Raw genomic sequence first — 54,955 nt, forward strand, 5'->3', positions numbered from 1 at the left:
GCGATGGCGTAGAAGCAGGTACTTTTCCCAGATCCGTTGGGGCCGAGCAGCGCTACGACCTCGCCTTTGACGAGTGACAGGCTGACGTCGCGGATCACTACCCTCTTGCGGTAGCTCTTGCGGAGGTCTTTTACCTGTAGCCCGCCGTTTCCGTCCGTGACTTTTAGAAAAGACATTACATCACTCGCCTGAACCAGGGGTGAAGATGGTTTTGACCCGCCCGTCCAACTTTGCCGTACCTGTCGAAAGATCAATCACCAAACGTTCGGCGGAGAGTGTCGCGGGCCCCTGCGTGAGCAGTACGCCGCCTTCCAATGAAATCAGCCGCTCTTCGACGTTATAGAAAGCAACCGCCGCCTCGGCCGCCTCACTCGGCGTTGCGAAGATCACGTCCTCTTCCGCTTCCAGCCGGACGACTTCCCCTTGATCAGGGTCGTAAAACAGCGAGACACGCCCAGCCGAAATCCTGATGTCACCCTGCAAAATCAGAACATTTCCGATGAACGAAGCACTGTTTGATTCAGAATTCACTTCCAGCGCATCCGCGCTCACTTCGACAGGGGCATCCTGAGAAATCGCATAAGGGCCAAGATCGACAGCCGTTGATTGCGCGAATGCAGGAACGGCCAATGTGCTCAGAGCGAGTGCCAATAGCGTCGTTTTCATCTTTCACCTCTCCTGCCTGCTCATGGTGTATAAACCAGTTCTACCCCGCCCGTGAATTCCAAACGAAAGCTTTGTTGGTCGGTGTCGACCGAAACGTGCATTTTACCGGCCTCCAAAGCGCCAAATGGGGTCCGTGCTTCGAGCCGCTCTGTCGACGTCAATGTCCCCTTTGGCAGGTCGAAGCTCAAACCCAGTGTCTCGATGGAATATTGGTCGTTGACTGAGAGCCGCGAAAGCCCGCGCACATCGAGTTGTTGCCTTTGACCACTTATCAGAGCCAACCCTCCGACAACTGTCATCCTGTTTTCATCGGCGGTCACGGCAAGAGAGATGCCCTCCACCTCCATATCCCAAGCTGGTTCCGCAGAAGGGCGAACCGAGCGCGCCGAAACTTCGATTGAACTGCGGTCACCAAACATACCTGAAAAACGTGGTTCGGTCAGTTTGGGATCACGCACCAGTTCATCAAGTCGTGCGAGCGGGAATCCTTCCGGCCCTGACGTCCGTTCGGCAAAGAGGAACAGCGTGGCCAAAAGTGAAAGAGCCACAAGCGGAAGAATGACCTTCGCCCATCGGACAAACTGTGAATAGCCGGTGTCCATTAGCCAGTCTGTTCAATGTGCGAAAATATCGGTTTCGGGCCAGCCAGCGAGGTCGAGTTTTGCTCGTGTTGGAAGGAAATCAAAACATTTGGCGGCGAGCGCGGTGCGGCCCTCACGCTCAAGCATCTTGTCCAAACTGTCCTTCAAGCGGTGTAGATACAGCACATCTGAGGCCGCGTAATCCAGCTGTGCCGTTGTCAGCTCTTCTGCGCCCCAGTCGCTCATTTGCTGGAACTTCGAGATATCGACGCCGACAAGCTCCTGCAAAAGCGCTTTCAATCCGTGCCTATCGGTAAAGGTACGCACCAGTTTGGAGGCGATTTTCGTACAGTAAACCGGCTCTGCCAACGCGCCAAAAGTGTTGCACATGGCCGCAATGTCGAAACGACCAAAGTGAAACAGCTTCAGAATGGTTGGATCCTCGAGCAGACGACATAGGTTTGGTGCCTCGGTTTGGCCCTTGGCAACCTGAATGAGGTGTACGTTTCCGTCACCACTGGACATCTGGATCAAACAGAGCCTGTCACGATGCGGGTTCAATCCCATTGTTTCACAGTCGATGGCGACAATCGGCCCAAGCTCGAGGCCGTCTGGCAGGTCGTTTTTATAAAGATGGTTGGTCATTAGATGCCTCCGGCTTTCCCTTCGCTATATGGAGAGGCGCCTTGTGAAGCAACCGTCTTGGGCCGTCGCAAAGCCATGTGCGCACGGCGATCGTTATTCGGCCTGATGAGCTCCGATGTAGGCAAAATAGGACCGATCAGACCAAAGTTATCGCTAATGAGCGTGAACTTAGGCTATAGGGTATTCAACGGAACATCGCAAAAAACTAACATTTCGAGACAAATGAAGTTTCGGCTTTCAGCTTATTCGGGAGCGGTTAGGAGGCATAGTAATATGGCTTTTCCAGCTCACCAGCAAGGGCCGTAAGACATTAAATTACTGATTTAAAATCATAAATTGCTACGACCAACATGTTCATGCTGGCCGTAGCAGAGTCAAAAAATATGCCAAGCGTAAGCTTGAATGTGCGACGGGAAGATCGCACACCCTGCAGTTAGTATCGTTTTGCAACTTGTAAAGGGAGCTCTGTAGATTTGATCATTTGAGAAAATTTGATAATATCTTTGGAGCTGACACGGCAAGCTGCATAACGGAGCAGGCAGTAATCGATGAAGCAATCCCTGATCGCGCTTATTGCCTTGCGCAAACTCGTCTCCGAGATGGAAAAAGATCTCGGTATGAATGAGTTATCAGAAGTCGAAAGACTGATCCTGCTGGCGGCGAACGAGCTCCAGGATACGAACGGCGAAGTTGATAGTGTGGCGCTGAGAGAGCACCCACTGACTGCGGACCTGACCCGCCCCACCTTCTTTCGGGTGGTAAGGAAACTGGAAGATAGAGGGCGCTTACAGCGCCCTGAAGGCGTGCAAAGAGGCGCCTACTTGCTCGGATAGCGGATGTCCAAGTCGTATCGGAACCTTTCATTCGCCGTTGGATCGTCATTACCGTTTCGTACGTCGCGTCTTTTTCGCTCGTTTCGGGCTTCGTTCTGCCCGTGCAAAAGATCATAGCCCCTGAAATGGGGGCATTTTACGCCCTGCTTTTTTTACCTCACGGGGTTCGCGTACTGACGTTCTATTTCTTTGGTTGGATGGGATACGTCTATCTCTTGCCAGCGTCATTGTTGATGTGGGCCATTTCCAACTACAGTGGACAAAATGCACTATTATTTATGAGTTTTTTGACGGCAATGGTCAGCTGTCACATCGGAGTGATACTTGTTAAGTACTTATTCGAGGCGGATGATCGCCTTGGCGCGTTCACATACTCTTGGAGGAACGTTTTAATTGCGGGGATCGTTGGCTCGTTGCTCAATTCGGTGAGCCAAACTTGGCTCTACGAATCCGATCTCGAGATGCAAAGCCTCCTAGGTTACTTTATCGGGGACGTTACTGGGCAGTTTGCTTTGATGCTGATCATCCTGTCATTCGTGCGGATCGCGCGCATGATCGCAGATTTACCGGATAAATAGTCGCGACGCGCGCTTTTATATTGGTTTTTCCACGGCCCCCACCGATCGTCATTGCCTCTTTTAGGAAATCACGAGACAAATTTAGATTGCCCGACAACCCGCTTGGTTCTGGCTATTCATGATGTAGGGGGAATGTGGTGCCCAGGAGAGGACTCGAACCTCCACGACCTTGCGGTCACTGGCACCTGAAGCCAGCGCGTCTACCAATTCCGCCACCTGGGCAGGTGTGCTGGCGCGGCGTTTAAGCGGAGTGCTTGGGAGTGTCAACGGTCTTTGTCGGCCGTATCAACGGAAATTGGACGTAGTGCCTTGTACGGGCTGCCATGCGGCGGTAAACCGGCCGCAGAAACGTGAGGTGTATAATGTCGAAATTGGTCACGATCTTTGGCGGCTCCGGCTTTGTTGGTCGCTATGTCGCGCGCCGTATGGCGAAGCAAGGCTGGCGCGTGCGTGTTGCTGTGCGCAACCCGAACGAAGCGATGTTCGTGAAGCCCTATGGCGTCGTTGGTCAGGTCGAGCCGGTGTTGTGCAACATCCGTGATGACGCCAGCGTTGAGGCAGCGCTCCAAGGCGCATCGGCTGCTGTCAATTGCGTTGGTATCCTAATGCCAAAGGGCAAGAACACCTTTGACGCTGTTCAGGAGCAAGCACCGGGCCGGATTGGCCGCCTTGCCGCCAAAAATGGCGTAGGGAAGGTTGTCCATGTTTCGGCTATTGGTGCCGATGTGAATTCTGAGAGCACCTACAGCCGCACAAAGGCGTTGGGCGAAGAGGCGCTTTTGGCGGCGTTCCCATCAGCTGTTATCCTGCGACCTTCCGTGATTTTTGGAAACGAAGATCAGTTCTTCAACCGTTTCGCCCAAATGGCCCAGCTCTCCCCCATTTTGCCGCTTGTCGGCGCGGAAACACGTTTTCAGCCGATCTATGTGGATGATGTGGCGCAAGCTGTGGAGCAGGCCGTGCTGACCGATGTCGAAGCGGGTGTCTATGAGCTTGGTGGTCCGGATGTCATGACATTCCGACAGTTGATGAGGCTCATGCTTGGTGTGATCCGGCGTCGTCGCCTTTTGGCGAACATTCCCTTTGGCGTAGCGGGCATTATGGCTTCGGTTTCCGAGCTGGCGGCAAAGATGACCCTTGGATTGGTTCCGCCCGTTATCACCCGAGATCAGGTCGCTGATCTGAAATCCGATAATGTCGTCTCGGATGATGCGCGAGGGCTAAATGCCTTTGGTATCGAAGCCACCGATATTGAGTCGGTGCTTCCCGATTATCTTTGGCGTTTCCGTCCTTCCGGACAGTACGCGGCGATCAAGGAATCTGCGAAGAACCTACGCGAAATCTAAAGAGTAAGGCGCGACCATGATCGAAAACACCTATTTGGTCGCGCTTTTCCTTGGCTTGATCGAAGGCTTGACAGAATTCATTCCTGTCTCTTCGACTGGTCATCTTCTCCTGACCAGTTATTTCATCGGTTTTGAAAGTGCGGGTCGGACGTTCGAGGTGGTGATTCAGGTTGGGGCAGTTTTGGCGCTTCTGCTGGTTTATTTTGCCAAGCTGGTAGATGTAGTGCTGCGTTCTGCCTCTGACCCCTCAGCGCGAAAATTCATCCTATCAGTTTTAGTGGCTTTCTTGCCCGCCGCTGTAATCGGCGTTTTGGCGCATGACATTATCAAAACGGTTTTCTTCGAAACGCCCACGTTGATCGCGTCGATGCTGATCATTGGCGGTGTGGTTCTTTTGTTGGTTGACCGATGGGTCGGCGCACCGCGTCACGAAGATGCGATGGCGTTCTCCCTACCGATGGCTTTCAAGATCGGCTTGATTCAGTGTCTTGCGATGATCCCCGGTGTCTCGCGCTCGGGGGCGACAATCGTGGGCGCGTTGCTGCTTGGTTCAAGCAAGCGGGCCGCCGCTGAGTTTTCCTTCTTTCTCTCGATGCCGACTATGATGGGTGCATTTACCTATGATTTGTGGAAATCGCGCGACATGCTCGATGGCTCTGCAATGACAGAGATCGCCATCGGTTTTGCGATGGCGTTTATAAGCGGGCTTACCGTTGTGCGTTGGCTTCTGAACTTTGTGAGCCGTCATGGCTACGCCATATTTGGGTGGTGGCGAATCGTTGTCGGAAGCGCAGCGCTCTTTTTTATATGGCTCTAGCGCCATAAAGGTAATAATTAGTTACCTATAATGAGAGAAATTTAACGACCCGAACGCTCGATAAGATAAAATTTAACCTTTTAGGTCAGCCATGCTGACTTTTCATTTCTCTCGGGTCCATGTAAGGGAAGCAGTCTCTAAAGGATGGAGGGGTCTGTGGCTGTTCAGAAAATGCTCAAATTCGTAGACGTTGACCGGTCGATGCCGGAGAAGCGTTCGGCGGGGGAACGTCGCGCGGATTTTGATGAAATCTACGCGCAGTACGCAAAAGACAAAGCTGAAGAGCAAGCATCACGCTGTAGCCAGTGTGGCGTTCCCTATTGCCAGTCGCATTGCCCCTTGCACAACAATATTCCCGACTGGCTGCGCCTCACCGCTGAAGGACGGCTTCAGGAAGCCTACGAAATCAGCCAAGCAACCAACACGTTCCCCGAAATTTGTGGCCGTATCTGCCCGCAAGACCGCCTTTGTGAAGGCAATTGCGTGATCGAGCAGTCAGGTCACGGCACGGTCACCATCGGCTCGGTTGAGAAGTATATTACCGACACCGCTTGGGAAAACGGCTGGGTCAAGCCCATCGCCCCCGCGCAGGAGCGCAGTGAGAGTGTCGGCATCATCGGAGCTGGCCCTGGCGGCCTTGCTGCGGCCGATATGCTGCGGCGCGAAGGTATGCAGGTGACGGTTTATGATCGCTACGACCGCGCTGGCGGCTTGCTTACATACGGTATTCCTGGCTTCAAACTTGAAAAAGATACCGTGATGCAGCGGATCGAACAGCTGGAACAAGGTGGTGTCGAATTCGTACTTAACTGCACAGTCGGTGATGACATCTCGTTTGATGCGATCCGCGGCAAGCATGATGCCGTTCTCATCGCGACTGGTGTGTACAAGACCCGCGATCTAACGGCACCGGGTGTCGACCTGAATGGCGTCGTTCGCGCGATTGATTACCTTACCGCGTCCAACCGCAAAAGCTTCGGTGACGACGTGCCGGAATTCGACAGCGGCGAGTTGAACGCAGAAGGCAAGAAGGTCGTCGTCATTGGCGGCGGTGACACCGCAATGGACTGCGTTCGCACAGCCATTCGCCAAGGTGCTGATAGCGTCAAATGCCTGTACCGCCGCGACCGTGCGAACATGCCCGGTTCGCAGCGTGAAGTTGCCAACGCCGAAGAGGAAGGCGCTGAATTCGTTTGGCTTTCCGCACCAAAGGGCTTTGCTGGCGAAGGCGATGTGACTGGCGTTGAAGTTCAGAAGATGCATTTGGGCGCACCTGATGCAACAGGCCGCCAGACCCCCGAGCTGATCGAGGGCTCCGAATACATCGAAGAAGCCGATTTGGTGATCAAAGCGCTTGGTTTCGAGCCAGAAGACCTCCCGAAACTTTGGGGTGTTGAAGGGCTGGAGGTGACCCGTTGGGGCACCATCAATGCTGCGTTCGAGACAGGGCAAACAAGCTTGGATGGCGTCTTTGCCGTGGGCGATATCGTCCGTGGTGCGAGCCTTGTAGTTTGGGCGATCCGCGATGGGCGTGATAGCTCGAAAGCGATCTTGGACTACCTCAACGAAACCGCCAGCATGGCGGCTGAATAGCCCAAAACGTTGATACACAACTGATGCACAACCGATGCACATTCCATGCATACGCGTCTGCATCAAAGCGGAGCAGAATGGTCAGCCCTGCTGACGGGTAACGGAAATGAGCACAAACGCGCGCTTAACAAAGATGGCAGTAAGGAAAGCCTTTTCAGGGCTGGCCTTGTGCGTCTTGGCCTCTGCCGCCAGCGCGCAAAGCTTCCAACTTCCGGCCGGTTGCACGGGGTATGTCACCGTCCAGCAGCGATCCTGCACCGTCTCGCACCATTTTACCTGTGAAGGTGATCCGGCTGGCTATCAGCAACGCATCGATATGGATGAAGACGGCATAACCTTCGTCAGCACCATTGATGTGGAAGCGCAGTGGATCGAAAGCATCCATGTTCTCGCGGGCTACGCGACGCGGCTGAACCCTGCGCCGACCGATCCGGCTTCGCTTACCAATCTGTTGGATAACGGGCTGGATACCTATGACTTCGTCACCAGCACTGAAACTGGCGAAAGCACGAGGTTTCTTGGGCAGGATGCATTGACCGGCGATAAAGTGGTGATCGACGGTGTCGAACTCCTCCAGACTGATTATTTCATCCGCGCCTATGATGATGCGGGTGAGGAACTTTGGCGCAGCGCGGGTAAAGAATTTGTCCACCCTGAATGGCGCCTCTTTCTGGCGGGCAAGTCGCGCGTGACTGTCCCCGAAGACTCATTCGAATCAGATGACACACCGATGGAATTCAGCTTCCCAGGCGAAGACGGCTTCCTCTCGGTCAAACCGAAATACGGCTGCAACGCGGTTTTCTCGCAGCTGCCCGTTCTTCCCGAATATGAGGAGATCAACAATGACCATCTATGATGAAAACTGGGCCGCAAACGAGGATGCAAAGCGCGCGTGGATGGCTGAAAATAGCCTGTGGCGCGAAGAGGATGAACATTCATCCTGTGGTGTTGGTCTTGTCGTCGCGATTGACGGGCAGGCCTCCCGCAGCGTCGTCGAGAAAGGCATTGATGCGTTGAAGGCCGTTTGGCACCGTGGTGCTGTCGATGCTGATGGCAAGACCGGCGATGGTGCTGGCATTCACGTCCAGATCCCTGTGCGGTTCTTCTACGACCAGATCCGCCGCACTGGCCACGAGCCGGATCAGAATAAGCTGATTGCTGTGGGCCAAGTGTTCCTGCCGCGCACCGATTTCGGCGCACAAGAGCGTTGCCGGACGATTGTTGAGTCCGAAGTTCTGCGCATGGGCCATTACATCTATGGCTGGCGCCATGTACCGCAAAACATCGAATGCTTGGGCGAAAAGGCAAATGCCACCCGCCCAGAGATCGAACAGATCCTGATCCGCAACGAGAAAAACATCGGTGAAGAGGAGTTCGAGCGCGAACTGTACATCATTCGGCGCCGCATCGAGAAAGCCGCGCTCGCGGCTCAGGTGTCGCAGCTTTACTTCTGCTCGCTCTCCTGCCGCTCTATCATATACAAGGGTATGATGCTGGCCGAGCAGGTTGCCGAGTTCTACCCTGATCTGCTGGACGAGCGGTTTGAATCCGCCTTCGCGATCTATCACCAGCGTTATTCGACCAATACTTTCCCGCAATGGGCATTGGCGCAGCCGTTCCGCATGCTCGCTCATAACGGCGAGATCAACACGCTGAAAGGCAACGTCAACTGGATGCGCAGCCACGAGATTCGTATGGCTTCCGGCGCATTTGGCGACGCGGCCGAGGACATCAAGCCGATCGTTCCGGCTGGTATCTCCGATTCTGGCGCGTTGGATAGCGTATTCGAGGTGCTCGTCCGTGCAGGGCGCAGCGCGCCGATGGCCAAGACGATGCTTGTGCCTGAAAGCTGGTCGAAGCAGGCCGTTGAGATGCCGCAGGCGTGGCAGGATATGTATTCCTACTGCAATGCCGTGATGGAGCCGTGGGACGGCCCCGCCGCATTGGCGATGACCGATGGTCGTTGGGTCTGCGGTGGTCTTGACCGTAACGGCCTGCGCCCGCTGCGCTATGTCGTGACGGGTGATGGCCTTCTGATCGCAGGCTCGGAAGCGGGCATGGTCGCGATTGATGAAGCGACTGTGGTTGAGAAGGGCGCGCTTGGTCCGGGGCAGCTGATTGCCGTTGATATGCAAGAAGGCAAGCTGTTCCACGATACCGCGATCAAGGACAAACTGGCCGCCAGCCAGCCGTTTGGCGATTGGGTCGAGAAGGTTGTCGATCTCTCAGACATGATGCGCGACGTGCCTGAGAAGGCCCTTTTTGAAGGCGATGACCTGCGCCGCCGGCAGATTGCAGCAGGATATTCGATGGAGGAACTGGAGCAGATCCTCGCACCGATGGCCGAAGATGGCAAAGAGGCGATCGCGTCGATGGGCGATGACACGCCTTCTGCTGTTCTGTCGAAGCAGTATCGCCCGCTGTCGCATTTCTTCCGTCAGAACTTCAGTCAGGTGACGAACCCGCCGATCGACAGCTTGCGCGAAAGCCGCGTAATGAGCCTCAAGACGCGGTTCGGGAACCTCAAGAACGTGCTCGACGAAAGCTCCAGCCAGACCGAAATTCTGGTTCTGGAAACGCCGTTCATCGCCAATGCCGAGTTCGACGAGATGGTGCGCCATTTTGACGATACCGTGACCTTCATCGACTGTACCTTTGATGCGGATTCCGATCATGACGCGCTTCAGCGCGAGTTGCAGCGCGTGCGCGAAGAGGCCGAAGATGCAGTCCGCTCCGGCGCTGGGCATCTGGTTCTGACGGACGAACACCAGTCCGCCACCCGCGTTGCGATGCCGATGATCTTGGCGACGAGCGCCGTACATAGCTGGCTGACCCGTAAAGGCCTGCGCACGTTCTGCTCGATGAACGTGCGGTCGGCGGAATGCATTGACCCGCATTACTTTGCGGTTCTAATCGGTTGCGGCGCGACGACGGTGAACGCCTATCTCGCGCAGGACTCCATTGCTGACCGTGTGAACCGTGGCCTGATTGAAGGCCCGTTGAGCGCCGCCGTGAACAGGTTCCGTCTGGCGATTGATGCTGGCCTTCTGAAGATCATGTCGAAGATGGGCATCTCGGTTCTGTCCTCCTATCGCGGGGGTCTGAACTTCGAGGCAGTTGGCTTGTCGCGGGCGATGGTCGCTGAATATTTCCCCGGCATGCCGTCGCGTATTTCGGGCATTGGCTTGCATGGTATCCAGCACAAACTGGAAGACGTGCATGCAAAGGGCTGGAAAACTGGTCAGGACGTTCTTCCGATTGGTGGTTTCTACAAGGCCCGCCGCTCTGGCGAGAAGCACGCTTGGGAAGCCCAGACCATGCACATGATGCAGGCGGCTTGTAACAAAGCCTCCTACGAGCTGTGGAAGCAGTATTCAGCAGCCATGCAATCCAACCCGCCGATCCATTTGCGCGACCTTCTGGCGGTGAAGCCGCTGGGTGAAGCGATTCCGATTGATCAGGTCGAAAGCATCACGTCTATCCGCAAGCGCTTTGTCACGCCGGGCATGTCGCTGGGTGCTCTGTCACCCGAAGCGCACAAGACGCTCAACGTCGCGATGAACCGGATCGGTGCGAAATCTGACTCTGGTGAAGGCGGCGAGGATCCGGCGCATTTCCACCCCGAGGCGAACGGCGATAATCCTTCTGCCAAGATCAAGCAGGTGGCGTCTGGCCGTTTTGGCGTGACCGCCGAATACCTCAACCAGTGCGAAGAGCTGGAGATCAAGGTCGCGCAAGGCGCGAAGCCGGGCGAAGGTGGCCAGCTGCCGGGGATGAAGGTCACGGATCTGATCGCGCGTTTGCGCCATTCGACCAAAGGCGTAACGCTGATCTCGCCACCGCCGCACCATGACATCTATTCGATCGAAGATCTGGCCCAGCTGATCTACGATCTGAAGCAGATCAACCCGCGTTGTAAGGTTACGGTCAAGCTCGTTGCGGCTTCGGGCGTTGGTACGATTGCGGCTGGCGTTGCCAAGGCAAAGGCCGATGTGATCCTGATTTCGGGTCACAATGGCGGCACGGGCGCAAGCCCTGCGACCTCGATCAAATATGCAGGTCTTCCATGGGAGATGGGCCTCACCGAAGCGCATCAGGTGCTCGCCATGAACAACCTGCGTGAGCGGGTAACATTGCGGACAGACGGTGGCCTGCGTACAGGCCGTGATATCGTCATGGCGGCGATGATGGGTGCCGAAGAATTTGGCATCGGCACCGCTGCGCTGATCGCAATGGGTTGTATCATGGTGCGTCAGTGCCAGTCGAATACCTGCCCTGTTGGTGTTTGCACGCAGAACGAAGAGCTGCGCGCGAAGTTCACCGGCAATGCCGATAAGGTTGTGAACCTGATCACCTTCTACGCGCAGGAAGTCCGCGAATTGCTTGCCTCTATCGGCGCGCGGTCGCTTGACGAGGTGATCGGTCGCGCCGATCTCCTTGCACAGGTCAGCCGTGGCTCGGCGCATCTGGACGATCTCGATCTCAATCCGCTGTTGATCACCGTCGATGGCGCGGAAAAGATCATCTATGATCGCAACAAGCCGCGCATCGAAGTGCCTGACACGCTGGATGCGGAAATCGTCAAGGACGCAGCACGCTTCCTCAACGATGGTGAGAAGATGCAGCTGCACTACGCAGTGCAAAACACACACCGCACAATCGGTACCCGCGTTTCGAGCCATATCGTGCGCAACTTTGGCATGCGAAATAACCTCCAGCCGGATCACCTGACTGTCAAACTGACCGGCAGCGCTGGTCAGTCCTTGGGCGCGTTTGCAGCCCCGGGCCTGAAGCTCGAAGTCTCTGGTGACGCGAACGACTATGTCGGCAAGGGCCTCTCCGGCGGTACGGTTATTGTCCGCCCGCCGATGGCCAGCCCGCTGGTCGCCGAGGATAACACGATCATCGGCAATACAGTTCTCTACGGTGCCACCGCTGGTTATCTCTTTGCGGCAGGTCGTGCGGGTGAGCGTTTCGCGGTGCGAAACTCCGGCGCGCATGTGGTTGTCGAAGGCTGCGGCTCCAACGGGTGTGAATACATGACCGGAGGCGTTGCCGTGATCCTTGGTAGCATCGGTGCAAACTTTGGCGCGGGTATGACGGGTGGCATGGCCTACCTCTATGATCCGAAGGGCGAGGCCCGCCCGCTGATCAACATGGAAACCCTTGTCGCCTGCCCTGTTACCGTTGCCGAATGGGAGGCACAGCTGAAGGGCCTGATCGAGCGCCATCTCGCAGAGACAGGAAGCCGCAAGGCCGAGCGTATCCTGCAAGATTGGGAAACCGAAAAGGCGCACTTCCTGCAAATCTGCCCGAAAGAGATGCTGGTGCATATTCCGCATCCGCTCAGCTACGAAGAAACGGCCATCCCGGCAGAATAAGAAAACAGAGCGGCGGCCTTCGGGCCGCCGTTTTGCTTTTCCGCCTCCGCGAACTGACCTATAGCAGGGTCATGGCAAAGGCAGGCATACCGCAAAAAAGCACAAAGCGAAAAAAGGCAAAGGCTGCCGTCCCTCTGCGGCAGCGCCTGACTGAACGCGCGCGTTGGATCGCCAAGTGGAGTGTGCGGGGATTATTGGCGCTGTGTGGCGTGGTCGTGTTGATGACGTTGCTCTACCGTTTCGTGCCGGTGCCTGCGACGCCTTATATTCTGGCCGAGCGATTCCGCCACGGGAGCCTCGAAAAGGACTGGGTGCCCGCCGAGCAGATCGCGCCGGTCATGCTGCGCGCCGCCGTCGCAGCGGAGGATGCGAATTTTTGCGCGCATTGGGGCTTTGATATGAAAGCAATCCGCGCGGTGATCGATTCCGGTCAGTCGCGTGGTGCTTCGTCGATCAGTCAGCAGGTGGCGAAGAATGTGTATCTCTGGCAGGGTCGGAGCTGGCCGCGTAAAGCGCTTGAGGCCTTGTTGACGCCGGTGGTCGAGGCGGCGTGGCCAAAGCGGCGGATTCTTGAAGTCTATCTCAACGTTGCCGAGTTTGATCGCGGGGTCTTTGGGGTCGAAGCTGCGGCGCAGAGCTATTTCGGGATTTCGGCAGCTGACCTATCACCACGGCAGGCTGCTTTACTGGCTGCAATTCTGCCCGACCCGAAGAACCGTTCGGCGGCACAACCCAGTGCTTTCGTTTCGTCGCGGGCCGAGGCGATTGCCGACGGGGCCGCGACGATCCTGGCCGATGGGCGCGCGGCTTGTTTCGAGCAAGGTTGATGCCCTGCGCCAGAGAGACAGTTGATCCGCTCATCAGGTTACGGCATTGAGGACCAAACACAGGACAGGTAGCCGAATTTAATGCACCGTTTGTATCATTACCCGTTGTCGCCGTTTTCGCGCAAAGTGCGGCTGGTTCTGGCCGAGAAAAAGATCGAGGTCGAGCTGGCTGAGGAGCGTTACTGGGAGAAAACCCCAGAATTCTTACGCCGAAATCCGGCGGGGCAGGTTCCCGTGTTGAAGATCGGGAACCGCTTAATGCCCGATAGTGGAGCGATCTGCGAATATCTCGAGGAGACGCATCCGACCCCGCCTTTGCTGCCCGCGACGCCGGAAGGCCGCTATGAGGCGCGGCGCTTGGTGGCATGGTTCGACGACAAGTTCTATCATGAGGTTACGAGCAAGCTGGTGGGCGAGCGGGTGTTTCGCAAGGTCCAAGGCACTGGCTACCCCGACAGTGCCAACCTCAAGGCAGGCACCAAGGCGATCAAGTTCCACCTCGGTTACATGACATGGTTGTTGGAAAGCCGTCGTTGGCTTGCGGGGAACGAGATGACAATTGCGGATTTCGCGGCGGCGGCACATTTGAGCTGCATCGATTATATTTCGGATGTGAACTGGAACGCGGCGGATTCCGTCAAGGACTGGTACGCCAAGATCAAGTCCCGCCCTGCCTTCCGATCGATCCTTGCCGATCAGGTGCCTGGTTTCCCGCAACCCTCGCATTACGCCGATCTGGATTTCTGAGCGGTGCCGTGAAGGAACGGTTACGCGCATATGCCGAGGCAAGCGGATTTGCCAAAATGGGTGTATGCCGACCGGACGCCATTCCCGAGGTGATGTCGCGGCTCGAACGCTTTGTCGGCGAAGGCCGCCACGGGCAGATGGCATGGATGGCAGAGCGGATGCATTGGCGGGGCGATCCGTCTGCGCTTTGGCCAGAGGCCCGCTCGGTCATCATGCTGGCAGAGCCTTATACCCCCGCGCATGATCCGCTTGAGATCTTGCAGCGGCCTGATCGGGCGGCGATCTCCGTCTATGCGCAGAACCGTGATTACCACGACATCGTCAAAAAGCGGCTCAAGCGTGTCGGCCGCTGGCTGATCGAGCAGGTGCCGGAGACGGAGATCAAGGTCTTTGTAGATACAGCGCCGGTGATGGAGAAGCCCCTGGCCGCCGCTGCGGGGTTAGGCTGGCAAGGCAAGCACACCAATCTTTTGTCGCGGGAGTTGGGGAACTGGTTCTTTCTTGGTGCGATCTTTACCACGCTTGATCTTGCCCCTGATGAAATGGCCGAGGAGCGCTGCGGCAGTTGCCGCGCCTGCCTCGATATTTGCCCGACGGAGGCCTTTCCTGCGCCATATCAACTCGATGCGCGGCGCTGCATTTCCTACCTGACGATCGAACATAAAGGGGCAGTGGAGCCTGAGCTGCGTGCGCGTATGGGGAACCGGATTTATGGCTGCGACGATTGCCTTGCCGTTTGCCCGTGGAACAAATTCGCGGTGGAAGCCAGTGAGCAGCGATATGCCGCGCGGGATGATCTTGTTGATCCACCCCTCGCGGAGCTGGCGGGATTGGATGACGCGGAATTTCGCGCACGCTTTTCAGGTAGCCCGATCAAACGCATCGGGCGCGACCGGTTTGTGCGTAACGTATTGTATGCAATTGGAAATTCCGGAGATTCCAATCTCCTTCCGGCCGCTCGGGCGCGGGTTGGCGACGATGATCCGGTGGTCGATGAGGCGGCGCGCTGGGCGGTTTCGCGGCTGGAGGGGTGAAAATTTGTACCTGACGTGGTAGGCTTCCTCATGGCCACTGATAAGGAGGATACCATGGAGCGACATGTGATAGATACCGAACGGACCCGCAATGACGGCAGTCGCCTTCGTGCCTATCTGCGGGTGGAGCGACAGGGTATGCGCGGCAAGCTGAGCCGCACCTTGCACCGCCAGCCGCATGCGAACGAAGAGTCGAGTGCTGTGAAGCAATTCGCGCGGATCGAGCGCGGCGAAAGCGCCTGACTCGGGCGATCAGAATATTCGAGGGGCGCCGTGTTTTCCGGCGCCCTTTTTAGTTAAAAATAGCCGCGTATCAGGCTGTCAGAAATCAACGTCCATCCATCCGCGACGACGAAAAAGGCGAGTTTGAACGGCAAGGCCACGACAGCAGGCGGCACCATCATCATCCCCATCGACATCAACACCGCCGCGACGACGAGGTCGATGATCAAGAAGGGTAGAAAGAGCACGAACCCCACCTGAAAGGCGCGACTGAGCTCGCTCAGAAGGAAGCTCGGCACGATCAGCGACAAGGGAGCGTCCGCGTTGACTGCCATGCCGCTTGTCTGTGGCCTCAGTTCAGACAGCCGCAGGAAGGTTTCAGGATCGATTCGGGTGATCATAAAGCTGCGAAAGGGAGCGATGGCGCGCCGTAGACCTTCCTCTGCCTCAAACTCTGCATTGAGCATTGGGGCGATGCCGTTCTCCCATGCGTCGGTGAACACGGGTTCCATGATGAAATAGGTCAAAAACAGTGCAAGGCTGATCAGCAGCATGTTTGGTGGCGATTGTTGCAGCCCAATGGCCTGCCGCAAAATTGCAAACACCGTGACGATAAAAGGAAAACAAGTAATCATCATCGCAATGCCTGGTGCGATGCTGAGAACCGTGACCAACAAAAAGAGCTGGATCGCGCGATCTGACAAGGCCGTTGCGCCAAGGTCGAGGGAGATTTCTTGGGCGGTAGCGGTGCTCGCCACGCAACAGGCAATAACGACCCCTAGAAGGCCAATGCGGGGGATATGTTCCCGTATCATCAGAACATCGAACCGCCAGCGAATATCTGGGTGATCTGGACCGCTAGTTCCGCGCCTTCGTTCACCTCGATAAGCTGGCCGCGGGCAATCAATTTTTCGCCGACAAAGAGATCAACGACATCATCAATTTGCCGGTCGAGCGGGAGGATACTTCCCTCCGTTAGATTGAGGACATCCCGTAACCGTGGGCGTGCGTGACCGATGCAGACCGTCAGATCAATTGGAAGGTCGCGCAGCGGGTGGTTGCTGTAATCGGTAAACGCATGTTCCTGCCCGTCAGGCATTTTGGGCCTCCTGTGAATCTTTGAAATCAAATGTGGAAAGGGCTGAAAGCTGTGCGCTGATTTTTGTAAGCACATGAGAGAGGTCGATGGTTTTGGCATCCGACTCCGTCTGCCAATCGACCCGAAGTAAGGGCAAAGCGCTATCTTCGATCAGCTGGGCATGCTGCAGATCAGCGGTAATATCGGCGATGCTCTCTGCGATCTGCGGGTTGCACCATATCCTGATCGCGCTTTGCGAGCATTCCTCCAGCTCTGCCGTGAGGGTTTGCAGCACCCACGGCGCGATGGCCGCGCGGGCAATGGCGGGCAACAGCGTTGTGCAGGCTTCCGTCAGGACATTTGCAATCGAAGCAAGCGTTGCTTGGCGTTGGGTGATCTCGTCGCGCAGTAGCGTCGCGGTCAGCTCGGCCAATGCGGCTTCATGCGCGCCTCTCTCGCGGGCCAGTTCTGCGCGACCCTCCTCCAACCCTTTTGCATAGCCATCGTCAAATGCACGCTGGTTGGGGAAGGGCAGGCGCTGCGGCGCTGCTACGGCTGAAATTCCAGTCCGGAAGCGGGATTGTCTCACGGCCTGCGTCATTCGCTCCGGGCCTCTTGTGCGGGTCCGCCTTCAGCCCATTGTTGCAGGATGCGGAGCGCTTCGTCCTGCCGTCCAGCAACTTTCCTGCGTAGCCGCTCTATCGGATCTTCCTGCTCTTCTTCGCTTTGGCTCTCGATCTGCTGGGCAGGTGTTGCCTGCTCTTGAGGCATCCGCGTTAGGTCTGAACCAATGGGTGCTGGGCGCGGGGGCGCAAGCAGCAACGGGCGTACTACAAACAGCCCTAGAATGAGGCTTACAATGCCCGCGACGGCGATTTGGATCAGTTGAGTGAGATCAAGGTTGCTCCAGATTGGCGGCGTGGTTGCAGGCAACGCAGTCGGAAGGGGCTCGAAGGGCATTTCGGCCAGTGTCAGCGTGTCGCCGCGCGTTTCATCGAGGCCAACCGCAGCCTCCACAAGCGCGCTCAGTTGCTCCAGTTCGGCCTCGGTGCGTGGTTCTGCCCCATCGGCGGTGCTGCTGTTGAGCAGAACAGCGACCGTCAGCCGCCGGATCGCGCCCGCGCCCCGCTGCAGCTCGCGTCGTGTTTCCGAGATTTCAAAATTGGAAATGGTGCGGCTTTCGCTCAGCTCGCTCTCGGAGCGACCGTCCGAACCAGCGGCGCCGTCAGGCAGGTTTGATGCCACGGTAACGGCTCCGCTTTGGGTGTCATTGCTGGATTCAATGCTTTCTTCCGTCTCGGTGCTGATCATCGTGCGGCTTTCCGGGTCGATCAGACGTTCGGAAATAACTTCCGATGTCAGGTCGCGTTCCACGCTGATTTCCACAACTGCATTCCCGGCGCCCACATGGGCCTCGAGCAGCCGCTCAGCGCTATGGCGCAAGGCCTCCTCCATATTGCTGGCGCCGCTTTCCGCACTTTCATCGCCTTGCAGGATGCCCGTGGTCGTATCAATGATCGAGACATCTTCTGGTGCGAGGTCTGTGACGGCTGCCGCCACCAGGTGCCGCAAACCCCGCGCATGACCGGCGGGAATCGCCCCTGTTGTCGTGGTGATTGTCACTGAAGCGGTGATGCGTGCATCACGCCGAAAGGACAGCGCGCCTCCCTGGCCGGCAGCAATATGTACGCGGGCGCCTTTGATGCGCGGATTGGTCAGGATCGAACGCGCCAGCTCGCCCTCTTTCGCGCGCCAATACGCGGCATCGAACATCTGCGATGTGGTGCCGAATCCTGTGAGCTGATCGAGGATTTCATAGCCCTGAATCGCGCCCGGCGGCAGCCCTTCGGACGCCAGTTGCATGCGAAGGGTATCACGCATTGTGTTCGGAACGAGAATCGCGCTGCCGCGAATCTCGTAGGGAACACCGCTCTGATCCAGCTCTGATAGGACGGCACCGGACGCTGCAGAATCGAGCCCCGCATAAAGCAGAACCATCGTCTTCTTGCTGCTGGCAAAGGCAATAAACAGGATCGCGGCAAACATCGCGAGACTTGCCGCGAGGGCGATAATGCGTTTTCGCGGGGGGATATTTGACCAGATGTCGCCGAATTTTTCGAACACGATTGGACTCCATGGCTTCTGCCGTTGGCGGCATCCTTGCAGGGTCGTGCTTAATAATCGGTTAGCCAGAATCGCCTATCACAGCTCCAGAACGGAGAAATGATGATAGATTCAACAGCCACAGATGCAGCAACCGCCACACCCGCAAAAAAGGGGAGAGGGTTGCTCTTACCCGTGATCCTTATGCTTGTCGGAGCTGCGGCAGGCTTTGGTGTTGTCTTCCTTGATTTGATCCCTAGCCCAAAGCCGCATGACGCGGCCGTACACGAGGCATCATCATTGCCGGATGTCGGCTTTGTGCCGCTCGATCCGGTCATCATTTCCCTTGCGGATGGCACCGAGCGGCACCTGCGCTTCAAGGGTGAGCTGGAAGTCGCGCGCAACTATGAAACCGAGGTTGCCGCCCTCAAGCCGCGTATCGTGGATGTGCTGAACAGTTATCTTCGCGCTGTCCGCACCGAAGATCTCGAAGATCCGGCAGCTCTCGTCATGCTGCGTGGCCAGATGATGCGCCGCATCGAGCTGGTGGTTGGTGTTGGCCGTGTGCGCGATCTTCTGGTGATGGAATTTGTATTGAACTGAGGGCAGAGGATGGAATTTGTCGCGAATATCTTTCTGGCAGCGGGTGCGTTCGGCGTGACGCTCTATTGCGTGGTGCTGTCGCGCCGATTGAAGCGGTTCTCTGATCTGGAGACAGGTATCGGCGGCGCGATTGCCGCCCTGTCGCGGCAGGTGGACGATCTGACCAAGCTTTTGGAGGCGGCGACTGTCGCTGCCTATAGTTCGGCCGGCTCTGTCGAGGAGACGACGAAACGGGCCGAAACTGCTGCGCGCCGGTTGGAGCTATTGATCGCTTCCCTACATGACCTGCCAAATGACGAACCTGCGCCGGACGAGGCATTGTTTTTCCGCAAGAAGGTACCAGCAGAATGAGGTCTGCGCGGGTCTTGCCAATCCTCGTACTGTTTCTCGCCACATCAGGCGCGATCCGTGTTGGGGTTGGCATCGCCGGTGCGCAGGCAGCAGCCGGTGCCGAGGTCGAGGCAGTGGAGGTCTGTGCCCCGCAGGTACCGGAAGTACTGGCTGCCTTTGCCGCGCGTGAAGCAAAGATCGAGGCCGACAGCATAGCGCTGGAACAACGGCGCGCGGAGCTGGAGCTGGCCCGCGCCGAATTGGCAGAGCAACTGCGCTTGATACAGGCGGCCGAGGCGACACTGAAGGAAACATACGCCTTGTCTGAGTCCGCTGCGGAGACAGACATAACGCAACTTGTCCGTGTCTACGAAAACATGAAGCCGCGCGATGCCGCCGCACTTTTTTCGGAAATGGCGCCAGAGTTCGCGGCGGGCTTTGTGGCGCGGATGCAACCAGAGTCTGCGGCCCTGATCCTCGCTGGGCTTGAGGCAGAAAAATCCCATGCGATCAGTGTTGTCCTCGCAGGGCGCAATGCCGGCGTTCCGCGCGACTAAGTCGACTGTTCCTTAATAATTTTGCGTCAGTTTCGAGAAAATCACCCAGCGTAGGATTCGCTCATGATCGGTCTCGTCGGCATTGTCATTATCTTCGTCATGGTGTTCGGGGGCTACTTGCTGGCAGGTGGTCATATGGACATCATCCTGAAGACGCTGCCGTTCGAGATGATCATGATCGGTGGTGCGGCGGTCGGGGCTTTTGTGATTTCGAATGACACATCCGCCATCAAGCACACGCTCAAAGATGTTGGCAAAGTCTTTAAAGGTCCGCGCTGGCGGCCTGATGATTATCAAGATCTGCTCTGCCTGCTTTTCGAACTTATCCGCTTGGCCCAGACGAACCCTGTCGAGATCGACGAACATATCGAGGGGCCAGAGGAGTCAGCGATTTTCGGGCGCTATCCCAAGATCAAATCAGATGGAGAGGCTGTGGCGCTGATTTGTGATACGCTGCGATCGGCAGGGCTGGCTTACGACGACCCGCATCAGGTTGAAGAAGTACTCGAGAAACGGATGGAGGCATCGCAACACCATGCGATGCACTCGACGCATGCCTTGCAAGCAGTTGCCGACGGGTTGCCTGCGCTGGGCATCGTGGCGGCTGTCCTGGGCGTGATCAAGACAATGGGGTCGATAGACCAACCTCCTGAAATTCTGGGTAAAATGATCGGTGGCGCGCTTGTTGGCACGTTTCTTGGCGTCTTCCTCGCCTATGGCCTCGTCGGCCCCTTCGCCGCCAAGCTCAAGACAGTCGTGGAGGAGGACGCACATTTCTACCAGCTTATCCGCGAAGTACTCATTGCCAATTTACACAAACACCCGCCTAAGCTGTGCATCGAGGTCGGGCGGCAAAACACGCCAAGCCACAATCGGCCCAGCTACAACGCGCTGGAAGAGGCGTTGAAGTCACTCCGGCAGGAGGCTGCGTGACCCGTCGTTCATGGAAGTGCGCGCTCTCGGCTTTTATGGCTGTGATCATTGGCGGTCATGCACTTGCCCAAGAGCCACAACAGGTACGCATCCGAAGTGGCGACCACGGTGTTTTCACCCGTCTGGTCCTGACGATACCGAACGGCCGAGACTGGCAATTGGGGCGGTTCGAAGACGGTTACAGGTTTCGGGTGGACGGCGTTGCCCGCTATGACCTCGACGGCGTGTTTGAGCGAATCCCACGCACACGAATAACCGAGCTGCGCACCACCGGAGCCGACCTCGATATTCTGGTGACATGCGCCTGCCACGCGGATGCGTTTGAATGGCAGGAAAACCGCATCGTTATCGATATTCTGGACGGCCCGCCCGTCTCTCAGGCATTCGAGGTGCCGTTGCCATCCGTGGCACCGGCGCGGCAAGCTCCGCCGGACGATTCGCCTGCTCCCCCCGCTCCGCGTGAGACTGGGCGCGCCTCTGTTTTTGCCTTGCCGCCCGTTTTCCAAATTCGCCCAGACGAGCAGCCGCGATTTGGCCCGCTGTCGGAGGTCTTGCACGAAGATCCGATACCGGAGGTCGCCCCGATCTTCGGCACCGCGACCGCGGGCGCTATCGCGCGGGGCCTGTCGCTCGGCCTGCTGACCCCAGCGCCGCGCTTGGAAATTGCGACGCCTGACCACGTCCTGCCACGCCTCGGCTTCGTTCAGCGGGTCAATCCGCTAACATTGCGCACCCCAATGGACCGCACGCCCAAGGTCTATGAGGAGCGTGAGATACCCGTGACCTGCCTGCCCGCCGAGGCGTTTTCTTTTGTTGATATTGCCGAACCGGAGGCGGGCGATTTCAACCGTCAATTGGCGGCTGCCCGCACGGAGTTGGTTGATGCAGTCGATGCCGAAAACCCGCAAGCAATCCGGGCGTTGGCGCGGGTTCTGACAGGTTTTGGCCTTGGATTAGAGGCAGAACAGGTGCTCGCCCGTTTGACGGCGAACGCGCGCGTCACCCCCGAAGCACAAACTTTGGGCGCGCTTGCCGCGCTTTTGCGTCACTGGCCGGAGCCACCACCGGATGCCGCATTTCTTATTGCGCAGATGAATTGCCACGACGAGGGCATGTTGTGGGGTATCATTGCTGGTGGCGACATCCCCGACCGTTCGCGCGATATCCTGAGCCAATATTCCCGCCTGCCACGCGCCTTGCGCCGCGTCTTGGCCATTCATCTCGCGCGGCGCCTTTCCCTGAATGATAAGGTCGATCTCGCGCGGCAGGTTCTTGATCTTGCAGCGCCAGTCTTGGGGGCGGACCAGGTCGCTGAAGCGCTGCTGCGACAGGCGCTTTTGACCAGCGATGTTTCACCTTCGGCGCTCCCCGCCCAATTGGCCGAGGTCGAAGGAGCGCTGGACGAGGGGCAGAAGCCAGTGCCACAGGATATCGTTGATCTTATCACTCAGGCTTGGCGACAAGAACTCCCGCTTTCCAAAACGATCAGTGATTATTTCGGCGCGCTGGAGGAGCAATTCTCGCAAAATCCTGATCAGATCGCCTTACGTTTCGCCGCGCTGCGGGCAGCGCTGCTAGCGGGTGATTTCGCATCCGTGCGGCCAGCGCTTGCGCGGTTTACCGGGCTCGGGCCAGTGCCGCTTGAAGCGGCTTCCTCCGAAACGGCGATATACCTCGCCGAACATGCGGATGACGCAACCTTCATGACCGCTGCCTATAGCTGGTTCTCTGCGCCGCTCTCTCCGACAGCCAAGGCGCGCGTCGCGCAGCGCCTGCAAGAGTTGGGTTTTGGAACCGCAACGATTGCCGATGATCCGTCGCCGCTTCTGGAACCGTCACAAAATGTCGATGCAGAGCCGCGCGACACCAGCAGTGCGCGACAGCCGCCAAGCACATTGTTTGAGGTGCGCCAGCTGCTCGACGATGTTGCAATCAGTGCCGATGCCGCCGCGCGGCTTGTCGCTGCGCCTTTGGAATAAGTGCCGCCAATCCTAACGCTTCCTCAATGATTTGCATCGAAACTGACCGCGCGAAACAGAAGGTTTACGTTATGGTTCTTTGGCGGTTTGCACGAGCTGCGGCCAGTATTCTGATCTGCTGTCTTCTTGGGCAGCAGGCTTTCAGCAGCACAGTACCCACGCGCGAGAACCTTTGCCTTACCGCCGCGGCAAATGCCGCCGCTGCATCACAAGTGCCCGAGGCAATTTTGATTGCCCTTACGCGCTCCGAAAGCAGCCACCTCGGTTCACCTTGGCCATGGGCCCTCAATATCGACGGTCAAGGCCACTGGCCGGAGGACGCATTTCAAGCGCAGCGGCTCATCGCGTCGGCGCGCGGCTCTGGCGCCCGCTCGATTGATGTGGGTTGTTTTCAGATCAATCAGTATTGGCATGGCGCCAATTTCCCCTCGGTGGCGGCAATGCTCGATCCGGAAACGAACGCAGCCTACGCAGCTGCGTTCTTGCTGCGCTTATACCGTGAAAAGGGAACGTGGCCTGCCGCAATCGCCGCCTATCACTCGCGCACGCCAGAAATCGGTCAGCGCTATCTCGCGCGGTTTGAAACTTTTTACGAAGCGGAAAGGAGGCTTCCACCGCGTGCCACCCCACCAACGCGCGCTCGTGCGCCACAGCATGACCGGCGGCTCCTTTCAAGGCGGGCCGCGGCGCTTTTCAGCCTGAGCGGGCGGCGCATCGCCTCTGCCGGATCGCTCGTGCCGGTCGCCGGCGGGGAGGATAATTAGATGCAGCCCGATCTCGCGGCCTTTCTGCGTCCGACTGTCCTTTTGGCCGTGGCACTTCTCGCAGTCATCGTCATGATGGTGCTGCCAATGCCGTCTTGGGTGCTCGATATCGGCTTGGCTGCTTCTTTCGCGCTCGCCATTCTGATCTTCACGGTGACGCTCTTCATCGAACGCCCACTGGATTTTTCGGTCTTCCCGACGGTGCTCCTTGCCTCACTGATGCTCCGGCTTTCGTTGAATGTCTCCTCGACCAAGCTGATCATTGGCCAAGGTCACACAGGCACAAGCGCGGCCGGAAATGTGATCGAAGGCTTCGCCATGTTTGTCATGGGCGGATCGCTGCTGATTGGCCTCGTGGTGTTTTGTGTTCTTCTGATCGTCAATTTTATCGTCATCAACAAAGGCGCGACCCGCATGGCCGAGGTTGGCGCGCGCTTCGCGCTAGACGGCATGCCCGGGCGGCAATTGGCCATTGATGCGGATATGAGTGCCGGCGCCATCTCCCACGAAGAAGCGAAAGCGCGTCGCGAGACAGAACTGGCAGAAACGACGTTCTTCGGCTCTCTCGACGGAGCGTCAAAATTCGTCAAAGGCGATGCGATTGCGGGGCTTTTGATCACTGTCCTGAATCTGGTCATGGGATTACTGATCGGCATCCTTTTGCATGACATGCCTTTGGCTGAAGCCTTTGAGAGCTACGCTATACTGACGGTGGGGGATGGCTTGGTCACGCAGATCCCTGCGGTAATCATCTCGATTGCCTCGGCGCTCCTCTTGGCGCGCGGTGGCGCAACGGGGACAGCCGATTTTGCCCTTATCACACAGTTGGGGCGCTTCCCTGCCGCATTGGGGACAGTTGGTCTTTTGATGGGCCTTTTCGCGCTGGTTCCCGGGCTCCCGTTTGGCCCGTTTCTGTTGGGGGCGTTGCTCTGCGCGATCGCGGCCTTCGTCGCGCATTCGAAATCCATCCGCGAGTCCTCGGATGCGCAATCCGCGCCTGATTTGGCGCCACCTGAAAAGCCGTCAATCGCTGACCGGCTGGTTCTTGACGATATCCACCTCGAGTTTGCTCCTGATCTGGTGAACATGGTGCTCGATCCTGCCATCGGGCTCGACGCCAGAATCGCCAATATCCGCGTTCATGTCGCGTTGAGCTTCGGTGTCATCCTGCCCGAGATCCGCCTGACGGATGATGCATCGCTCCCACCGGGCACTTACCGGATCAAGATTCACGGTGTCGAACAAGCGCGCGACAGGCTCCGCCCCGGGCAGCAACTCGCGCTTATTTCGGCTGATGGAGCTGACGGGCTGGCGGGTGAGGCCGTAAAAGAACCCGTTTATGGCGCGCCGGCGCTCTGGGTCGATGGTGCAGCAGCGGGCGAAGCTGCGGGCCAAGGGCTGACGGTGGTTCAGGCACCGGAAGTATTGGCGACACATCTGTTGGAAGTCGTGAAGCGCAATTTTGCAAGGCTGATGACCCACCGCGCGTTGCGTGAGCTATTGGATCAACTTGTATCCCTCAAAGACCAGCGGCGCGCCGAGGCAAACCGGCGGATGTTTGACGAGCTGATCCCCGATAAAGCGCCCTATGACCTGTTGTTGGCCGTGCTGCGCCTGTTGCTCGAAGACCGCCTTTCGATCCGAAACTTGCCCCTGATCCTTGAAGCGACTGCCGAGGGAAAGTCGCTCTATGCGCGCGTCGATCAAATCGCCGAACATGTGCGGCAAAGGCTTGCCTTTCAGATCGTTGCCGAGCATCGGCGCGAGGATGGCACGGTGCCGCTCGTTCAGCTCTCGCCGGAGTGGGACGAGCGTTTTTCACATTACGAAACCGGCCCTGATGGCAGTGAGGTCGCCCTTCCACCGGACGCATTCAAAGCCTTGGCAAGTGGCGTGTCGGATACGTTGTCAAAAGCGGCCGAGACAGGCGCCAACCCTGTGCTCGTGACCTCTGCCCGCCGCCGCCGTTTCTTGCAAACGGTTGTCCGCAGCCGTGGGTTGATGACAAGCGTTCTGTCTTTTGACGAACTTGGCGTCGATGTGCGCCCTGCGCTGTTGGGTGTGGTCGCGGCATGAGTGGCGATTTGGCGCCGCTCCTTGCATTCGTTTCCGATGTATGGTCCCAGTTCGCGCTGGTCTTTCTACGGTGCGGGGCGATGGCCGCCGTCTTGCCCGGGTTTGGCGAGCGGGTCATCCCGATGCGATTCCGTTTGGCCCTCGCTGTCATTCTGAGCCTTCTCGTCACACCGGCGGCTGGGCAGGAAACGGTTGAATTGGGCTTCCCTGCTGCAATCGCAGAGGCGCTGACAGGGCTCTTTCTAGGGCTCTTGCTACGGTTCATGGTCTTTGCGATTCAGATCACGGGGGCCATCGCCGCTCAATCAACCTCGCTTGCGCAGATTTTCGGCGGTGGTGTCACGCCAGATCCCTCGCCGGCCATTGGTAATGTACTTCTCTTGGGCGCACTGGCGCTTTTCTCGCTTTCGGGCGGGCACATCTATGCCGTTGTTTATGTTCTGAACAGCTATGCTGCGGTCCCCTTGGGGGAATTCCCTGATCCGGCAACCCTTACCAAGGCAGGGCTGGAAACTGCCGGAGCCATGATGCGGCTTGGATTACTTCTTGCCATGCCGTTCGTGATTTCCGGCCTCCTGTACAATGTGGTTCTGGGGGCGATTAACCGCGCGATGCCGCAATTGATGGTGGCCTTCGTCGGGGCTCCGGCAATCACCGCAGGCGGGCTTTTGTTATTGGCGCTCGCGGGGCCGCTGCTGCTTGGTGTCTGGCGCGACGAGGCCATTTCATATGCGGTCGCCCCGCCGTGGATCCCGAGATGAGTGGCGCCGCAGACGAAGGCCCTGCCGGCGACAAGCCGCATGAACCGACGCAGAAGCGCCTCGAAGACGCGCGCCGCAAGGGTGAAATTCCCCGTTCTACGGATCTCACCACCGCGGCTGCATATGGCGGTTTTTGCCTTATGCTGCTCTTTTGGGGGGGCGTCTCAGTGCTCTCGCTCGCAACTTGGATGCAGGGTTTCCTGTCCAATGCCGGCCTGATTTCCGAACGGCTCCTGGCCTCAGGCGGGAGCCATTTTGGCCGCGGCTTCATCACCGGCGTGGCGCAATACCTCCTGCCTTGGTTTCTCCTACCTGCCGCGCTCGCTGTTATCAGCTTGTGGATACAACGCGCGATCCTGTTTACGCCATCAAAGCTCGTGCCGAAACTGTCACGGATCTCTCCCCTGTCAAATGCGCAGCAAAAGTTCGGGCGAAGTGGGCTGTTCGAGTTTACCAAGAGCGCGGCCAAGCTTTCTGTCTATAGCGCGCTTTTGGCGGCTCTGATCTATGCCCGAATGCCAGAGTTGCTGGCGGTTCACATGGCGTCACTGCCGCAGGCACTGGGGCTTTTGGGGCAATTGATACGAGAGCTTGCTGGCCTGATCTTTGTTATCGCGTTGTGTATTGGGGGGCTCGACCTGCTGTGGCAACGCGCTGATCACCAGCGCCGCAACCGTATGAGCCGCAAAGACCTGCGCGATGAGCAAAAACAGGCGGAAGGCGACCCCGAAGCGAAGCAGAAGCGCCGGCAGCGTGGTCAGGAGCTGGCACTCTCGCAACTGATCGCACAGGTCGGCGGCGCGGATGTTGTGATCGTCAACCCAACCCATTTTGCGGTCGCATTAAAGTGGAGCCGGCAGTCGCAGGGAGCTCCTGTCTGCGTGGCAAAAGGGGTCGATGAGATTGCCTTGCGCATTCGCGAAGAGGCGGCACGCCAAGCGGTGCCGGTTCATCATGATCCACCGACAGCGCGCGCCCTTCATGCGACTGTCGAGATTGGTGATGAAGTGCCGCCGGATCATTACCGCGCGGTTGCCGCAGCGATCCGTTTTGCCGAGGCGATGCGGCATAAGGCGGGGGCATGGCGGTGAAGCAGATCGGAACGCTCCAGCGGCTGGTCCGCCTGCGGCGGGATGTACGCATGGGAGAGTTGGCGCAGGTCCGCCGTTCCCTGGCCGATCTGAGGGAACAGCGCGGCGCCTTGGCGAACCCTCCTGTCACCTTTGATGATGCGGCGGGTTTGGCGCAGTTTGCCCGCTGGCAGATGTGGCGACAGCAGGAACTTGGCCGCTTAGCGCAGGCAGAGGCACAGTTGCGCGCGCGGGAGGCGGATGGCGCGTTTCACCTCGCCCGCGCAGAGGCCGCTGTCGCGGCAGTGGAGGCATTGTCCATAAATGAAGCCCGCGATGGAGAACGAGCACGGCGCCGGAAGGCGCTCACATATCCTGACGACTGATATCAATGATCAATATATCACTGATCGCAGGACCAAAGACCGACTGCGCCGTGCTCAGGAGAATGTCCCGCAAGCCTTTCAGCGTTGCCGCGTCAGTGAAGGTGCCGTCAAAGCCGCCCGCATTGGCGTGATTGAAGAGGTCTTGCAAAAAGCGGTCGCGCAATTTCGGCTCGTATTCGTAAACGGCGTCGCGCTTTGCCTCCTCGACCTCGGCGCTTAGGGAGAGCACCACCATGGATTTGACGTGACCGTCTTCGACCACCGGAACCACAAACTGGTTCGACAAGCGGGCGAATGCTTTGGCTGATTCGTTCGGCAGTTCGGCTTGCTTGACGACCTCACTCTCCGCCTCGCATTGCGCCGCGCTTTCCGATGTATCGGTTTCTTGTTTGCTGCCAAGCACTTTCGCGGCCGTGCCGCCTGCGCCGATGCCTGCGATCAATAGGATAAGTGGGAGGAGGATTTTCTTCACTATTCAGCCCTCAAAATGGCAGGATGGCATCAAGCGCCTGCGACCCATAGCGGGGCCGCAGCGCATCCGTGATATGGCCCCGACCGCCATAGGAAATGCGGGCAGAAGCGATCTTGTCATAGGTGATTTCGTTCTGACGGCTGATGTCAGCGGGGCGAACATAGCCCGTGATGAAAAGTTCGCGCAGTTCAAAATTCACCCGCACCTCCTGCCGCCCCTCGATGGCCAGAACGCCGTTCGGCAGAACATCTGCAATCGTTGCGGCAATGCGCAGGGTGAGCTTCTCCGAGCGGCTGACGCTGCCATCGCCGCTGCTCGCATTGTTGGCGGTGAAATCGATGGCGTCGGAGAGTGACGCGCCCTGGGGTAGGTTTGGATCGATCCGTTGCGGAAGGCCAAAGAACTGCGGCATCCCGAAGGACCTATCCGAGGAACGGGAGCGCTCCGAACTGTTATCAATCTCGGCGGTGTCGTCGATCTCGATCACAACGGTGAGTATATCGCCAAGCCGGTCCGCGCGTCTGTCGCCAAAAAGGGAAGTGCGGGTTCCCGACCAGAGCGAGGCGCTTGCCGCTCTTCGATCACGATGGTCCGTCGTTTGGTAAGGTGACGCCGCGAAGGTTTCGGTGCCGGAAAGGGGGGAAAGCACGGGAAGTGCTTGGTCCTGCGTTTGCGGCGCGCAAGCTGCCATCAGAGCCAGAAGCAAGAGGGCTAAGTATCGGGACCGAACACGCATCAGTAGGCCGCCCGCGCCAGCCCATCTTGGCCGATCCGTGCGGAAATGATGGCGCGGGACTGGAGATTGAGAACCTGAATGATGTCACCCGCGCTGGCGCGTTCGAGTGCGCGGCCTTCCGTTTCGATGGCCAGACCGCCGCGGCGGTAAATCAATGTGACGGGCGCATTCGCGTCCAACAGGGTCGGCAGGGAAAGTTTGGCGAGCGTCACCGGCTGCCCCTCGAAGATGATCGCGCGGGTTTCCATACCCAAAAGTGCTTCGATTGCCGCAACATTGGCTGCGGAAACGGCAAGATCTGCGCTGGAGATGATCGTGCCGACAGGCAACGTGGCGCGCGCCAAAACTTGCGGTTCCGCCCACAAAGGCGCGGCAGAAAGAGCCATTACGAGCAGTGCGGCGCGCATTTTCATTACCGGACCTGAACCATGGCGCCGAGCATCTGGTCGGCGGCAGAGATCACCTTTGAATTCAGCTCATATCCGCGCTGGGCCGCGATCAACTCTGTCACCTCGCGCACGGGATCGACGGAACTTTCCTCCAGAAACCCCTGTCTGAGCGTGCCCAGCCCGTCACGACCGGGCAGTCCGCTGACCGCGCCGCCTGATGCCGCTGTCTCGCTGAACAGATTGTCGCCCGTCGCACCCAGCCCTTGCGGATTAGCAAAACGGTAGAGCTGTATCTGGCCAAGTTCCTGATGATCAGGCCGGTCCGCAAAGCGGGCGTAAACGGTGCCCTCGGCATTAATCATGATGTTTGAAGCATCGGCAGGGATGCGGATGGCATCGGCAACAGGGAATCCCAGCGCCGTGACAAGCTCGCCGTCAGGGCTACGGTTCAGTGCGCCGTCGCGGGTGTAGGCGGTGCTTCCGTCGGGGCGGATGACGGCAAGGAACCCGCCACCCTCGATTGCCAGATCAAGCTCGCCGCCTGTTTGTTTGAGCGCCCCTTGGGATTGCAGAACGGCGACGGCCGACGCCCGCACACCAAGCCCAAGCTGGACGCCAGTAGGCACCAGCGTTCCCGTGGCGGAGGATAGCGCGCCAGGCGCGAGTACCTGTTGATAATGAAGGTCGGCAAAACCGGCGCGACGCGCGTTGTAGCCGGTGGTGCTCATATTGGCGAGGTTGTTGGATGTCACTTCGACACGCAATTGTTGGGCAGACATGCCAGCAGCGGCAATTTTTAGGGCGCGCATGGAGTTCTCCTATTTTCCGAGGGTGCGCAGCATGGTGCGCAGGCGTTCGTCTTCCCGATCCCCGAAGGATTGCCCAAGCTCGTAGCTGCGCTGCACTTCGATCATTCGCGCGACCTGCGCGATCGGGTCGACGTTTGAATCTTCCAGCACCCCTTGCCGCACCGTGGCTTCGGCAGGCAGCGTTCCATCGGGCGCATTGAATAGGGTGTCGCCGGTGCGGTTCATGGTGAGTGGGTTTTGCGGGGTGACGACGGCGAGGCGGACAACGGGTGCACCCCCAGCCGAAATCGTCCCATCTGCGGCAATCGAAATCGCTTGCTCTGGCGGAAGGGTGATCGGACCACCGCCATCGCTGAGCACGGCATGGCCAGAGGGCGTGACCAACTGGCCCTCGGCATTCATGCTGAAACTGCCCGCGCGGGTGAGCCTTTCGCCCTGCGGGGTCTGCACCAGAAAATATCCCGCGCCTTCAATCGCGAGATCAAGCGCGCCTTCCGTGTGGGTCAGTGCGCCTTGGGCAGGCGAGATATGGTGCGCGCGCGCGGCGGCCATCGAGAGGCTATCCCCACTGGCGGGCAGTTCGGCCAGAAATTCGGTAAACAGGATGCCTTCGGATCGAAAACCGGTGGTGCTCATATTGGCGATATTATTGGCAATCACCTGTAATTCCCGCAGGAGCCCGGATTGCCGCGATAGCGTTGTATAGCCTAAAGATTCCATCAGTAGCCCCCTGCAATGACGGGAAGTACCGCGCTGTGAAAAAAGGCAATCAGCGTCTCTGACATAAAGCCCATCGCGACCCAAAAGGTTGCCACGATGGCGGCCAGCTTAGGCACGAAGGTCAGGGTCATTTCCTGAATGGAGGTCAGAGCCTGAAACAACCCGACCGTCAGCCCCACCGCCAGGGCGACGGTCAGGATCGGGCCGGAAACAATGAACGCTGCCCACAAGCCCGCGCGCATCGCGTCGTAGAACAGGGCTTCCGGCATCAGACCGGCATCCTCAGAATTTCCTGATAAGCTTCGACGACACGATCTCGCACCGTCGCGGCGGTTTCGACGGCCAGCTCCGTCTGCGCCAAGGCCTGCACCAGCGCATACGGGTCTGCGCCGGTTGTCATCGCCTGCACGGCCGTTGCTTCACTTTGTTTGAGCGTTGAGCCAAGCGCGGCCGCAGCGTTGGAAAATAGTCCCTGAGTCGTTTCGTGAGTTTCGCTGGGGGCGGTGGCAGTGCGGTTTCCCGCATAGGCCCGCGCGGCGAGTGTGGTTGAAATATCCATCTCTGTCCTTCCGGTTATTTCTTGAGAAGATCCATCAACGCGCTCGACATCTGGCGCACTTGATCAAACATTTTCAGGTTGGCCTCGTAACTGCGCTGTGCTTCGCGCGCGTCGGCGATTTCGGTGAGGAGATCGACATTCGAGCCTTGGTAATATCCGTCTGCATTGGCGAGCGGATGGCCGGGGTCGAAAATATCCGGCAGCGGACGGTCATCGAGCCTGATACGGCCAACCGCGACTCCATCCTCGGCATCGGAGGAAAACTGGATAAGCTTGCGGTGATAGCCAGGCGTATCGGCGTTGGCGATATTTTCAGAGACATGCCGCAGGCGGCGGCTTTGGGCTGCCATGCCGCTAGAGGCGATACTGAGTGCAGTGCTGAGATCTGCCATGACTTAGCGCCCAATCGCCAAACGGAGAACGGTCATGCCGTGACGGTAAATCGCCAGCGCCCGCTTGTGGCTGCGGTCGGCGTCGATTCCTTCCATCATCTCTTTTTCGAGCGAGACCCCGTTACCATTAGGCGAAATTGCCGCGCCGGTTTCTGTGCGGGAGTCGAACCGGCTGGGCGCGCTCGTAATATGATTGCTGCGCGTGGTCACCGCGGTAAGGGAGGCGCCGGTGCGATACGCTTCCTCAAAAGCGGTGAGCCTTTGCGGGCGGTATCCGGGCGTATCGGCATTCGCGATGTTTTGTGCGGTCAGCGCCTGCGAGCGGCCCGCGTGGGCGCCCAGGGCGCCGGCAATTTCGAAAACGGTTAACGATTGATACATCGGGGCTTCTCCCTCGAGCTGGTGAAACGAAGGATTAAGCCTGATTCCTTAAGAAGCGGTTGTGATGCGCAAAAAAGGAAACTTGGGATGTATCAGGAGATCGCTGCCACGATAGCCGCGCAACGGCCAGTCGCGGCGCTGGCATTCGTACAATCGGTGCGGGCCGGCAAGATAAGCCTGCACGCCATGGCGGCGCCACCCGCGACGGGCAGTCGCGTGTTTTTTCAACATGAGGAAATCGGGCAGGTGGTTGCTGTATCGCAAGAGCGGGTGTCTGCCCTGCTCTCCGCACCCGTTTGCCCCGCCTTGGTACCGGGAGCGCGCGTGGCGCTGCGGCCGCCGCGCGCGGTTCGGGCCGGTCCGCATTGGGTCGGGCGGGTCGTTGATCCGGATGGGGTGCCCCTTGACGGGCGACCGATCATTCAGCTGGAGGGGGAACTGTCCGACGCAACTGTGAGGGCGGCACTTTCGCGGCGGGCGCTTGGCCCGCGGTTCACCACGGGGATGCTCGCGGTTGATACGCTTTTGCCGCTGGCGCGGGGGCAGCGGCTGGGCCTTTTTGCTGGGTCCGGCGTTGGCAAGACGACACTTCTAGCGGATTTTGCCCGCACGTGGGAGGCTGACATCATCATCTTTGCGCTTATTGGTGAGCGTGGGCGTGACCTGCGGACATTTGCCACTGAAGTGCTTGATACCGATGCGCGGGCGCGTAGCGTCATCATCGCGGCGACCTCCGATCAGCCGCCTCAAGTTCGGGCGCGATGCCTCGACACGGCGATACGCGCGGCCGAGCATTTTCGTGATCAGGGGCGGCAGGTTCTGTTGTTGGTAGATTCCGTGACCCGCTTTGCCGAGGCCGAGCGTGAATTGAGCGCTGCGACCGAAGGCGCGCGGGCAAGCGCTGCGCTGCCTGCCGGTTTTTCGTCACGGCTCGCGCGGCTATGTGAGCGGATCGGGCCGGGTAGCGGGGCGACGGGCGATATCTCGGCGGTGATCAGCGTGTTGGTTTCGGGCGGGGATATGGAGGAGCCGGTTGCCGATCTTTTGCGCGGGCTGTTGGATGGTCATATCGTTCTCAGCCGCGACATTTCAGAGGGTGGGCGCTTTCCCGCTTTTGATGTCACGCGCTCTGTTTCACGGTCCTTGCCGGAGGCCGCGAGCGATGAAGAACGCGCCGTCATTGCGAGAGCGCGAAACATGATTGCCACCTATGACGAGGCGCGGCTGCTGATCCGATCAGGGCTCTATGTTGCGGGCGGGGATGCAGGGCTTGATGCGGCAGTCGCGCGGCATGCCCGCATTGAAGAGGCGCTTGCACGAAAAGGGGCAAAAACGGTTGAAGAAAGTTTCGCTCTTTTGCGCGCGGCAATCGGTGGGTGAGCTTGCTCTAATAGGCTCGTGCTGCCTGCAACAGGCTCAGCGCAATAGACGCTGAGCTGCTTGGTTGTGACGATACAGCTTCGCGGGCAAAGTAGAGGCGCAGCAACTTTTCTTGTGCGTCTGGGTCGTTCAGGGCGTCGAGCGTGTCAGTGCCCAGTGCCGCGCGGGCGCGGTCTTTGAAGGCTTGGTGCTGCGTGTCGATATCGGCTGAGGCGAAACTGGCAGGCAGGCCCAGCGCAGTTTCGAAAATGCGGCGAAGCGGCGGTTGACCCATGATGCCATACCAGCGCGCGTCGTTTGTCGTAGTCTCGGAAAAGAGATCGCCCAGCGCGCCTTGCAGGTTGAGCGCCAAGCGCATCGTTTCGTCCACCGCGCCAACTGCCTCCTGAAATGCGCCTGCCTGAAATTTTGTGATGATCCTATCTGTAAAAGCTGCCCCGCGCGCTGTGACGAGCCCCCCTTCTGGGCGGGCGAAGGCCGCGGCGAAGCGGCGATAGCGCTTGTCGGCCAACCTGTTGGCGAGGGCTTCGGGGTCTTGAGTGCCATCTTCTAGAATTTTGCGAATGAAGGCGCGGTTGTTGAGGTCGGCGTCCAGCCCGAAAGCGCCCAGCGCGACCTGCAAAAGACGACGGTCATCGATCAAGGCCTCTACGCTGTTTGTCGTGCCGATCTTTTCCTTGAAGTGCGCCAACAGTCGCGGCGTGGCGGCAGAACGGGCAAAGGTGTTTTGCTGCATGTCCAGCGTGCGTTTGAGGAACCGCCAGCCGGAATAACCACCAAACGGAAGGATCGGTTGGAAGCTCATGTTGGGCGGTCCGACGCGACCCCGAGTAGGCGGTCTTCGCGTGGCATCAAACCGCGTAAGGCTTTCAACGCGCGGTAAAAGTCACCTGACAGCACGCAGGCCGTAGCTTGTGCAAGGTGGCTGTGGCTGTCGCTATCAGTCAGAACTTGGCTGAGTTGTTCGATCCCGCGTAAAAGCTGCGCCCGCGCGTCCTCCTCTCTGGCATCGCCCGAGAGGACCAGCTGGGCGATGTAAACGACGCGCCGCACGGGTGATTTCGCCTCGTCCGGATGCAGCGCGTCGCGCAGGCGCAGAATATTTGCCTTCGGCGTCAGGATCGAGAGCCTGCCACGCCGCGCGCCATTTTCGATGACAGCACCGTTAACGAGTACGCGCTCCCGCGGTGCGAGCTTGAGGACGAGGCCGCTCATATGTTCGGCGCGCGGCCGGAGAGGCCGTCCCTGACTGCGCGGTTGATGTCGATCAGCACCCCGATATCTCCACGGCCCTCCAGCACAGCGCGGCTGTGTGTGTCGGAAAACTCTGCGAGATAGAAAAGCCGCGCCCGCAGGGTATCTGGGAGTTGGTTTTCGGGGTCGGCGACCGAAGTGGCAATCGTGTGCCAGAGGGTTCTGTTCTCGTGCAGCGCTTCGGCAACCTTGCGGGCGCGTTGAGGCGTTTCGTCGCCGGCAGCCTTCGTGAGCCGCGCTGTAATTTCTGTGAAAAGCTGATGTTCGACAGAGCGCTCTGTGCGGATGGGCGCGGAGGTCGGCGCGTAGGTCTGCAGAATTTGGGATTGAATGTTCAAGGTGGATCCTTTCGGCGGGACGAGAGCAATGCAGGCTCAGTGGAATGCCGGTTGGTCACGCTCGGGGCGATGTCTGCCCCGAGCGTGAATTTGCCGTTACCTGAACAGGGACAGGATCGCTTGCGGCGCCTGATTGGCTATAGAGAGCGACTGTGTGCCCAATTGCTGCTGCACCTGAAGGGCTTGCAGGCGGGCGGAGGCTTCCTCCATATCGGCATCGACCAACGCGCCAATGCCGGATTTCATCGCATCCATCACCTTGCCGACGAAGGAAACCTGATCTCCGATCCGCTTGGAAGAGGCGCCGAGTGCGGCGCTACCGTCAATCGCTGTCTGGATCAGGGTTTCCATTGCCGAAATCGAGCCGTCCGCTGCGGTTGCCGATGATACGTCAATCGTTGTCAGGTCCAGACCGGCTTCGAAATCCACAGAGGCCACCGTGATATTGGCAGCGGTGACGGTGCCTGCCGCGTCGCGGTCGAGCGAGGACAGAACCGTGATGTTGCCACCCGCAGTGTTGAGCAGGTTGGCGCCGTTGAACTGCGACGCCGAAATGATCGAAGTGATCTGGTTCTTCATCTCGGTGACGTCATTGGTCAGCTTCGCATTGTCGACGTTCTCGCCCGTAGCGGCGATCACCTTTTCCTTCATCTGGTTTAAGAGATCGGTGATCTGCTCGGCCCCCGCCAGCGCGACCGCGACCGTCGATTCCCCCAAGGAGAGCGAGTCGGACACCGCTTTGAAGCCGCTGACATCGGATTCCATCACCTTCGAAATCGCCCAGATGGCAGAATTGTCCTTCGCCGATGAGATTGATTTGCCGGTGGAGATCTCCGATTGGGTTTTCTGAAGATTGCCATTGATCGATTTCAGGGTTTGCAGCGCCACCATTGCGCTGTTGTTAGTCAGAATGCTCGACATCGAGTCGCTCCTAATTTTGCAGAGGCGCTTTGCGCCTGTTTTCTGGAATGCCGGTTCCGGCAGATGAAGCTGTCATTCTGACAATTGCGGGTTTTCCGCCGCGCCATCATTGCGATGCTCGTCCAGTCTTCCTCCTCCGCCCTAATGAAATGCTAACGTTACAAGTCAAAACAGATAGGTTTTGATTCAATCGGTTATGCTTTGTGTTCGAGATCATGCCGGTGTTCTGCCAGCTCCCTCGCTTGCCCGCTTGCAGAATAGGAGGTCAGGCTGCGTTGGGCGCCATGTGCAGCGGCAATGCTTTGGCGCGCGGCTTCGACCCCTGCAATGACCGCTTCCAGCATCACTGCATTGCGCCGCGCCAGCGTGAGGATTTCATCCAGCTCCTCCGCTTCCGGCGGCAGTTTTTCGAGCATGGTGATCGCGGCCTCCTTCTCTGTGCGGATGTCGGATAGGTGTTGCAGGGCGCCTGTCTTCAGCATGGTGCGCTCTCGCGACAGTAGGGAGATCAGGGCGGTTGTTGATTTACGGGGCATTGTCTCTCTCCAAAAGGGATTGGTAGATATGTTCGCTCAGGCCGATACCGCCACGCGCGACGAGTGCTTCCGCGTGTTGGGTACGGAGGAATGAGGCAAAGTGTTCTTCTCCCGCGCCACCACCAAAAGCCCCGATCTGGGCATCTAACCCTGCGGATTTGAGCATTTCCGAGAGGAAGCTGGCCTCGAGCTTTTGCGCGGCGGCCCATGCACGTTCATCGCGCGCAGCGGGGGCAATGGGGAGGGGTGTGATTTCGATCAATCGATTGCTCCAATTTGAACTGTTTCGACCGATTTTGACGACGACCAGTAAAAATCTGGTAAGTTTTTGCTGCCAAGTTCCGACTGAACATGTCGGAGGCACAATGCAGGCACTTATTCCCCATCCACTTCTGCGCGGCGACGCCGTGCCGCCTCTTCGCGGGCAGGGCGTTCCCATAAGCGAGGGCCATGCAGTGCACCCGTTCCGGCAACTTCTCATGGCCGGGGGTGAATCCGAGGAATCACCTGCCGAGAGCCTTGAAGCGGGGCCTGATCCCGCGGGGGAGCTTCTGCCAGCTGAAGCGGAGGAGGGTGATCAAAGCCCGCCATTTTTGCCACCTGATGTAGCGCCTGATCCTGCGATCCGGACCGAATCGCCAATAACAGGCGTCACCCCTCCGGTGGTCGATGCTTCTTTGCCTGAAGCTGAGGCGGAGGTTGGGGAACCGCGCCAGCCGATGGGCTTGGCGCTGGGCCACAGTAAGGCTGTTGAGCCACCGCGAAGCTTACCTTTGCCCGTTCAAGGCGCAATGCTCGGCAGCTCTTTGCCTGCGGAGCGGCACGATCATGGGCGTCCTCCTTCCTTGCGAGGCGTTGAATGGGCTGCACCGCTTCCGTCAACTGCGTCCGAGCGGGCCTTTGCCGCTCTAAAGCCGGGTATCTTTGTCCCTGCTGCAAGTGCCGAGGCTACGGTTAAGGTGCACATCGGTGCGATAGGCAGCGCCGGTTCGATGCCCCTACCTGCTGATAACGCCCACTTGCCCTTCGCTGCGGATGATCCCTTGCGGGAAATTGGCAGCCCCTCCCAAGCTTTGCGCAGTGCTCGGCAAATGTCGGAACCGGATGTTCCCAGACAGATCACCAGCCAGTTGGTGGCGATGGTGCAAGTCCGGAAAAGTGGCGTCGCTGATATCCGGCTCTCGCCGGAAGAGCTCGGCCGCGTTCAGCTGCGCCTCTCACCAACCGATCACGGAGTCGCGGTGCAGATCATTGCCGAGCGGGCGGACACCGGCGATCTCATCCGCCGGAATGTCGATCTTCTGATCGCGCAGCTGCGGCAGGAAGGCTTCGATCATGTGGATGTCGCATTCGCGACCCCTCAGCGCGATGGTAGTGGCCGTAATCCTGCATTCTCCACATCACGCTCGCAGGAAGGGACGTCTCCCGCGCAGCCGTTGGCGGAAAGCGGCGATGAAACACATATCCTCCTGCCACTTGGCCAACTGGATCTAAAGCTATGACGGTGATGGATGTACAACCCAGCACAGGCACGGCGCAATCGGGCATGCCTACCAGCCCTCAAACCTCCGCTTTGAGCGGCGATTTCGAGACATTTCTAAAGATGCTCACAGTGCAAATGCGCAATCAGGATCCATTGAACCCGATTGAAACCGCCGATTTCGCCGTCCAATTGGCAACCTTTTCGGGCGTTGAGCAACAGGTAAGGACGAACCAACTGCTCGAAGCCGCTTTTGGTAGCAGGCAAGGCGCCGCCGCCTATGCGGACTGGATCGGCAGAGAAGCCAGCGCGCCGGTTGCTGCCGTCTTCGACGGTGCGCCTCTGACGGTGACCATTGATCCTGCGCTCTCTGGCACAGGCGCGCGCCTCGTTGCGCGTGACGAAAATGGTGCCACCGTTACTAACATTGCCTTGAGCGGGCAGGCTGGCCCGCTGGAATGGGCAGGGGTCGGCACCGACGGCATGCCCCTAGCGCGCGGAACCTACAGGTTCTCGGCTCTGCAATCCGCTGAGGGTGGCGGTTTTTCGGAGCATCCCGTCTCTGTCTACGCGCGGGTGACTGAGGTGCGTTTCTCCCCAGATGGCGACGCAGAGATCGTCTTTGCCAGCGGTGACACAACAATGGTGGAGGCAGTCAACGGCCTGCGGGAGGCCGCATCACCGCCTCGAGAGTGAGTCACGAACTGCGCAGATAAAGCGCCATAGCGCCGGCCCCTGCTGCTGCGGCCAAAACGGCGGTGACAAGCTGCCACCACCCATTGTTGCTTTCGCTCTGGTGATCCGGGGTCGACTGCCTAATCAGCGCGGCCTCGGCCATCGCGGGTAATTTCGGGCCAAAGCGGGCCAGCACCCGCGCGGTCAGCGCCAGATCGCGCAACACGGCTTTTGGTCCGATGCTGTCCTTTATGTAATTTTCCACCACAGGTTTGGCGACCTGCCAGATATTCATATGCGGATCGAGCGAGCGCGCCACGCCTTCGACCACGACCATCGTGCGCTGAAGCAAGATCAGTTCGGTGCGCGTTTCCATGCCAAACCGTTCTGTCACTTCAAAGAGATAGGACAGCAAACGCCCCATCGAAATACGGCTCGCTTCCATGCCAAATATCGGCTCACCAACAGCCCGCAGAGCTGCGGCAAATTCCTCCACATCGCGATCGGCGGGAACATAGCCCGCCTCGAAATGCACCTCGGCCACGCGGCGATAGTCGCGCTGGATGAAGCCATACAGGATTTCCGCATAGACCCGCCGCGTATAGGCGTCGATCCGGCCCATGATGCCAAAATCGAACGCGATGATATCGCCATTCGCGCCGAGCTTGAGGTTCCCCTGATGCATATCCGCATGAAACAGCCCGTCCCGCAGCGCGTGACTGAGGAAAAGCTGCAAAACGCGGCCAGCGACGTCTTCCAGATTATGCCCGCTGGCACGAAGCGCTTCGATATCACCAAAGCCAAGTCCCTCGACCCAGCCCAGCGTCATGACCCGCCGCCCCGATAGGTGCCATTTGATCTCGGGCACGCTGAAACCCTCATCATTGCGGGTTGTTTCGGCGAATTCAGACGCCGACGCGCTTTCAAGCCGCAAGTCCAACTCGCCATGCACCACACCGGCAAAATGCCGGATCACTTCCATTGGCCGCAACCGGCGGGAGGCAGGTGACAGAATTTCGATCATACGCGCGGCAAAATAGAAGGCGTCGATGTCCTTCTGAAACGCCCGCTCTATCCCAGGGCGGAGCACCTTCACGGCGACATCTTCGCCCGTGTCGACCAATGTTGCCTTGTGGACCTGTGCAATCGACGCAGCGGCGACCGCATCCGAAAACTCTGCAAAGACAGCCTCCGCAGCAACGCCCAGCTCGCGGCTAACCTCTGCCTTTGCCTCGGCGGTCGAGAATGGCGGCAGCTTGTCTTGCAGCACCATCAACTGCCGCGCCAGCGCGTCGCCGACAACATCCGGTCTGGTCGAAAGCACTTGGCCGAATTTGATATAGGCTGGGCCAAGAGCGGTCAGCGCACGCGGCGCGGGCGGCACGGTCGGGTCGCCCTTGTAACCCACCCATTTGACCGGCCAGACCAACGTGCGCAGCACAACCCGCAGCAACTTCGGCGCCTCAACGGCATCCATGATCACTTTCATCGCGCCGGTACGCTCGAGCGTTGCGCCGGTGCGGACAAGGCGGATGATATTATGCGGGCCGCGCATTGGTCAGACCTTCCAACCAGAATGCAGGCAGGCAATGCCCATCGAAAGATTGCGGTATTTGGCATTCGCAAATCCAGCAGCCTTGACCATGCCGAGGAAAGTCTCCTGATCGGGGAATTTGCGGATCGACTCCACCAGATACTGATAGCTGTCGTGATCGCCCGCAATCATCTGCCCCATCTTCGGGATGACGTTGAAGGAGTAGAGATCATAGGCCTTTTGCATCATCGGGGTTGGAATTTGATTGAACTCCAGCACCATGAGCCGTCCCCCAGGCCGCAAGACGCGATAGGCCTCGTTCAGCGCTTCCTGTGGGCGCGTGACATTCCTAATGCCAAAACTGATCGTGTAGACGTCAAAGCTGTTATCCGCGAAGGGCAGGTTCATGGCATCGCCAACTACCCAATCGAGGCTTGCGCCCATCTGTTCGGCCTCGGCGCGCTTGCGTCCCTCAACAAGCATCGATTCGGTCAGGTCCAGCACAGTTGCATGGCCCGCCCCCGCGCGCTTGAGGAAGCGGAAGGAAATGTCGCCGGTGCCACCCGCTACGTCCAACAACTGTTGGCCAGGACGCGGCGCGAGCCAATCCATCATGGCGTCTTTCCAGATGCGGTGAATCCCAACGCTCATGACATCGTTCATCACATCGTATTTTGACGCAACCGATGTGAAGACACCCTGAACCCGCCCGGCTTTCTCTTCTTCGCGCACGGTCTGAAAGCCAAAATGCGTGGTCTTCTGCTGCTGCTCTGTCATGAACTCTTGCCGTCCTCTTGCGCTGGTCCAACTATAGGCGCCAAACGGGGCATACACCGTGCCCACGTCTATAGGAAGTGCAGCATGCCTGAATTGCCAGAGGTCGAGACAGTGCGCCGCGGACTTTTGCCCGCGATGGAAGGGCGCCGGATAGAAAAAGTCGCCGTCAATCGCCCTGATCTGCGATGGCCCTTTCCGCCCGATATGGCCGAACGCCTTCAAGGGAAGCTGATTCGAGCACTCCGGCGGCGCTCGAAATATATACTGATCGAACTCGAAAGCGGTGAGAGCCTGCTCGTTCATCTTGGCATGTCGGGGCGCATGCTGGTGTCGGGCGCGATGCTGGGTGATTTTGTCCATGACCATCCCGCGCCAGAGAAACACGATCATGTGGTCTTTGATATGGAAGGCGGCGCGCGGGTTACGTTCAACGATGCCCGCCGCTTCGGCGCAATGGATCTTTTGCCGACAGATGCGCAAGAAGATCATTGGCTCTTGCGGGCGATCGGGCCGGAGCCGTTGGGCAACCAGTTCGATGGCGATTACCTCGTGACACGGCTAAAGGGCCGTATGAGCCCCATCAAAACAGCCCTTCTGGATCAGGGAATCGTTGCTGGTTTGGGCAATATTTACGTCTGCGAGGTGCTGTTTCGGGCGGGAATCAACCCTAAACGAAAGGCAGCAAAGCTCTCGAGCACGCGTATTCATAGCTTGGTGCCAATAATTCGTAATGTCCTCAACGAAGCGATTGCGGCAGGTGGTTCAAGCCTCAGGGACCATCGCCAAGCTGATGGCGAATTGGGTTATTTTCAACATGATTTCAAGGTCTACGGCCGCGAGGGCCAGCCCTGCGTGGCAGAGGGCTGCAATGCAATAGTGAGCCGATTCGTGCAGTCAGGACGCTCAACTTTCCATTGCCCGCAATGCCAAAGATAGCTTGAAAGACGCGCACGCTTTGCTAACCAGTGGTCTCTGCGAAACGGAAAGCGGGAGCTCCGAATGGCATTCGAGACCATTATCGTAGATGTGCAGGATTACATCGCGACCATCACCCTCCACCGGCCCGACGCCATGAACGCACTGAATTCCCAGATGCTGGGAGAGCTTTGCTGCGCGCTGGAAGATGCTGATGCTAATGACAAGGTTCGCTGCATCGTGCTTACCGGCTCGGACAAAGCCTTCGCGGCCGGTGCTGATGTGGCCGAGATGGCCGAAAAGTCCTTCATGGATATGTACGTTGATTGCTTGTTCTGTAGCGAAGCGCAGCGTTTCAATAACACCAAGAAGCCGATCATCGCGGCGGTCGCGGGCTATGCGCTGGGCGGCGGTTGCGAATTGGCAATGATGTGCGATTTCATCATCGCCGCCGATAACGCCAAGTTTGGCCAGCCTGAGATCAACCTTGGTATCATGGCCGGTATCGGCGGCACCCAACGCCTGCCCCGCTTTGTCGGCAAGGCAAAGGCGATGGATATGCACCTCACGGGCCGTTTCATGGATGCCGCCGAAGCCGAGCGCTCTGGGCTGGTGTCGCGCGTTGTGCCCGCGAAAAAGTTGAAGGAAGAAGCCTTCGCCGCCGCTGAAAAGATCACTGAAAAGTCGGTCATTGCCAGCCGCGCCGCAAAGGATGCCGTCAACAGAAGCTTTGAAACATCGCTGGCCGAAGGTTTGCTCTACGAGCGCCGGTTGTTCCAATCGCTCTTTGCGACGGAAGATCAGAAAGAGGGCATGGCGGCATTTCTTGAAAAACGCGAGCCGCAATTCAGGGATCGTTGAACGTAGCTACGACGGCGGCGCGCCTTGGTTGTGGGGCGGATGCGCTAGGTAACAGGGCGATTTTGCCTTTTCTTTCTACTCCATCTCGCCTATACGCCGCGACAGACATGCGTGTGAGGCCCGCTTTGGCCAGAATCAGCCGGTTCTAGAACCCGGTCGGGCCGATTGCGCATATGAAATTGAATTGACCTGACCAAGGACCGAAAACATGGCAAATACTCTCCAGTCCAAAAAGCGCGCCCGCCAGAACGAGCGTCGTTTTGCTGTAAACAAGATGCGCCGCTCGCGCATCCGCACCTTCCTCCGTAAAGTCGAAGAAGCAATCGCTTCCGGCGACAAAGACGCAGCTCAGGCGGCTCTGCGCGCTGCTCAGCCCGAACTGATGCGTGGCGTGACCAAAGGCGTCTTCCACAAGAACACCGCATCGCGCAAAGTTTCGCGCCTTGCTGCCCGCGTTAAGGCGCTCGGCTGATTCCCTGCCTTTTGATCATCTGGTCAAGATATTAAATTGAACGCGGCCTTCGGGTCGCGTTTTTTGTTGTCGAACGGCCACGCGCATATGCCCAAATTCTCAGCTTTTTGGCGGTGGCGGGGATTCTTTTTCATTAATGCCCAAGTCAAGCGCGATGTTCAGTTGAAGCAACCGTGATGCTGTTGCTAGCTTATGCAGGCGATTCACATCGCTCCTGGGGTGGCAACGTGAAAAGCGGTCCGGAATATGTCCTTGTTTGCTGAATGCAGCATTGGGCATCTGGTCGTTTTTTGTGTGTAATCTGACGAAGGGGAAACCCCAAGTCACATGCTGCCTCTGCCATTTTGGTATCGATAGTTGGCGTCGTCGTTGGGTGGGTGAGCCCGGGACAGCGTGTTGGGAGGAATTTTCCTCGCAAGGCTACCAGGGGGATTTGATGCAATGGGCTTTGCCTAAAAAAGATTAGTGTCAGGACAGGTTGGAAGATGACAAACGAGATGTGGGCAGAGATCCGTGAAACGCTCCGTGGATCGGTTGGGACAGGAAACTATTCTAACTGGATTGAGCCCCTCGAGTTTTCCACCATCGAGCAAGGTGTTGCTACCTTCTTTGTACCGACGAATTTCATCGGCAAATACGTCCAGCAGAATTTTGGCGAACAAATCCTCTACCAAATCAACCGCATTGGCGGTGAGGTTCAGCGGCTGAAATTCTCTGTGCCGCCGCGTGCCAAGAGCGCCAGCCGTACAAGAGCGCAAGCAGCAACTACAGACACCTCGACAGATGCCGTGGGCGAAGTGCCCGGTGCGCCGCTTGATGCGCGCTTTACCTTCGAGAACTTTGTCGTCGGTAAGCCCAACGAACTGGCCCATGCCGCAGCCCGCCGCGTTGCCGAAGGTGCTGACGTCACGTTCAATCCGCTGTTCCTCTACGGTGGTGTGGGCTTGGGCAAAACCCACCTGATGCACGCCATTGCCCACGAACTGCGCCGCCGTCAGCCGGAAACCAACGTGCTCTACCTTTCTGCTGAGCAGTTCATGTACCGTTTCATCACGGCTCTGCGTGAACGCAAGATGATGGATTTCAAACAACTGTTCCGCTCGGTTGATATCCTGATGGTCGATGACGTGCAGTTCATCGCGGGTAAAGACAGCACCCAAGAAGAGTTCTTTCACACTTTCAACGCGCTGGTAGACGGTCAAAAGCAGATCATCATTTCAGCCGACCGCGCTCCCGGAGAGATCAAGGGACTGGAAGATCGCATCAAATCCCGATTGCAGTGCGGTCTGGTGGTTGATCTTCATCCGACAGATTACGAGTTGCGACTCGGCGTCCTGCAAACCAAGGCTGAACTTTATAAAGCCCAGTATCCCGGGCTTGAGATCGCAGATGGTGTGCTTGAGTTTCTCGCGCACCGGATTTCGACCAATGTTCGTGTCCTCGAAGGCGCGCTGACCCGCCTATTTGCGTTTGCCAGCCTTGTGGGCCGCGAGATCACTCTGGATCTGACGCAGGATTGCCTCGCTGATGTGCTGAAAGCCTCTGATCGCAAGGTCACGGTTGAGGAAATCCAGCGCAAAGTTTCAGAGCATTACAATATCCGCCTATCGGATATGATCGGGCCGAAGCGGTTGCGCACCTATGCGCGCCCGCGCCAGATCGCGATGTATCTGGCAAAGCAGCTTACGAGCCGGTCATTGCCTGAAATCGGGCGTCGTTTTGGCGGGCGTGACCATACAACCGTCATGCACGGAGTGAAGCGGATCGAGGAGCTGTCACACAAAGACAGCCAGATTGCCGACGATCTGGAACTGCTCCGCCGTGCGCTCGAAGCTTGACGCCGACCGAGCAACATCCAAAACTGTTAAAAAGCACTTGAGGTAGAAGGGGAAACGGGTAGTTTCCTCTTCCGGCCTGTTGCCTGGAAGCGAGCGGAGCGAAGATTATGAAATTCAGCATTGAGCGCGGAGCGCTACTCAAAGCAGTCGCCCAAGCGCAATCTGTTGTCGAGCGGCGGAATACCATTCCGATCCTTGCCAATGTGTTGATCGAGGCGGAAGGGGACGCGGTCCAGTTCCGCGCCACCGATCTTGATATCGAGGTGGTTGATCGTGCGCCGGCCAAGGTCGAGCGCGCCGGCGCGACAACCGTTGCCGCCGTGACCCTGAACGAGATCGTGCGCAAGCTGCCTGATGGTGCGCTTGTCACCCTGACCGAAGACGGCGTCTCGGGTCGTCTCTCGATTGAGGCAGGCCGGTCGAACTTCAGCCTTGCGACCCTGCCGAAAGAAGATTTTCCGGTGATGGCTTCGTCCGATTACGCGACGAACTTCTCCGCGCCTGCGCCGGTTTTGCGGCGTCTCTTCGATAAATCTAAATTTGCGATTTCCACTGAGGAAACCCGTTATTACCTGAACGGTGTCTACATGCATGTGGCCGAGGCCGATGGTGGCCGCGTATTGCGTTGCGTTGCCACCGACGGCCACCGCCTCGCACGGATTGATGCCGACTTGCCCGAAAATGCCGAAGGCATGGCCGGCGTAATCGTCCCCCGCAAAACTGTTGGCGAGTTGCGCAAGCTGCTGGACGACGACGAAATGCAGATCGCCGTTTCCGTATCTGAGACGAAGGTTCGTTTTGCCACGCCGGACATCACCCTGACCTCCAAGGTCATTGACGGGACTTTTCCAGATTACACGCGTGTTATCCCCACTGGAAACACTCGCAAGCTGGAAGTAGACGCCGCCGATTTCGCCAAGGCGGTCGACCGCGTTGCCACGGTTTCCTCCGAACGGTCGCGCGCCGTGAAGCTCAGCCTAGATGAGGACCGTCTGGTGCTGTCGGTGAACGCCCCTGACAGCGGCGCAGCAGAGGAAGAACTTGCCGTGGCCTACGGTGATGAGCGGCTCGAGATCGGGTTCAACGCCAAATACCTTCTGGAAATCGCCAGCCAAGTCGACCGCGAAAACGCGATCTTCCTGTTCAACTCGTCGGGCGACCCAACCCTGATGCGCGAAGGCAATGACACAAGCGCCGTCTATGTCGTTATGCCCATGCGCGTCTGAGGGGTTGTCGCGTCTCTGGCTTGAGGGGCGGCTGTGCCACGCATGAGCGCGCTCCATGTCTCCAGTTTGCGCCTGTCGCATTTCCGCTCGCATATGCGGGCGGATTTGGCATGTGACGGGCGGCCCGTCTCGCTTTTTGGGCCAAATGGCGCGGGCAAGACCAATATCCTCGAAGCGGTTTCTCTCCTTTCACCGGGGCGCGGTCTGCGCCGCTCCTCGGCGGAGGACATGACCCGCCGCCCCGAGGCTCTGGGATGGAAAATCGCAGCGGTTATGCGCAACGGCGATCGCGTCACCGAGGTCGAGACATGGTCCGAGGCAGGTGCCAGTCGTCAGGTGCGGATCGACGGAAAAACAGCGCCACAAATTCAATTGGGCCGTATCGCCCCCGTTTTGTGGCTGGTTCCGTCGATGGACCGCCTTTGGATCGAAGGCTCCGAAGGCCGCCGCCGTTTTCTTGATCGTGCGACGATGAGCTTCGAACCGACCCACGCCGAGGCGGTTCTCACCTACGAAAAGGCGATGCGAGAGCGGAACCGCCTGCTGAAGGATATGGTCCGCGATGCGCATTGGTACGCCGCGCTTGAGGCGCAGATGGCCGATGCGGGCGCCCGTATCATCGCGGGCCGCAAACATGCGGTTGCGGAGCTCATGCGCGGGCAAGACGCCGCGCAAACCCACTTTCCGGCGTCAGACCTTACCATTACGGGCGCAGATGGTGCCGAGATGCCGGAAACTGCCGACGATCTGCTCACCGCCTATACTGAGAGCCGCCCACGCGACATCGCCGCGGGGCGCAGCTTGGTCGGACCGCATCGCGCCGATCTTTCCGCTGTGTTCCGCGCCAAGGGCGTGCCCGCCCGCGACTGCTCGACTGGCGAACAAAAGGCGCTTCTCATTGCTCTTATCCTAGCCAATGCCCGCGCGCTTCTGCGCGATCAGGGAACGCCACCGCTCTTGTTGCTGGATGAAGTTTCCGCGCATCTGGATGCAGCGCGCCGCGCAGCCCTCTACGACGAAATTTGCGCACTGGGCGCGCAAGCATGGATGACCGGAACCGGCATGGAATTATTCGAAGAACTGGCCAGCCGCGCGCAATATGTCTCCGTTGACGAAGAGGCAGGGCGCAGCATCGTACAGGAAGTCACCCCATGACACATGACGTTGAGATCATTCACGAAACCCAGTTGAATGCCAAAGATGACCGCGCCATCGCTGCGCTGTTGAAGGCCGCCTTCACCACCAATTTCTACAATCGCAGCTACTTCCAGCAACGCCACCATCTCCGCCTTCTCATTCGGGAGGGCGACAGGGTTGCCGCCCATATCGGCCTCTGCCTGCTTGATGTGCGACTGGGGGATGCGGTTCTGACGGTCATGGGCGTTGGCGATGTCGCCTCTGCGCCTGACTTACGCGGGCAGGGTCTTGCCTCGCGCCTGCTGAAAAGGGCCATAGACGAAGCCCGCGCTGGACCTGCGCAATTCATGGTGCTGTTCGGCGATCGCGCCATGTATGCGGGCCACGGGTTCGTGGCGCAGCCGAATATGCTCAGGTTCGTCGCGCTCGAGGATGGGCACACCGGCGAGATCAAGACCGAACCGGATGAAACGTTGATGGTCCTGCCCCTGCGCGATAACGAGTGGGATGCCAAAGCCCCGCTTGACCTCATGGGGCACAAATTCTGATGGACATCCAATGACAGTCGCCGCCTCTGATCTCGCGCTTTATTCCTTCGCAATGGTGGTGCTTTTCTTCACCCCCGGCCCGGTGTGGGTGGCGCTGGTTGCGCGCGCTCTTTCGGGTGGGTTTCACGGCGCGTGGCCGCTGGCCGTTGGGGTCGCGATAGGCGATATCCTTTGGCCGTTTTGCGCGATCTTGGGCGTGAGCTGGATTCTGTCGGTCTATGGCGGCTTTCTCGAACTGCTGAAATGGGTCGCCTGTGGCACGTTCCTGTTGATGGGGTTTCTTGTCATCCGCTCGGCATCCAAGCCCATCGAGTCGACCGGCGCCCTCACGCGGCCCGGTCAATGGTCCGGTTTTGTCGCTGGTCTGGCGGTGATTATTGGCAATCCGAAAGCCATCCTGTTCTACATGGGCATGTTGCCCGGTTTCTTCGATGTATCTGCTGTGAATGGCTGGGACATCGCCGCCATCTGCACGATTTCCTTCGCCATTCCGCTGTTTGGCAATCTGGTTATGGCGCTTTCGATCCATCAGGCGCGCCGGCTTCTGACCTCCCCGACGATGACCGCCCGCATCAATAGGGTCGCGGGCGGCTTGCTTGTTCTTGTGGGCTTGGTGATTCCGTTCTTCTAAGCGGCCGTGAGTGGCTCTAGCGGTGGTCCGATAAACCGGATTCCGTGGCTTGCGCATATCGCCCCCAGCGCGGCCGCCTCTTCCTCGGTCGGATGCTTTACTTCGGGAAGTCCGTCATTCTCGGCAGGGCGTCGCCAAGAGCCGCTACCTGTCGGTTGTTCCGGTCCAGCTGGCTGATGATCTGGCGGAACGATTGGCGTTATCGGTCTTTCAGCCGCCCTTCGAAATCCCGACGCCGCAGATGCAAATCTATTGGCACGCGCGCGATGATAAGGTTCCCGCCCACCAGTGGCTGCGCCGCGAAATTCGGGCCGAAGTCGCCCGCCTTTGGCCTTAGTTGGTGCAGCCTTTTCGGCCATGCGCGGCCCTTGTGTTATTGTCCGTCCGGATACGCCAAATGTTGTGTCATTGGCGTGACATCCCCTGCCAAACCGCCTATAAAGACACACAAACCATAAAGGGTAATCCAGATGTCTGAACCGGCCCCGCAGCCGCAAGATTATGGCGCAGATTCAATCAAAGTTCTCAAGGGCTTAGAAGCCGTTCGCAAGCGCCCGGGTATGTACATCGGTGATACCGATGACGGCTCCGGTCTGCATCACATGGTCTACGAAGTCGTGGATAACGGCATTGACGAGGCGCTGGCCGGTCATGCCGACTATGTCCATGTCAAAATCCATGCGGATTCCTCGGTTTCCGTCCGTGATAACGGGCGCGGGATTCCCGTCGAAATGCACAAGGAAGAGGGCGTCTCCGCTGCAGAGGTCATCATGACCCAACTGCACGCTGGCGGTAAGTTCGACAGCAATTCCTACAAGGTGTCCGGCGGTCTGCACGGCGTCGGTGTGTCCGTGGTGAATGCGCTGTCCAACTGGCTTGAGCTGCGCGTCTGGCGCAACGGCAAAGAGCATTACGCCAAGTTCGAACACGGTGACACGACCGAGCATTTGCGCGTCGTCGGTGACGCGGGTGGCGAGACTGGCACCGAGGTCCGCTTCCTTGCGTCGACGGGCACCTTCTCCAATCTCGACTATGTGTTCGAAACACTCGAAAAGCGCCTGCGGGAGCTGGCCTTCCTCAATTCTGGTGTGCGGATCATCCTCGAAGATGAGCGCCCCGCCGAGGCGCTGCGCTCCGAGCTGTATTACGATGGCGGGGTGCGCGAGTTCGTCAAATATCTGGATCGCTCGAAATCCTCGATCATGTCCGAGCCGATCCATATGAACGGTGAACGGGACGACATCGGCGTCGAGGTCGCAATGTGGTGGAATGACAGCTTCCACGAAAATGTGCTGCCCTTCACCAACAACATTCCGCAGCGTGACGGCGGCACCCATATGGCCGGTTTCCGCGCCGCTCTGACCCGCACCATCACCAAATATGCCCAAGACACCGGCATCGCGAAGCGAGAGAAGATCAACTTCACCGGCGACGATGCCCGCGAAGGCCTGACCTGCGTTTTGTCGGTAAAAGTACCTGATCCGAAGTTCTCCTCTCAGACGAAGGACAAACTGGTCAGCTCCGAAGTGCGCCCCGCAGTTGAGAACCTCGTCGGCGAGAAGCTCTCTGAATGGTTCGAAGAGAACCCGAATGAGGCCAAGCAGATCGTCGGTAAGATCATCGAGGCCGCAATGGCCCGTGAAGCCGCCCGTAAAGCCCGGGAACTGACCCGTCGTAAAACCGCGATGGATGTGAACTTCCTTGCAGGTAAGCTGAAGGACTGCTCTGAGAAGGACCCGTCAAAGACCGAGGTTTTCCTCGTCGAGGGTGACTCCGCCGGTGGTTCCGCCCAAACGGGCCGCGATCGCCGGACGCAGGCTGTTTTGCCCCTGCGTGGTAAGATCCTCAACGTTGAGCGCGCGCGCTTCGACCGGATGCTCTCCAGTCAGGAGATCGGCAACCTCGTCATGGCGCTGGGTACAGGCATCGGCCGTGACGAGTTCAACATCGAAAAGCTGCGCTACCATAAGATCGTCATCATGACCGACGCAGACGTGGATGGCGCACACATCCGCACCCTGCTGCTGACCTTCTTCTTCCGCCAGATGCCGGAGCTGATCGAGGGTGGCTATCTCTATATCGCGCAGCCGCCACTGTTTAAGGTTGGGCGGGGCCGCTCCGAGGTTTACCTGAAAGATCAGGCGGCACTGGACGAATACCTGATTGAGCAGGGAACCGAAGGCGCTATTCTGCGGCTTGGCGACGGTTCCGAGATAGGCGGTGCCGATCTGCGCCGCGTGGTCGATGAGGCGCGCCAGCTGCGCCGCGTTCTGGATGCCTTCCCGACCCATTATCCCCGCCACATCCTCGAACAAGCCGCCATCGCGGGTGGCTTCGTGCCGGGCGCGGTGGATGCCGACCTGCAAGGCGTGGCCGACAAGGTCGCCAAACGCCTCGACCTGATCGCGCTGGAGTACGAGCGCGGTTGGCAGGGCCGGATCACCCAAGACCACGGCATTCGCCTCGCCCGTATCCTGCGCGGTGTTGAAGAGGTCCGCACACTCGACGGCCCGATGCTCCGCTCCGGCGAGGCCCGCAAAACCGGCAGCTTTACCAAGAGCCTGCAAGAGATCTACGAAACACCGGCCCAATTGCACCGCAAAGACCGGCATCAGATGATCTACGGCCCGCTCGACCTTCTGCAAGCGATCCTCGAAGAGGGCGAACGCGGCCTGACGCTCCAGCGTTATAAAGGTCTGGGTGAAATGAACCCCGGTCAGCTTTGGGAAACCACACTCGATCCCGAGGCCCGCACGCTCTTGCAGGTGAAGATCGACGATGTGGCCGAGGCAGACGATCTCTTCACCAAACTGATGGGCGATGTCGTGGAACCGCGCCGCGAGTTCATCCAGAAAAACGCCCTCAGCGTCGAAAACCTCGACTTCTGAGGCCCGACCAATCCTTTTGGTTGTTTGGAACCTGGCAGTAATGTCGGGTTTTAATGATTCTTTCTTATTTTCAATAACATTTGCACCCGGACAACCGTTTCCCATTCCAAGAGCACATTCCTCATGTGGATCTCGTTTTGTGATTTGGAGGGACTTATGTCCGAAAGAACATCATTCTTGAGCCGTCTGTCGCTGGTTCAATCAATGATCGCAGTATTAATATTGCCGATTATTGTCGCTATTGGTTTGGGGGCAGTTATCGTGCTGGACCGCCTCGGCACCGTTGGCGAGATCAACCGTAACGCCGCACTAGTCGAACTCGGCAAGGCCATGTCTGAGTCTGTTCACGAACAGCAGAAAGAGCGTGGCGCGACCGCTGTTTTCATCAATACGAATGGTGAGAGCTTCGTCAACGAATTGCGTGCTCAGCGTGCTACCACGGATCCGCTCGCCGCTAAGGCACTGGCCGATGTTCGCGCGTTTGATACCACAGAATACGGTACAGAACTCACTCAGATACTTGCCAATATCGAGCGCGAGTTGAGCCGGATGCCCGAGGTAAGGCGCCAGATCGACGGGCTATCCATTTCTGCCTCTGAAGCGATCAACTACTACACGGCGCTCAATGGCCTCATGCTCGAAGTGTATGGCTATATCGCTGAGAACAGCAGTGTCTCGATCCTGACCCAGCAGAGCCTCTCAGTTGGTCAGTTCCTTCAGGGTAAGGAACGCGCCGGTATTGAGCGGGCCGTCGGCTCCTCAGGCTTCGCTGCGGGCCAATTCGCCCCTGCCGTGTTCTCGCGTTTCTCTGATCTGATCGTGCGCCAGGATGTGTACTTCGCGAACTTCCTCGCCGGCGCTACTGCTGATCAGGCTCAGGCATTCGAGGCCTTCACCCAGTCAGGTCCAGCAAAGGACGTCGCTCGTATGCGCGATGCGGCGCTTTCCGCCGGCGCGAACAACCCCGAACTCGGCGGCATCAACGGGCAGGACTTCTTCAATGCACAGACTGCGCGGATCAACCTCCTGAAGGACATGGAAAACCGCCTCGTAGAAGACTTGGGCGCCATGATGTCCGAGTTGAAAGCGAATGCTCAACTTGCGATGTGGCAGACGATTGCCATTTGCCTCGTTGCACTTGGCGGTGCTGTCATTGTGGGTCTGTGGCTCGCGTTTGCTCTCCGTCGTCAGATGGTCACTGTGATCAATGGCGCAGCCGAAATGTCTCAGGGCAACTTGGATGTCGCGCTCCCGCCACAGAGCAAAAACGAGATCGGTCGCCTAATTGGTGCATTGGACGAGTTCCGTAGAAGCATCATCGAAAGCAACGCGCGTGATGCAGAAATGCGTGAGCGTGAAGCCGAAGAGATGGAAGCAAAAGCTGCCCGCGAAACGCAAATGCGTCAGCAGTCAGAGAAGATCGCAGTTGAGCTGGAGCAGGCAGCCGAAGCGATTGAAGAGCTTGCAACCTCTGTTCGTGACAACGCGAAGAGCACCGAAGATGCCAGCGGTAAGGCAACCGCTATTCTTGCCAAAGCCCGCGACGGCAACGAAGTGGCGAACTCCGCCGTTGACGCCATGAATCGCATCAAAGTGTCGTCCGACGAGATTTCTTCGATCACCACCCTGATTGACGAGATTTCCTTCCAGACCAACCTTCTCGCCCTCAACGCCCGTGTGGAGGCTGCGCGCGCTGGTGAGGCGGGCCGTGGCTTCGCCATCGTCGCTGGTGAGGTACAGGCGCTTGCAGGCCGCTCGGCAAAAGCTGCCAGCGACATTGCAGAACTGATCGCGCAAAGCGCTGAACATGTCGAGGAAGGCACGCGCACGGTTGATGAAAGCGGCGCCGTCTTGAATGAAATCTCGAAGGAAGTCGCTGAGATTTCTGAGATGATTGCGTCCATCTCCGTCAGCACAACCGAGCAAAGCAGTGCCATCAACTCGGTGAGCCGCAACACCGCTGCGCTGGATGAAGCCATGCAGGAACTCACATCCGACGGCCAAACCGCTAGGGAAGAGGTCAGTCTGAGGCTCGCTGCCGAATAAGCCTCGATCAGAGGGGAAGATCAAAGAGGGCCGCGCATCTGCGTGGCCCTTTTCGCATCTTGCGTGTGGGTGGCGCTCTGGCCGATAGTTACATGGCCGACCAAGACGTGATCAAAGGATCATTAGTGCCGAAGAACGCCGACAACGAGCAGGCTTTTCAGCCCCGCGGTGCCGCTGCGCGGATGCTTACCGTGCTAAAGGCGCTCGGCTCCGGCGGCCCCTATACCGCTCAGGATCTGATGCAGAGGACAGGCCTTGACCGTTCAGGTGTCCATCGTGCCGTCGCCGCGCTGATCGCGGCCGGATTTGCCCGTTACCAGCTTGGTCATCGCCAGATCATCCTGACAAATAGCGCGCTTGCGTCCTTTCGATCTGCCCGCGCTGCATCGGCGGATATCGAGCGGGCAGTGGAGACAGTGCGCGGCGTCATCCAAGGCAAGCGCATTCATGTCGATCTGGCGGTTCTGTCCGGCAGCGGTGAGATCGCGATTGCCGAAACATCGGACCCTGATGCCGGCGGTATCGACTATCAGGGCTTCATGGAGATCGACCTCGCCGCTGTTTTGCTCAGCGCCATTCCGCCCGAGGAAGCCGTGCGCCACATCGCTGCTGCTTCCAGCGAGAACGAGGATATGCGGACCCTGCGCGCGGGTTTCGTCCAGCGGGTGCGCAAGGCTGGCAGTGACAAATATCTTTGGGATGACGTGGAGCGCGCACTCTGCGTCCCGCTGCACCCAGAGGACGGCTCCGCCCTCGCGATTCGCCTCCGTCCAGGCTCCGGCGGCGCCCGCGATTCGCGCTTCTTTGTCTCGCTGATCGCCGAAATGCATCAAAAAGCGCCTGAACTGTTCCCCAATCTGGGATAAAGATGCGCAACATTTCAAAATACGAAATAGCGAGCTTCGCTGCATGATTGGAGGCTGCTAGTCATAGTCTTGCCACATTTGGGGGAAAGCACCGTGACCAGTTCAAACTCAAACCCGCCCGCCACACCTGAAAAGGACGGCATCGTTGATGGGACAAACCAAAACGATACCATGACCGTCGTTTACACCGATGCCGACGGTGACAGCATTGACGGCGCGGATGGCGATAACGATGTGATCTATGGCTATGCAGGGGATGATTTC

General features: G+C 58.5%; 62 protein-coding genes and 1 tRNA gene (2 of these 63 only partly in view). 37 read left to right on the top strand and 26 right to left on the bottom strand.

Features of this window, described 5'->3' with window-relative positions; genetic code table 11:
- The 4 genes in view from lptB to AB1E42_RS01145 are tightly spaced (at most 20 nt apart) and all read right to left on the bottom strand, a layout consistent with a single transcriptional unit that may run on beyond the window.
- Positions 1-176: the 5' portion of an LPS export ABC transporter ATP-binding protein gene (gene lptB, locus AB1E42_RS01130; protein WP_368345170.1), read on the bottom strand. The gene continues 577 nt to the left of window position 1, outside the view; only the first 176 of its 753 coding nucleotides appear in the window; its start codon is at positions 174-176; its stop codon lies off the left edge, out of view.
- Between the two features lie 4 nt (positions 177-180).
- Entirely contained in the window at positions 181-666 is a 486-nt protein-coding gene (locus tag AB1E42_RS01135) for an LptA/OstA family protein (RefSeq protein WP_368345171.1), read from the bottom strand.
- A 20-nt stretch (positions 667-686) separates the two neighbouring features.
- On the bottom strand, positions 687-1,268 hold the full coding sequence (locus AB1E42_RS01140) for a hypothetical protein (protein ID WP_368345172.1): 582 nt from the start codon (positions 1,266-1,268) through the stop codon (positions 687-689).
- A gap of 12 nt (positions 1,269-1,280) precedes the next feature.
- On the bottom strand, positions 1,281-1,892 hold the full coding sequence (locus tag AB1E42_RS01145; protein WP_368345173.1) for a ribonuclease D: 612 nt from the start codon (positions 1,890-1,892) through the stop codon (positions 1,281-1,283).
- Between the two features lie 548 nt (positions 1,893-2,440).
- Between AB1E42_RS01145 and AB1E42_RS01150 the strand changes: the two genes are divergently transcribed.
- Positions 2,441-2,725 carry a hypothetical protein gene (locus AB1E42_RS01150; RefSeq protein ID WP_368345174.1) on the top strand — a complete coding sequence of 95 codons (285 nt, stop codon included), beginning with the start codon at positions 2,441-2,443 and terminating at the stop codon, positions 2,723-2,725.
- A gap of 101 nt (positions 2,726-2,826) precedes the next feature.
- On the top strand, positions 2,827-3,303 hold the full coding sequence (locus AB1E42_RS01155; RefSeq protein WP_368345175.1) for a hypothetical protein: 477 nt from the start codon (positions 2,827-2,829) through the stop codon (positions 3,301-3,303).
- A gap of 135 nt (positions 3,304-3,438) precedes the next feature.
- Here AB1E42_RS01155 and AB1E42_RS01160 read toward each other — a convergent pair.
- A tRNA-Leu gene (locus tag AB1E42_RS01160) sits at positions 3,439-3,525 on the bottom strand.
- Between the two features lie 140 nt (positions 3,526-3,665).
- On the opposite strand from AB1E42_RS01160, the gene AB1E42_RS01165 reads away from it, so the two are divergent.
- The 9 genes from AB1E42_RS01165 to AB1E42_RS01205 all read left to right on the top strand — a co-directional run bounded on the left by AB1E42_RS01165 (position 3,666) and on the right by AB1E42_RS01205 (position 15,291).
- Entirely contained in the window at positions 3,666-4,649 is a 984-nt protein-coding gene (locus AB1E42_RS01165; protein WP_368345176.1) for a complex I NDUFA9 subunit family protein, read from the top strand.
- A gap of 16 nt (positions 4,650-4,665) precedes the next feature.
- Complete coding sequence (locus AB1E42_RS01170) at positions 4,666-5,466, top strand: undecaprenyl-diphosphate phosphatase (RefSeq protein ID WP_368345177.1); 801 nt, start codon at positions 4,666-4,668, stop codon at positions 5,464-5,466.
- Positions 5,467-5,622: 156 nt separating this feature from the next.
- Entirely contained in the window at positions 5,623-7,059 is a 1,437-nt protein-coding gene (locus tag AB1E42_RS01175) for an NAD(P)-dependent oxidoreductase (RefSeq protein WP_368345178.1), read from the top strand.
- Between the two features lie 106 nt (positions 7,060-7,165).
- A complete protein-coding gene (locus AB1E42_RS01180; protein ID WP_368345179.1) occupies positions 7,166-7,915 on the top strand; it encodes a hypothetical protein in 750 nt (249 codons plus the stop codon).
- Positions 7,902-12,440, top strand: coding sequence for a glutamate synthase large subunit (gene gltB, locus AB1E42_RS01185; RefSeq protein ID WP_368345180.1), 4,539 nt, complete (start codon positions 7,902-7,904; stop codon positions 12,438-12,440). The genes AB1E42_RS01180 and gltB overlap by 14 nt, the downstream gene beginning before the upstream one ends.
- Before the next feature lie 71 nt (positions 12,441-12,511).
- Complete coding sequence (gene mtgA, locus AB1E42_RS01190; protein ID WP_368345181.1) at positions 12,512-13,267, top strand: monofunctional biosynthetic peptidoglycan transglycosylase; 756 nt, start codon at positions 12,512-12,514, stop codon at positions 13,265-13,267.
- Between the two features lie 81 nt (positions 13,268-13,348).
- Positions 13,349-14,014: a glutathione S-transferase family protein gene (locus tag AB1E42_RS01195; RefSeq protein ID WP_368345182.1), complete on the top strand. Its 666-nt coding sequence runs from the start codon at positions 13,349-13,351 to the stop codon at positions 14,012-14,014.
- Between the two features lie 56 nt (positions 14,015-14,070).
- A complete protein-coding gene (gene queG / locus AB1E42_RS01200) occupies positions 14,071-15,048 on the top strand; it encodes a tRNA epoxyqueuosine(34) reductase QueG (protein ID WP_368346340.1) in 978 nt (325 codons plus the stop codon).
- Positions 15,049-15,078: 30 nt separating this feature from the next.
- Positions 15,079-15,291 (top strand): hypothetical protein, encoded by a 213-nt coding sequence (locus AB1E42_RS01205; RefSeq protein WP_368345183.1) that lies wholly within the window; start codon positions 15,079-15,081, stop codon positions 15,289-15,291.
- A gap of 53 nt (positions 15,292-15,344) precedes the next feature.
- Here the strand turns inward: AB1E42_RS01205 and fliP are convergent, their stop codons facing one another.
- From fliP to fliF, 4 genes are read right to left on the bottom strand one after another with little or no spacing between them, the layout of a single operon-like run.
- Positions 15,345-16,085 (bottom strand): flagellar type III secretion system pore protein FliP, encoded by a 741-nt coding sequence (gene fliP / locus AB1E42_RS01210; protein ID WP_368345184.1) that lies wholly within the window; start codon positions 16,083-16,085, stop codon positions 15,345-15,347.
- Positions 16,085-16,369 carry a FliM/FliN family flagellar motor switch protein gene (locus tag AB1E42_RS01215; RefSeq protein ID WP_368345185.1) on the bottom strand — a complete coding sequence of 95 codons (285 nt, stop codon included), beginning with the start codon at positions 16,367-16,369 and terminating at the stop codon, positions 16,085-16,087. The genes fliP and AB1E42_RS01215 overlap by 1 nt, the downstream gene beginning before the upstream one ends.
- Positions 16,362-16,937 carry a hypothetical protein gene (locus tag AB1E42_RS01220; protein WP_368345186.1) on the bottom strand — a complete coding sequence of 192 codons (576 nt, stop codon included), beginning with the start codon at positions 16,935-16,937 and terminating at the stop codon, positions 16,362-16,364. Before AB1E42_RS01220 ends, AB1E42_RS01215 begins: the two co-directional genes overlap by 8 nt.
- 8 nt (positions 16,938-16,945) lie before the next feature.
- On the bottom strand, positions 16,946-18,472 hold the full coding sequence (gene fliF / locus AB1E42_RS01225) for a flagellar basal-body MS-ring/collar protein FliF (RefSeq protein ID WP_368345187.1): 1,527 nt from the start codon (positions 18,470-18,472) through the stop codon (positions 16,946-16,948).
- A gap of 102 nt (positions 18,473-18,574) precedes the next feature.
- Here fliF and fliL point away from each other — a divergent pair, with 102 nt between their 5' ends.
- From fliL to AB1E42_RS01275, 10 genes are all read left to right on the top strand, one after another.
- On the top strand, positions 18,575-19,054 hold the full coding sequence (fliL, locus tag AB1E42_RS01230; RefSeq protein WP_368345188.1) for a flagellar basal body-associated protein FliL: 480 nt from the start codon (positions 18,575-18,577) through the stop codon (positions 19,052-19,054).
- 9 nt (positions 19,055-19,063) lie between these two features.
- Positions 19,064-19,405 carry a hypothetical protein gene (locus tag AB1E42_RS01235; protein ID WP_368345189.1) on the top strand — a complete coding sequence of 114 codons (342 nt, stop codon included), beginning with the start codon at positions 19,064-19,066 and terminating at the stop codon, positions 19,403-19,405.
- Positions 19,402-19,941 carry a MotE family protein gene (locus AB1E42_RS01240; protein WP_368345190.1) on the top strand — a complete coding sequence of 180 codons (540 nt, stop codon included), beginning with the start codon at positions 19,402-19,404 and terminating at the stop codon, positions 19,939-19,941. The genes AB1E42_RS01235 and AB1E42_RS01240 overlap by 4 nt, the downstream gene beginning before the upstream one ends.
- Before the next feature lie 63 nt (positions 19,942-20,004).
- A complete protein-coding gene (gene motA / locus AB1E42_RS01245) occupies positions 20,005-20,874 on the top strand; it encodes a flagellar motor stator protein MotA (RefSeq protein ID WP_368345191.1) in 870 nt (289 codons plus the stop codon).
- Positions 20,871-22,853, top strand: a complete 1,983-nt coding sequence (locus AB1E42_RS01250; protein WP_368345192.1) for a hypothetical protein — start codon at positions 20,871-20,873, stop codon at positions 22,851-22,853. The genes motA and AB1E42_RS01250 overlap by 4 nt, the downstream gene beginning before the upstream one ends.
- A gap of 71 nt (positions 22,854-22,924) precedes the next feature.
- Positions 22,925-23,617 carry a transglycosylase SLT domain-containing protein gene (locus AB1E42_RS01255; RefSeq protein WP_368345193.1) on the top strand — a complete coding sequence of 231 codons (693 nt, stop codon included), beginning with the start codon at positions 22,925-22,927 and terminating at the stop codon, positions 23,615-23,617.
- Entirely contained in the window at positions 23,618-25,693 is a 2,076-nt protein-coding gene (gene flhA, locus AB1E42_RS01260; RefSeq protein ID WP_368345194.1) for a flagellar biosynthesis protein FlhA, read from the top strand. It begins immediately after the preceding gene.
- Positions 25,690-26,454, top strand: a complete 765-nt coding sequence (locus AB1E42_RS01265; RefSeq protein WP_368345195.1) for a flagellar biosynthetic protein FliR — start codon at positions 25,690-25,692, stop codon at positions 26,452-26,454. The genes flhA and AB1E42_RS01265 overlap by 4 nt, the downstream gene beginning before the upstream one ends.
- Positions 26,451-27,545, top strand: a complete 1,095-nt coding sequence (locus AB1E42_RS01270; RefSeq protein WP_368345196.1) for a flagellar biosynthesis protein FlhB — start codon at positions 26,451-26,453, stop codon at positions 27,543-27,545. Before AB1E42_RS01265 ends, AB1E42_RS01270 begins: the two co-directional genes overlap by 4 nt.
- Complete coding sequence (locus tag AB1E42_RS01275; RefSeq protein ID WP_368345197.1) at positions 27,536-27,910, top strand: hypothetical protein; 375 nt, start codon at positions 27,536-27,538, stop codon at positions 27,908-27,910. Before AB1E42_RS01270 ends, AB1E42_RS01275 begins: the two co-directional genes overlap by 10 nt.
- On the opposite strand, the gene AB1E42_RS01280 is transcribed toward AB1E42_RS01275, so the two are convergent.
- The 9 genes from AB1E42_RS01280 to AB1E42_RS01320 are packed head-to-tail and all read right to left on the bottom strand — an operon-like array spanning position 27,891 to position 32,368.
- Complete coding sequence (locus AB1E42_RS01280; RefSeq protein ID WP_368345198.1) at positions 27,891-28,382, bottom strand: flagellar basal body-associated protein FliL; 492 nt, start codon at positions 28,380-28,382, stop codon at positions 27,891-27,893. The two genes, AB1E42_RS01275 and AB1E42_RS01280, sit on opposite strands and share 20 nt — an antisense overlap.
- A gap of 10 nt (positions 28,383-28,392) precedes the next feature.
- Positions 28,393-29,118, bottom strand: coding sequence for a flagellar basal body L-ring protein FlgH (gene flgH, locus AB1E42_RS01285; RefSeq protein WP_368345199.1), 726 nt, complete (start codon positions 29,116-29,118; stop codon positions 28,393-28,395).
- Positions 29,118-29,525, bottom strand: coding sequence for a flagellar basal body P-ring formation chaperone FlgA (gene flgA / locus AB1E42_RS01290; RefSeq protein ID WP_368345200.1), 408 nt, complete (start codon positions 29,523-29,525; stop codon positions 29,118-29,120). Before flgA ends, flgH begins: the two co-directional genes overlap by 1 nt.
- Positions 29,526-29,530: 5 nt before the next feature.
- Positions 29,531-30,316: a flagellar basal-body rod protein FlgG gene (gene flgG, locus AB1E42_RS01295; RefSeq protein WP_368345201.1), complete on the bottom strand. Its 786-nt coding sequence runs from the start codon at positions 30,314-30,316 to the stop codon at positions 29,531-29,533.
- Positions 30,317-30,325: 9 nt separating this feature from the next.
- Entirely contained in the window at positions 30,326-31,036 is a 711-nt protein-coding gene (locus AB1E42_RS01300) for a flagellar hook-basal body complex protein (RefSeq protein ID WP_368345202.1), read from the bottom strand.
- Entirely contained in the window at positions 31,036-31,308 is a 273-nt protein-coding gene (locus tag AB1E42_RS01305; RefSeq protein ID WP_368346341.1) for a flagellar biosynthetic protein FliQ, read from the bottom strand. Before AB1E42_RS01305 ends, AB1E42_RS01300 begins: the two co-directional genes overlap by 1 nt.
- Entirely contained in the window at positions 31,305-31,595 is a 291-nt protein-coding gene (fliE, locus tag AB1E42_RS01310; RefSeq protein ID WP_368345203.1) for a flagellar hook-basal body complex protein FliE, read from the bottom strand. Before fliE ends, AB1E42_RS01305 begins: the two co-directional genes overlap by 4 nt.
- A gap of 14 nt (positions 31,596-31,609) precedes the next feature.
- Positions 31,610-31,987, bottom strand: a complete 378-nt coding sequence (gene flgC, locus AB1E42_RS01315) for a flagellar basal body rod protein FlgC (RefSeq protein ID WP_368345204.1) — start codon at positions 31,985-31,987, stop codon at positions 31,610-31,612.
- Positions 31,988-31,990: 3 nt separating this feature from the next.
- A complete protein-coding gene (locus tag AB1E42_RS01320; RefSeq protein WP_368345205.1) occupies positions 31,991-32,368 on the bottom strand; it encodes a FlgB family protein in 378 nt (125 codons plus the stop codon).
- 87 nt (positions 32,369-32,455) lie between these two features.
- On the opposite strand from AB1E42_RS01320, the gene fliI reads away from it, so the two are divergent.
- On the top strand, positions 32,456-33,748 hold the full coding sequence (gene fliI / locus AB1E42_RS01325) for a flagellum-specific ATP synthase FliI (protein WP_368345206.1): 1,293 nt from the start codon (positions 32,456-32,458) through the stop codon (positions 33,746-33,748).
- A 7-nt stretch (positions 33,749-33,755) separates the two neighbouring features.
- On the opposite strand, the gene AB1E42_RS01330 is transcribed toward fliI, so the two are convergent.
- The 6 genes from AB1E42_RS01330 to AB1E42_RS01355 form a co-directional block, all read right to left on the bottom strand.
- Entirely contained in the window at positions 33,756-34,553 is a 798-nt protein-coding gene (locus AB1E42_RS01330) for a DUF1217 domain-containing protein (RefSeq protein WP_368345207.1), read from the bottom strand.
- A complete protein-coding gene (gene flbT / locus AB1E42_RS01335) occupies positions 34,550-34,963 on the bottom strand; it encodes a flagellar biosynthesis repressor FlbT (protein WP_368345208.1) in 414 nt (137 codons plus the stop codon). Before flbT ends, AB1E42_RS01330 begins: the two co-directional genes overlap by 4 nt.
- Positions 34,960-35,340, bottom strand: a complete 381-nt coding sequence (gene flaF / locus AB1E42_RS01340) for a flagellar biosynthesis regulator FlaF (RefSeq protein WP_368345209.1) — start codon at positions 35,338-35,340, stop codon at positions 34,960-34,962. Before flaF ends, flbT begins: the two co-directional genes overlap by 4 nt.
- 96 nt (positions 35,341-35,436) lie before the next feature.
- The gene (locus AB1E42_RS01345) at positions 35,437-36,261 is read right to left on the bottom strand and encodes a flagellin (RefSeq protein WP_368345210.1); all 825 of its coding nucleotides are present in this window, start codon (positions 36,259-36,261) and stop codon (positions 35,437-35,439) included.
- 194 nt (positions 36,262-36,455) lie between these two features.
- Positions 36,456-36,797, bottom strand: a complete 342-nt coding sequence (locus AB1E42_RS01350) for a hypothetical protein (RefSeq protein WP_368345211.1) — start codon at positions 36,795-36,797, stop codon at positions 36,456-36,458.
- Positions 36,787-37,059 carry a rod-binding protein gene (locus tag AB1E42_RS01355; RefSeq protein WP_368345212.1) on the bottom strand — a complete coding sequence of 91 codons (273 nt, stop codon included), beginning with the start codon at positions 37,057-37,059 and terminating at the stop codon, positions 36,787-36,789. The genes AB1E42_RS01350 and AB1E42_RS01355 overlap by 11 nt, the downstream gene beginning before the upstream one ends.
- Before the next feature lie 103 nt (positions 37,060-37,162).
- On the opposite strand from AB1E42_RS01355, the gene AB1E42_RS01360 reads away from it, so the two are divergent.
- Positions 37,163-38,299: a flagellar hook-length control protein FliK gene (locus AB1E42_RS01360; RefSeq protein WP_368345213.1), complete on the top strand. Its 1,137-nt coding sequence runs from the start codon at positions 37,163-37,165 to the stop codon at positions 38,297-38,299.
- On the top strand, positions 38,296-38,973 hold the full coding sequence (locus AB1E42_RS01365; RefSeq protein ID WP_368345214.1) for a flagellar hook capping FlgD N-terminal domain-containing protein: 678 nt from the start codon (positions 38,296-38,298) through the stop codon (positions 38,971-38,973). The genes AB1E42_RS01360 and AB1E42_RS01365 overlap by 4 nt, the downstream gene beginning before the upstream one ends.
- A 1-nt stretch (position 38,974) precedes the next feature.
- On the opposite strand, the gene ubiB is transcribed toward AB1E42_RS01365, so the two are convergent.
- Together ubiB and ubiE are read right to left on the bottom strand one after the other, a co-directional pair.
- Positions 38,975-40,507 (bottom strand): 2-polyprenylphenol 6-hydroxylase, encoded by a 1,533-nt coding sequence (gene ubiB / locus AB1E42_RS01370; RefSeq protein WP_368345215.1) that lies wholly within the window; start codon positions 40,505-40,507, stop codon positions 38,975-38,977.
- A gap of 3 nt (positions 40,508-40,510) precedes the next feature.
- Positions 40,511-41,263 carry a bifunctional demethylmenaquinone methyltransferase/2-methoxy-6-polyprenyl-1,4-benzoquinol methylase UbiE gene (gene ubiE, locus AB1E42_RS01375; RefSeq protein ID WP_368345216.1) on the bottom strand — a complete coding sequence of 251 codons (753 nt, stop codon included), beginning with the start codon at positions 41,261-41,263 and terminating at the stop codon, positions 40,511-40,513.
- Between the two features lie 84 nt (positions 41,264-41,347).
- Here ubiE and mutM point away from each other — a divergent pair, with 84 nt between their 5' ends.
- The 13 genes from mutM to AB1E42_RS01440 all read left to right on the top strand — a co-directional run.
- The gene (mutM, locus tag AB1E42_RS01380) at positions 41,348-42,199 is read left to right on the top strand and encodes a bifunctional DNA-formamidopyrimidine glycosylase/DNA-(apurinic or apyrimidinic site) lyase (RefSeq protein ID WP_368345217.1); all 852 of its coding nucleotides are present in this window, start codon (positions 41,348-41,350) and stop codon (positions 42,197-42,199) included.
- Between the two features lie 63 nt (positions 42,200-42,262).
- Positions 42,263-43,039: an enoyl-CoA hydratase gene (locus AB1E42_RS01385; protein WP_368345218.1), complete on the top strand. Its 777-nt coding sequence runs from the start codon at positions 42,263-42,265 to the stop codon at positions 43,037-43,039.
- A gap of 208 nt (positions 43,040-43,247) precedes the next feature.
- Entirely contained in the window at positions 43,248-43,511 is a 264-nt protein-coding gene (rpsT, locus tag AB1E42_RS01390) for a 30S ribosomal protein S20 (protein ID WP_368345219.1), read from the top strand.
- Positions 43,512-43,996: 485 nt separating this feature from the next.
- Positions 43,997-45,349, top strand: a complete 1,353-nt coding sequence (dnaA, locus tag AB1E42_RS01395; RefSeq protein ID WP_368345220.1) for a chromosomal replication initiator protein DnaA — start codon at positions 43,997-43,999, stop codon at positions 45,347-45,349.
- Positions 45,350-45,456: 107 nt separating this feature from the next.
- Complete coding sequence (gene dnaN, locus AB1E42_RS01400) at positions 45,457-46,575, top strand: DNA polymerase III subunit beta (RefSeq protein ID WP_368345221.1); 1,119 nt, start codon at positions 45,457-45,459, stop codon at positions 46,573-46,575.
- Positions 46,576-46,617: 42 nt separating this feature from the next.
- Positions 46,618-47,730, top strand: a complete 1,113-nt coding sequence (gene recF / locus AB1E42_RS01405; protein ID WP_368346342.1) for a DNA replication/repair protein RecF — start codon at positions 46,618-46,620, stop codon at positions 47,728-47,730.
- Positions 47,727-48,260, top strand: a complete 534-nt coding sequence (locus tag AB1E42_RS01410) for a GNAT family N-acetyltransferase (protein ID WP_368345222.1) — start codon at positions 47,727-47,729, stop codon at positions 48,258-48,260. The genes recF and AB1E42_RS01410 overlap by 4 nt, the downstream gene beginning before the upstream one ends.
- A gap of 10 nt (positions 48,261-48,270) precedes the next feature.
- On the top strand, positions 48,271-48,891 hold the full coding sequence (locus AB1E42_RS01415; RefSeq protein ID WP_368345223.1) for a LysE family translocator: 621 nt from the start codon (positions 48,271-48,273) through the stop codon (positions 48,889-48,891).
- A gap of 49 nt (positions 48,892-48,940) precedes the next feature.
- Positions 48,941-49,228 carry a hypothetical protein gene (locus AB1E42_RS01420; RefSeq protein WP_368345224.1) on the top strand — a complete coding sequence of 96 codons (288 nt, stop codon included), beginning with the start codon at positions 48,941-48,943 and terminating at the stop codon, positions 49,226-49,228.
- A gap of 133 nt (positions 49,229-49,361) precedes the next feature.
- A complete protein-coding gene (gene gyrB, locus AB1E42_RS01425) occupies positions 49,362-51,779 on the top strand; it encodes a DNA topoisomerase (ATP-hydrolyzing) subunit B (RefSeq protein ID WP_368345225.1) in 2,418 nt (805 codons plus the stop codon).
- Positions 51,780-51,935: 156 nt separating this feature from the next.
- A complete protein-coding gene (locus tag AB1E42_RS01430; protein ID WP_368345226.1) occupies positions 51,936-53,825 on the top strand; it encodes a methyl-accepting chemotaxis protein in 1,890 nt (629 codons plus the stop codon).
- Positions 53,826-53,917: 92 nt separating this feature from the next.
- Entirely contained in the window at positions 53,918-54,691 is a 774-nt protein-coding gene (locus AB1E42_RS01435) for a helix-turn-helix domain-containing protein (protein WP_368345227.1), read from the top strand.
- A gap of 93 nt (positions 54,692-54,784) precedes the next feature.
- Positions 54,785-54,955: the 5' end (the start) of a Hint domain-containing protein gene (locus AB1E42_RS01440; protein ID WP_368345228.1), read on the top strand. Its footprint extends 1,542 nt past the window's final position; 171 of the gene's 1,713 nt are visible here — the first part of the coding sequence; its start codon is at positions 54,785-54,787; the stop codon falls past the right edge of the window.

It is taken from the genome of Pelagovum sp. HNIBRBA483 (genome assembly GCF_040931995.1).
Classification (GTDB): Bacteria; Pseudomonadota; Alphaproteobacteria; order Rhodobacterales; family Rhodobacteraceae; genus JAEPMR01.

Excerpts from the sequence above, each read along its gene's own strand:
- AB1E42_RS01135 (WP_368345171.1), bottom strand. The coding sequence starts at position 666 with ATGAAAACGACGCTATTGGCACTCGCTCTGAGCACATTGGCCGTTCCT.
- AB1E42_RS01140 (WP_368345172.1), bottom strand. The coding sequence starts at position 1,268 with ATGGACACCGGCTATTCACAGTTTGTCCGATGGGCGAAGGTCATTCTT.
- AB1E42_RS01145 (WP_368345173.1), bottom strand. The coding sequence starts at position 1,892 with ATGACCAACCATCTTTATAAAAACGACCTGCCAGACGGCCTCGAGCTT.
- AB1E42_RS01150 (WP_368345174.1), top strand. The coding sequence starts at position 2,441 with ATGAAGCAATCCCTGATCGCGCTTATTGCCTTGCGCAAACTCGTCTCC.
- AB1E42_RS01165 (WP_368345176.1), top strand. The coding sequence starts at position 3,666 with ATGTCGAAATTGGTCACGATCTTTGGCGGCTCCGGCTTTGTTGGTCGC.
- AB1E42_RS01170 (WP_368345177.1), top strand. The coding sequence starts at position 4,666 with ATGATCGAAAACACCTATTTGGTCGCGCTTTTCCTTGGCTTGATCGAA.
- AB1E42_RS01180 (WP_368345179.1), top strand. The coding sequence starts at position 7,166 with ATGAGCACAAACGCGCGCTTAACAAAGATGGCAGTAAGGAAAGCCTTT.
- gltB (WP_368345180.1), top strand. The coding sequence starts at position 7,902 with ATGACCATCTATGATGAAAACTGGGCCGCAAACGAGGATGCAAAGCGC.
- mtgA (WP_368345181.1), top strand. The coding sequence starts at position 12,512 with ATGGCAAAGGCAGGCATACCGCAAAAAAGCACAAAGCGAAAAAAGGCA.
- AB1E42_RS01195 (WP_368345182.1), top strand. The coding sequence starts at position 13,349 with ATGCACCGTTTGTATCATTACCCGTTGTCGCCGTTTTCGCGCAAAGTG.
- queG (WP_368346340.1), top strand. The coding sequence starts at position 14,071 with ATGGGTGTATGCCGACCGGACGCCATTCCCGAGGTGATGTCGCGGCTC.
- AB1E42_RS01205 (WP_368345183.1), top strand. The coding sequence starts at position 15,079 with ATGGCCACTGATAAGGAGGATACCATGGAGCGACATGTGATAGATACC.
- fliP (WP_368345184.1), bottom strand. The coding sequence starts at position 16,085 with ATGATACGGGAACATATCCCCCGCATTGGCCTTCTAGGGGTCGTTATT.
- AB1E42_RS01215 (WP_368345185.1), bottom strand. The coding sequence starts at position 16,369 with ATGCCTGACGGGCAGGAACATGCGTTTACCGATTACAGCAACCACCCG.
- fliL (WP_368345188.1), top strand. The coding sequence starts at position 18,575 with ATGATAGATTCAACAGCCACAGATGCAGCAACCGCCACACCCGCAAAA.
- AB1E42_RS01235 (WP_368345189.1), top strand. The coding sequence starts at position 19,064 with ATGGAATTTGTCGCGAATATCTTTCTGGCAGCGGGTGCGTTCGGCGTG.
- AB1E42_RS01240 (WP_368345190.1), top strand. The coding sequence starts at position 19,402 with ATGAGGTCTGCGCGGGTCTTGCCAATCCTCGTACTGTTTCTCGCCACA.
- motA (WP_368345191.1), top strand. The coding sequence starts at position 20,005 with ATGATCGGTCTCGTCGGCATTGTCATTATCTTCGTCATGGTGTTCGGG.
- AB1E42_RS01255 (WP_368345193.1), top strand. The coding sequence starts at position 22,925 with ATGGTTCTTTGGCGGTTTGCACGAGCTGCGGCCAGTATTCTGATCTGC.
- flhA (WP_368345194.1), top strand. The coding sequence starts at position 23,618 with ATGCAGCCCGATCTCGCGGCCTTTCTGCGTCCGACTGTCCTTTTGGCC.
- AB1E42_RS01265 (WP_368345195.1), top strand. The coding sequence starts at position 25,690 with ATGAGTGGCGATTTGGCGCCGCTCCTTGCATTCGTTTCCGATGTATGG.
- AB1E42_RS01270 (WP_368345196.1), top strand. The coding sequence starts at position 26,451 with ATGAGTGGCGCCGCAGACGAAGGCCCTGCCGGCGACAAGCCGCATGAA.
- AB1E42_RS01275 (WP_368345197.1), top strand. The coding sequence starts at position 27,536 with ATGGCGGTGAAGCAGATCGGAACGCTCCAGCGGCTGGTCCGCCTGCGG.
- flgH (WP_368345199.1), bottom strand. The coding sequence starts at position 29,118 with ATGCGTGTTCGGTCCCGATACTTAGCCCTCTTGCTTCTGGCTCTGATG.
- flgA (WP_368345200.1), bottom strand. The coding sequence starts at position 29,525 with ATGCGCGCCGCACTGCTCGTAATGGCTCTTTCTGCCGCGCCTTTGTGG.
- flgG (WP_368345201.1), bottom strand. The coding sequence starts at position 30,316 with ATGCGCGCCCTAAAAATTGCCGCTGCTGGCATGTCTGCCCAACAATTG.
- AB1E42_RS01300 (WP_368345202.1), bottom strand. The coding sequence starts at position 31,036 with ATGGAATCTTTAGGCTATACAACGCTATCGCGGCAATCCGGGCTCCTG.
- fliE (WP_368345203.1), bottom strand. The coding sequence starts at position 31,595 with ATGGATATTTCAACCACACTCGCCGCGCGGGCCTATGCGGGAAACCGC.
- flgC (WP_368345204.1), bottom strand. The coding sequence starts at position 31,987 with ATGGCAGATCTCAGCACTGCACTCAGTATCGCCTCTAGCGGCATGGCA.
- AB1E42_RS01320 (WP_368345205.1), bottom strand. The coding sequence starts at position 32,368 with ATGTATCAATCGTTAACCGTTTTCGAAATTGCCGGCGCCCTGGGCGCC.
- fliI (WP_368345206.1), top strand. The coding sequence starts at position 32,456 with ATGTATCAGGAGATCGCTGCCACGATAGCCGCGCAACGGCCAGTCGCG.
- AB1E42_RS01330 (WP_368345207.1), bottom strand. The coding sequence starts at position 34,553 with ATGAGCTTCCAACCGATCCTTCCGTTTGGTGGTTATTCCGGCTGGCGG.
- flbT (WP_368345208.1), bottom strand. The coding sequence starts at position 34,963 with ATGAGCGGCCTCGTCCTCAAGCTCGCACCGCGGGAGCGCGTACTCGTT.
- AB1E42_RS01345 (WP_368345210.1), bottom strand. The coding sequence starts at position 36,261 with ATGTCGAGCATTCTGACTAACAACAGCGCAATGGTGGCGCTGCAAACC.
- AB1E42_RS01350 (WP_368345211.1), bottom strand. The coding sequence starts at position 36,797 with ATGCCCCGTAAATCAACAACCGCCCTGATCTCCCTACTGTCGCGAGAG.
- AB1E42_RS01360 (WP_368345213.1), top strand. The coding sequence starts at position 37,163 with ATGCAGGCACTTATTCCCCATCCACTTCTGCGCGGCGACGCCGTGCCG.
- AB1E42_RS01365 (WP_368345214.1), top strand. The coding sequence starts at position 38,296 with ATGACGGTGATGGATGTACAACCCAGCACAGGCACGGCGCAATCGGGC.
- ubiB (WP_368345215.1), bottom strand. The coding sequence starts at position 40,507 with ATGCGCGGCCCGCATAATATCATCCGCCTTGTCCGCACCGGCGCAACG.
- ubiE (WP_368345216.1), bottom strand. The coding sequence starts at position 41,263 with ATGACAGAGCAGCAGCAGAAGACCACGCATTTTGGCTTTCAGACCGTG.
- mutM (WP_368345217.1), top strand. The coding sequence starts at position 41,348 with ATGCCTGAATTGCCAGAGGTCGAGACAGTGCGCCGCGGACTTTTGCCC.
- AB1E42_RS01385 (WP_368345218.1), top strand. The coding sequence starts at position 42,263 with ATGGCATTCGAGACCATTATCGTAGATGTGCAGGATTACATCGCGACC.
- rpsT (WP_368345219.1), top strand. The coding sequence starts at position 43,248 with ATGGCAAATACTCTCCAGTCCAAAAAGCGCGCCCGCCAGAACGAGCGT.
- dnaA (WP_368345220.1), top strand. The coding sequence starts at position 43,997 with ATGACAAACGAGATGTGGGCAGAGATCCGTGAAACGCTCCGTGGATCG.
- dnaN (WP_368345221.1), top strand. The coding sequence starts at position 45,457 with ATGAAATTCAGCATTGAGCGCGGAGCGCTACTCAAAGCAGTCGCCCAA.
- recF (WP_368346342.1), top strand. The coding sequence starts at position 46,618 with ATGAGCGCGCTCCATGTCTCCAGTTTGCGCCTGTCGCATTTCCGCTCG.
- AB1E42_RS01410 (WP_368345222.1), top strand. The coding sequence starts at position 47,727 with ATGACACATGACGTTGAGATCATTCACGAAACCCAGTTGAATGCCAAA.
- AB1E42_RS01415 (WP_368345223.1), top strand. The coding sequence starts at position 48,271 with ATGACAGTCGCCGCCTCTGATCTCGCGCTTTATTCCTTCGCAATGGTG.
- gyrB (WP_368345225.1), top strand. The coding sequence starts at position 49,362 with ATGTCTGAACCGGCCCCGCAGCCGCAAGATTATGGCGCAGATTCAATC.
- AB1E42_RS01430 (WP_368345226.1), top strand. The coding sequence starts at position 51,936 with ATGTCCGAAAGAACATCATTCTTGAGCCGTCTGTCGCTGGTTCAATCA.
- AB1E42_RS01435 (WP_368345227.1), top strand. The coding sequence starts at position 53,918 with ATGGCCGACCAAGACGTGATCAAAGGATCATTAGTGCCGAAGAACGCC.